At 43.0% G+C, this 57671-nt stretch carries 62 protein-coding genes and 1 pseudogene (1 of these 63 running past the window's edge); 48 read left to right on the forward strand and 15 right to left on the reverse strand.

All coding sequences use genetic code 11. The features are described 5' to 3' along the window. Positions 1–143 precede the first annotated feature (143 nt). Positions 144–452: a hypothetical protein gene (locus tag G400_RS0108860; RefSeq protein WP_027827220.1), complete on the forward strand. Its 309-nt coding sequence runs from the start codon at positions 144–146 to the stop codon at positions 450–452. A 53-nt stretch (positions 453–505) separates the two neighbouring features. Next, positions 506–847: a hypothetical protein gene (locus G400_RS0108865; protein ID WP_017262341.1), complete on the forward strand. Its 342-nt coding sequence runs from the start codon at positions 506–508 to the stop codon at positions 845–847. Between the two features lie 64 nt (positions 848–911). Here the strand turns inward: G400_RS0108865 and G400_RS0108870 are convergent, their stop codons facing one another. Further along, positions 912–1559 carry a recombinase family protein gene (locus G400_RS0108870; protein WP_017262342.1) on the reverse strand — a complete coding sequence of 216 codons (648 nt, stop codon included), beginning with the start codon at positions 1557–1559 and terminating at the stop codon, positions 912–914. Beyond that, complete coding sequence (locus G400_RS0108875) at positions 1531–1803, reverse strand: hypothetical protein (protein WP_017262343.1); 273 nt, start codon at positions 1801–1803, stop codon at positions 1531–1533. The genes G400_RS0108870 and G400_RS0108875 overlap by 29 nt, the downstream gene beginning before the upstream one ends. Before the next feature lie 304 nt (positions 1804–2107). Between G400_RS0108875 and G400_RS0108880 the strand changes: the two genes are divergently transcribed. Next, positions 2108–2890, forward strand: coding sequence for a Fic family protein (locus tag G400_RS0108880; RefSeq protein ID WP_017262344.1), 783 nt, complete (start codon positions 2108–2110; stop codon positions 2888–2890). Positions 2891–2914: 24 nt separating this feature from the next. Continuing rightward, positions 2915–3220 carry a hypothetical protein gene (locus G400_RS0108885; protein ID WP_017262345.1) on the forward strand — a complete coding sequence of 102 codons (306 nt, stop codon included), beginning with the start codon at positions 2915–2917 and terminating at the stop codon, positions 3218–3220. A gap of 239 nt (positions 3221–3459) precedes the next feature. Here the strand turns inward: G400_RS0108885 and G400_RS16660 are convergent, their stop codons facing one another. The 9 genes from G400_RS16660 to prgP all read right to left on the reverse strand — a co-directional run bounded on the left by G400_RS16660 (position 3460) and on the right by prgP (position 10301). Beyond that, positions 3460–4404, reverse strand: coding sequence for a DUF4435 domain-containing protein (locus tag G400_RS16660; RefSeq protein ID WP_338085480.1), 945 nt, complete (start codon positions 4402–4404; stop codon positions 3460–3462). Next, positions 4404–4844, reverse strand: coding sequence for an OLD family protein (locus G400_RS16395; protein ID WP_162129505.1), 441 nt, complete (start codon positions 4842–4844; stop codon positions 4404–4406). The genes G400_RS16660 and G400_RS16395 overlap by 1 nt, the downstream gene beginning before the upstream one ends. 483 nt (positions 4845–5327) lie before the next feature. Beyond that, positions 5328–5504, reverse strand: coding sequence for a hypothetical protein (locus tag G400_RS16310; protein WP_017262347.1), 177 nt, complete (start codon positions 5502–5504; stop codon positions 5328–5330). A 136-nt stretch (positions 5505–5640) separates the two neighbouring features. Next, positions 5641–6018: a hypothetical protein gene (locus G400_RS0108910; protein WP_017262348.1), complete on the reverse strand. Its 378-nt coding sequence runs from the start codon at positions 6016–6018 to the stop codon at positions 5641–5643. After that, a complete protein-coding gene (locus G400_RS0108915) occupies positions 6011–7318 on the reverse strand; it encodes a Y-family DNA polymerase (protein WP_017262349.1) in 1308 nt (435 codons plus the stop codon). The genes G400_RS0108910 and G400_RS0108915 overlap by 8 nt, the downstream gene beginning before the upstream one ends. A 22-nt stretch (positions 7319–7340) precedes the next feature. Further along, positions 7341–7556 (reverse strand): hypothetical protein, encoded by a 216-nt coding sequence (locus G400_RS0108920; RefSeq protein WP_017262350.1) that lies wholly within the window; start codon positions 7554–7556, stop codon positions 7341–7343. 50 nt (positions 7557–7606) lie between these two features. Further along, the gene (recA, locus tag G400_RS0108925) at positions 7607–8728 is read right to left on the reverse strand and encodes a recombinase RecA (RefSeq protein ID WP_017262351.1); all 1122 of its coding nucleotides are present in this window, start codon (positions 8726–8728) and stop codon (positions 7607–7609) included. 375 nt (positions 8729–9103) lie between these two features. Beyond that, a complete protein-coding gene (locus G400_RS0108930) occupies positions 9104–9415 on the reverse strand; it encodes a hypothetical protein (RefSeq protein WP_017262352.1) in 312 nt (103 codons plus the stop codon). Then, positions 9402–10301, reverse strand: a complete 900-nt coding sequence (gene prgP, locus G400_RS0108935; protein ID WP_017262353.1) for a ParA superfamily DNA segregation protein PrgP — start codon at positions 10299–10301, stop codon at positions 9402–9404. Before prgP ends, G400_RS0108930 begins: the two co-directional genes overlap by 14 nt. A 774-nt stretch (positions 10302–11075) precedes the next feature. On the opposite strand from prgP, the gene G400_RS14895 reads away from it, so the two are divergent. The 12 genes from G400_RS14895 (at position 11076) to G400_RS0108995 (ending at position 18032) form a co-directional block, all read left to right on the forward strand. Next, positions 11076–12587 carry a primase C-terminal domain-containing protein gene (locus G400_RS14895; RefSeq protein WP_017262354.1) on the forward strand — a complete coding sequence of 504 codons (1512 nt, stop codon included), beginning with the start codon at positions 11076–11078 and terminating at the stop codon, positions 12585–12587. 830 nt (positions 12588–13417) lie between these two features. Further along, positions 13418–13834, forward strand: a complete 417-nt coding sequence (locus G400_RS0108945; protein WP_017262355.1) for a hypothetical protein — start codon at positions 13418–13420, stop codon at positions 13832–13834. Continuing rightward, positions 13818–14111, forward strand: coding sequence for a hypothetical protein (locus tag G400_RS0108950; protein ID WP_017262356.1), 294 nt, complete (start codon positions 13818–13820; stop codon positions 14109–14111). Before G400_RS0108945 ends, G400_RS0108950 begins: the two co-directional genes overlap by 17 nt. Next, on the forward strand, positions 14108–14554 hold the full coding sequence (locus tag G400_RS0108955) for a hypothetical protein (RefSeq protein WP_017262357.1): 447 nt from the start codon (positions 14108–14110) through the stop codon (positions 14552–14554). The genes G400_RS0108950 and G400_RS0108955 overlap by 4 nt, the downstream gene beginning before the upstream one ends. Continuing rightward, the gene (locus tag G400_RS0108960) at positions 14554–14775 is read left to right on the forward strand and encodes a hypothetical protein (protein WP_017262358.1); all 222 of its coding nucleotides are present in this window, start codon (positions 14554–14556) and stop codon (positions 14773–14775) included. The genes G400_RS0108955 and G400_RS0108960 overlap by 1 nt, the downstream gene beginning before the upstream one ends. 9 nt (positions 14776–14784) lie before the next feature. After that, the gene (locus G400_RS0108965; RefSeq protein ID WP_017262359.1) at positions 14785–15144 is read left to right on the forward strand and encodes a hypothetical protein; all 360 of its coding nucleotides are present in this window, start codon (positions 14785–14787) and stop codon (positions 15142–15144) included. A 26-nt stretch (positions 15145–15170) separates the two neighbouring features. Beyond that, positions 15171–15419: a hypothetical protein gene (locus G400_RS0108970; RefSeq protein WP_017262360.1), complete on the forward strand. Its 249-nt coding sequence runs from the start codon at positions 15171–15173 to the stop codon at positions 15417–15419. A gap of 40 nt (positions 15420–15459) precedes the next feature. Continuing rightward, entirely contained in the window at positions 15460–15831 is a 372-nt protein-coding gene (locus tag G400_RS0108975; protein ID WP_017262361.1) for a hypothetical protein, read from the forward strand. Positions 15832–15844: 13 nt separating this feature from the next. Beyond that, entirely contained in the window at positions 15845–16306 is a 462-nt protein-coding gene (locus G400_RS0108980; protein WP_017262362.1) for a thioredoxin family protein, read from the forward strand. Continuing rightward, positions 16299–17285 carry a hypothetical protein gene (locus tag G400_RS0108985; RefSeq protein WP_017262363.1) on the forward strand — a complete coding sequence of 329 codons (987 nt, stop codon included), beginning with the start codon at positions 16299–16301 and terminating at the stop codon, positions 17283–17285. The genes G400_RS0108980 and G400_RS0108985 overlap by 8 nt, the downstream gene beginning before the upstream one ends. A 61-nt stretch (positions 17286–17346) precedes the next feature. Beyond that, positions 17347–17619 carry a hypothetical protein gene (locus G400_RS0108990; RefSeq protein ID WP_017262364.1) on the forward strand — a complete coding sequence of 91 codons (273 nt, stop codon included), beginning with the start codon at positions 17347–17349 and terminating at the stop codon, positions 17617–17619. A gap of 80 nt (positions 17620–17699) precedes the next feature. Further along, positions 17700–18032: a hypothetical protein gene (locus G400_RS0108995; RefSeq protein WP_017262365.1), complete on the forward strand. Its 333-nt coding sequence runs from the start codon at positions 17700–17702 to the stop codon at positions 18030–18032. A gap of 21 nt (positions 18033–18053) precedes the next feature. On the opposite strand, the gene G400_RS0109000 is transcribed toward G400_RS0108995, so the two are convergent. Both G400_RS0109000 and G400_RS0109005 read right to left on the reverse strand, forming a co-directional pair. Continuing rightward, positions 18054–18707, reverse strand: coding sequence for a hypothetical protein (locus G400_RS0109000; protein ID WP_017262366.1), 654 nt, complete (start codon positions 18705–18707; stop codon positions 18054–18056). 48 nt (positions 18708–18755) lie between these two features. Continuing rightward, a complete protein-coding gene (locus G400_RS0109005) occupies positions 18756–18974 on the reverse strand; it encodes a hypothetical protein (RefSeq protein ID WP_017262367.1) in 219 nt (72 codons plus the stop codon). Between the two features lie 391 nt (positions 18975–19365). On the opposite strand from G400_RS0109005, the gene G400_RS0109010 reads away from it, so the two are divergent. The 16 genes and pseudogenes from G400_RS0109010 to G400_RS0109080 all read left to right on the forward strand — a co-directional run bounded on the left by G400_RS0109010 (position 19366) and on the right by G400_RS0109080 (position 37573). Further along, positions 19366–19782, forward strand: a complete 417-nt coding sequence (locus G400_RS0109010) for a hypothetical protein (protein ID WP_017262368.1) — start codon at positions 19366–19368, stop codon at positions 19780–19782. A gap of 71 nt (positions 19783–19853) precedes the next feature. Beyond that, positions 19854–20378: a hypothetical protein gene (locus tag G400_RS0109015; protein WP_017262369.1), complete on the forward strand. Its 525-nt coding sequence runs from the start codon at positions 19854–19856 to the stop codon at positions 20376–20378. Between the two features lie 32 nt (positions 20379–20410). Then, positions 20411–20689, forward strand: coding sequence for a hypothetical protein (locus G400_RS0109020; RefSeq protein ID WP_017262370.1), 279 nt, complete (start codon positions 20411–20413; stop codon positions 20687–20689). After that, entirely contained in the window at positions 20682–20873 is a 192-nt protein-coding gene (locus G400_RS16460) for a hypothetical protein (RefSeq protein ID WP_017262371.1), read from the forward strand. Before G400_RS0109020 ends, G400_RS16460 begins: the two co-directional genes overlap by 8 nt. 54 nt (positions 20874–20927) lie before the next feature. After that, positions 20928–21488: pseudogene (locus G400_RS14900) on the forward strand (DNA/RNA non-specific endonuclease); the annotation flags it as partial. Positions 21489–21494: 6 nt separating this feature from the next. Then, entirely contained in the window at positions 21495–22049 is a 555-nt protein-coding gene (locus G400_RS0109030) for a hypothetical protein (protein ID WP_017262373.1), read from the forward strand. 3 nt (positions 22050–22052) lie between these two features. Then, on the forward strand, positions 22053–22520 hold the full coding sequence (locus G400_RS0109035; RefSeq protein ID WP_017262374.1) for a helix-turn-helix domain-containing protein: 468 nt from the start codon (positions 22053–22055) through the stop codon (positions 22518–22520). Further along, entirely contained in the window at positions 22504–24717 is a 2214-nt protein-coding gene (gene mobL / locus G400_RS0109040) for a relaxase MobL (protein WP_017262375.1), read from the forward strand. The genes G400_RS0109035 and mobL overlap by 17 nt, the downstream gene beginning before the upstream one ends. 14 nt (positions 24718–24731) lie before the next feature. Beyond that, positions 24732–24929 (forward strand): hypothetical protein, encoded by a 198-nt coding sequence (locus tag G400_RS0109045; protein ID WP_017262376.1) that lies wholly within the window; start codon positions 24732–24734, stop codon positions 24927–24929. Between the two features lie 130 nt (positions 24930–25059). Next, positions 25060–26517: a hypothetical protein gene (locus G400_RS0109050; protein ID WP_017262377.1), complete on the forward strand. Its 1458-nt coding sequence runs from the start codon at positions 25060–25062 to the stop codon at positions 26515–26517. Positions 26518–26528: 11 nt separating this feature from the next. Next, a complete protein-coding gene (locus G400_RS0109055) occupies positions 26529–26828 on the forward strand; it encodes a hypothetical protein (RefSeq protein WP_017262378.1) in 300 nt (99 codons plus the stop codon). Between the two features lie 110 nt (positions 26829–26938). Beyond that, a complete protein-coding gene (locus G400_RS0109060; protein WP_017262379.1) occupies positions 26939–28030 on the forward strand; it encodes a toprim domain-containing protein in 1092 nt (363 codons plus the stop codon). Positions 28031–28127: 97 nt separating this feature from the next. Further along, positions 28128–32729 (forward strand): LPXTG cell wall anchor domain-containing protein, encoded by a 4602-nt coding sequence (locus tag G400_RS0109065; RefSeq protein WP_017262380.1) that lies wholly within the window; start codon positions 28128–28130, stop codon positions 32727–32729. 163 nt (positions 32730–32892) lie between these two features. Then, positions 32893–35013 carry a type IA DNA topoisomerase gene (locus G400_RS0109070; RefSeq protein WP_225351487.1) on the forward strand — a complete coding sequence of 707 codons (2121 nt, stop codon included), beginning with the start codon at positions 32893–32895 and terminating at the stop codon, positions 35011–35013. Continuing rightward, positions 35010–35798 carry a hypothetical protein gene (locus G400_RS0109075; RefSeq protein WP_017262382.1) on the forward strand — a complete coding sequence of 263 codons (789 nt, stop codon included), beginning with the start codon at positions 35010–35012 and terminating at the stop codon, positions 35796–35798. The genes G400_RS0109070 and G400_RS0109075 overlap by 4 nt, the downstream gene beginning before the upstream one ends. After that, entirely contained in the window at positions 35798–37573 is a 1776-nt protein-coding gene (locus G400_RS0109080; protein WP_017262383.1) for an AAA family ATPase, read from the forward strand. Before G400_RS0109075 ends, G400_RS0109080 begins: the two co-directional genes overlap by 1 nt. A gap of 5 nt (positions 37574–37578) precedes the next feature. On the opposite strand, the gene G400_RS14905 is transcribed toward G400_RS0109080, so the two are convergent. Continuing rightward, complete coding sequence (locus G400_RS14905) at positions 37579–38499, reverse strand: IS30 family transposase (protein ID WP_026017187.1); 921 nt, start codon at positions 38497–38499, stop codon at positions 37579–37581. 296 nt (positions 38500–38795) lie between these two features. Here G400_RS14905 and G400_RS0109090 point away from each other — a divergent pair, with 296 nt between their 5' ends. From G400_RS0109090 to G400_RS0109165, 16 genes are all read left to right on the forward strand, one after another. Further along, positions 38796–39113: a hypothetical protein gene (locus G400_RS0109090; protein WP_017262384.1), complete on the forward strand. Its 318-nt coding sequence runs from the start codon at positions 38796–38798 to the stop codon at positions 39111–39113. Positions 39114–39246: 133 nt separating this feature from the next. Then, the gene (locus G400_RS0109095) at positions 39247–41742 is read left to right on the forward strand and encodes a hypothetical protein (protein WP_026017188.1); all 2496 of its coding nucleotides are present in this window, start codon (positions 39247–39249) and stop codon (positions 41740–41742) included. 119 nt (positions 41743–41861) lie between these two features. Beyond that, positions 41862–41957, forward strand: a complete 96-nt coding sequence (locus G400_RS16315; RefSeq protein ID WP_017262386.1) for a type I toxin-antitoxin system Fst family toxin — start codon at positions 41862–41864, stop codon at positions 41955–41957. Positions 41958–42306: 349 nt separating this feature from the next. Continuing rightward, on the forward strand, positions 42307–45327 hold the full coding sequence (locus tag G400_RS14910) for a VirD4-like conjugal transfer protein, CD1115 family (RefSeq protein WP_017262387.1): 3021 nt from the start codon (positions 42307–42309) through the stop codon (positions 45325–45327). Further along, positions 45324–47999, forward strand: a complete 2676-nt coding sequence (locus G400_RS0109110; protein WP_017262388.1) for a pLS20_p028 family conjugation system transmembrane protein — start codon at positions 45324–45326, stop codon at positions 47997–47999. The genes G400_RS14910 and G400_RS0109110 overlap by 4 nt, the downstream gene beginning before the upstream one ends. Positions 48000–48099: 100 nt before the next feature. Next, a complete protein-coding gene (locus tag G400_RS0109115) occupies positions 48100–48501 on the forward strand; it encodes a hypothetical protein (RefSeq protein WP_017262389.1) in 402 nt (133 codons plus the stop codon). Next, entirely contained in the window at positions 48488–49084 is a 597-nt protein-coding gene (locus G400_RS0109120; RefSeq protein ID WP_017262390.1) for a hypothetical protein, read from the forward strand. The genes G400_RS0109115 and G400_RS0109120 overlap by 14 nt, the downstream gene beginning before the upstream one ends. A 34-nt stretch (positions 49085–49118) precedes the next feature. After that, the gene (locus G400_RS0109125; protein WP_017262391.1) at positions 49119–49742 is read left to right on the forward strand and encodes a hypothetical protein; all 624 of its coding nucleotides are present in this window, start codon (positions 49119–49121) and stop codon (positions 49740–49742) included. A 107-nt stretch (positions 49743–49849) separates the two neighbouring features. After that, positions 49850–50230, forward strand: a complete 381-nt coding sequence (locus G400_RS14915) for a DUF5592 family protein (protein ID WP_017262392.1) — start codon at positions 49850–49852, stop codon at positions 50228–50230. Next, a complete protein-coding gene (locus G400_RS0109135; RefSeq protein ID WP_017262393.1) occupies positions 50220–50891 on the forward strand; it encodes a hypothetical protein in 672 nt (223 codons plus the stop codon). Before G400_RS14915 ends, G400_RS0109135 begins: the two co-directional genes overlap by 11 nt. After that, positions 50892–52838 (forward strand): hypothetical protein, encoded by a 1947-nt coding sequence (locus G400_RS0109140; RefSeq protein WP_017262394.1) that lies wholly within the window; start codon positions 50892–50894, stop codon positions 52836–52838. Between the two features lie 2 nt (positions 52839–52840). Continuing rightward, positions 52841–53098 carry a hypothetical protein gene (locus G400_RS0109145; protein WP_017262395.1) on the forward strand — a complete coding sequence of 86 codons (258 nt, stop codon included), beginning with the start codon at positions 52841–52843 and terminating at the stop codon, positions 53096–53098. Between the two features lie 11 nt (positions 53099–53109). Then, the gene (locus tag G400_RS0109150) at positions 53110–54348 is read left to right on the forward strand and encodes a phage tail tip lysozyme (RefSeq protein WP_017262396.1); all 1239 of its coding nucleotides are present in this window, start codon (positions 53110–53112) and stop codon (positions 54346–54348) included. Between the two features lies 1 nt (position 54349). Continuing rightward, positions 54350–54985 (forward strand): hypothetical protein, encoded by a 636-nt coding sequence (locus G400_RS0109155; protein WP_017262397.1) that lies wholly within the window; start codon positions 54350–54352, stop codon positions 54983–54985. An 8-nt stretch (positions 54986–54993) separates the two neighbouring features. After that, positions 54994–55695 (forward strand): CPBP family intramembrane glutamic endopeptidase, encoded by a 702-nt coding sequence (locus G400_RS0109160; RefSeq protein WP_017262398.1) that lies wholly within the window; start codon positions 54994–54996, stop codon positions 55693–55695. An 11-nt stretch (positions 55696–55706) separates the two neighbouring features. Further along, on the forward strand, positions 55707–56360 hold the full coding sequence (locus tag G400_RS0109165; protein ID WP_017262399.1) for a hypothetical protein: 654 nt from the start codon (positions 55707–55709) through the stop codon (positions 56358–56360). 306 nt (positions 56361–56666) lie between these two features. Here G400_RS0109165 and G400_RS0109170 read toward each other — a convergent pair whose 3' ends face one another. Continuing rightward, on the reverse strand, positions 56667–57671 hold the 3' portion of the coding sequence (locus tag G400_RS0109170; RefSeq protein WP_017262400.1) for an ISL3 family transposase. It continues 237 nt past the right edge of the window; the window shows 1005 of its 1242 coding nt (coding positions 238–1242); its start codon lies off the right edge, out of view — the gene reads right to left on this strand; it ends in the stop codon at positions 56667–56669.

Raw genomic sequence — 57671 nt, forward strand, 5'->3', positions numbered from 1 at the left:
GTATCAAGAAGTCGACCAATTGTTAGCGGCATAGGCTACAACCACTAAAAACAGTCACTTTGATCTACGCTTAATTTCAACTTTGCACCAGAACCGGCTTGACCAATGTTGACGGAGCGATAAGTGACTTTAGCTTTTGTGAAATGGATTTGGAAGATTCCATCGATTTGTCTATTTTGACCCGAGCTATTAAATTTTATCCACTTCTTAAGCCAATGCTGAAAGACGATCTACTTTTGAGCTTTCCTCATGACAGTGATGGGGAGGCGGTTAGCGAGCTGAATACGCGAACGCGGGGTTGGCATTTTGAAAGCAGCGAACCGATGTGGCCCGGATACTTTGAAGCAGAAGATAAGTTTGTTTCAATGGTGCTCTTAATGGCCGAGCCAGGAACATGTCGTATCGAGAAAACTGATGACTACACTGATGAACCAATTGTCTACACTTCATAGCGCTGGCACATAGATTTACTTCTAATTATTTAAAACAGAAAGGGAGTCTATAAATGCAAGCAATGTTAAGAGCTAAATGCAGGAAGCATAAACAGGAGTTCGCGAAAACTGCTGATATGTATAACTTTGAGGGATTCCAAGAGACTGTATCCAATGAAGAATTTCATGAACTGGGGCGGTTTACGTTTTTACAGGCCAAGACACACGTTGAAATGAAGGAAGCAGTTGTATATTCGGAGCGATTTCCCTTAATGGTCGGAAGGCTGTATCACACAGTCGTGCCTGCTCCTAAAATACCGTTCATGTGGCTTCTTCATGTAGAACGCGATTTGCCTGTTGATCAAACTGTGGCGAGGTACTATCAAAAAATGTGTAATGACTTTTTGACATCGTAAATAATGGTTGCGCTCTTTTAGTGAGACACAAAAAGCTCAACAATTTTATAGTTGTTGAGCTAGTTTATTGGCTTTTTAATTTTTTGTTTAACAATGGAGACGGCTGTAATTCTTTTAAATCCGACTTGATATATTTTACTACGCTTCGACTAACACCAAATTTTTCTGCGATTTTTCTTTCACTTGCTTGAGAATACTGTAGTTCGTCACAGATTTGCTGATAAATATATCTTTTCTGCGGGTCCTTAGCAGTTGGCGAATAAAGGCGCGGTTTACCTTTATACACTCCTCGCTGTTTGGCAATCTTTATTCCTTGCGATTGCCGCTCACGTATATGTTGACGTTCTGACTCAGCTTGGAACTTAAAGACCGCCAGCAAAACGTCAGTAAGCATGTTACGTAGCCCCTTATCGGGTATTGCGGAAAAATCGGGCAAATCGAGCGATTGAAACGATGCCCCTGTGTCTTTTATTGATTGAATTAACTTCGTTATATCATTTGCATTACGGCTAAGACGATCTAATGACATGACAAAAACAATGTCGTCGTCACGAATGTACTTTAGTAGTTTTTGTAGTTCTGGACGATTGGTATCTTTACCAGATTGTTTATCGGCGAATATTTTACTAACGCCGGCATTTTTTAATGCTGCATATTGCCTGCTTAGGTTTTGATCTGTGGAACTAACGCGTGCGTATCCGATTTTTGCCATTATATAAATACAGGTCCTTAAATAGATTGCTGTTTTGATGTTCCGTTGAAGTTTTGTATAACACCTTCGCTTGATCATATGTAAAACATGGTAACGATTTATCTGAAACGTAGAATTTTTTTTCTTCGTCAGACCACTCATAATTTCCGATATCCTGCATGAAGGCAATAATGGTCAGTTCTTGTGATACTTCATCAAAGTATTCAGAAAAATCTTCATCCAGATGTTCCTTTTTCTTTTTCATTTGTATTCTCCTAAAAGTCCACCCTAAAGTGCCACTTCAAATTATAACGCAATACTTGCTAAATTAAAGAATTAGATGTATTCTTTATTGGCACTTTAGGGTACACCCTAAAGTGTCGATACAAAAGGTCATAGAAGTATGAATGTTCAAAACCAGAAAATTATTGAAAGGTGCGGTAAATTTTACACTTAGCAAATGACGATTAAGGATAATCGGTCTTTTTTGCTAGCGCACATAGCGAACGATGATATTATTAATACAATAAAAACTTTGAGTTGAGTGAGAAAGTGATGGGGGTGAAAGCATGGACAATACAGCACTAGCACGTTTTATTACCTCACTGGGTAGCCTGAATGATTACGGCAGTACGGTAGCACAAACTAAACTTGCTTTAGATAGAAACAGTACGCAACCGCTTAACCAGAACGGTTCTGATGTAGCAATTTTTACGGATGCATTGAATGGCATTAAAGCTATTCAAAAAGAAGGTTTTAGTGCAGATGGAATCATCGCAATCAACAAGCAGTTTAAGTCACCCTCAAATGAGGAACCAGATATGCCTGGTCACTTGCGTAATGCTTATTACAACGATGATGACCGCATTGCGGTAACTGTTGAACAAAATGGTCAAACACACTATTTACCACCTGAGGTTGTTACGCATCAGGCTCTTGAAAAAATAGTCGATCAGTACCAAAATTCTAGTCACACGGAGACTGATGCTTGGCGCACGTTTGCCAAAATTGCGAAACTGCAGCCATTTCAGGATGGCAACAAACGTACCGCATTAATCGCTGCCAACGCAGCGTATGGCACTCTCGAAAACGGCAATTATCTAGTTTTGCCTTTCAATGATCTTGATCGTGCCGAGTTTACGATTAACCTGATGCGTTATTATCAAGCCGACGATGACACCGCTGAAGAGCAAGCGTTAAATAGAATGCTTAGTGTGTTACCAACGGATCGTGAACGCAAATTACATCGTCCACTAACCGATCAGGAAAAAGCTGGCTCAGTTACAACAACTACAACGACTGTGAAACCGATGTTTCGTAAACCGCCATTGAATCATGAGCGTGGAAGATAGTATTGCCAGTAAAGAGGAAATACAATGGGCAATAATAAACTGCTTTCAGAATTGTCGGAAACCCAGTGTTTTCAAGAGAAGCGTTGTAGGGACTTGTTAACGCAACTGAAGAGCTGTGACTTTTCAGATGATTACGCTAGTACGATTGATCAATATGATGCCTTAATTGAAGAGGCAAGAAAAAAACTTGGAACAGCTGCTACTGAAGAAAAAAGGATTGCCGCATTGAGAACCCTTAATTACAGATTGGCCAACACGGCCCAATATTACGAGGGACTAATGTTTCAGCATGGCTATTCCACAACGAATGCTGCGTCAGAAGGGTCTTAGTAACGAAAATAAAAAGCACAAATTATCGTAGTTTCTGAAGCAATTGCACTTTTGCCAAAATGCAATCCTGAGGCAGATTTGATGATTTTCAATGGTGATGTTATTGATCAGATTCTGAAGAATTACTGGAAATGGTCAAAACTAGTGTGGTGGTAATTACGAGACGTAAATCAATACTCTAATAAAAAGGAATCGTCGATTGAAACGACGGTTCCTTTTTATAAACACTAATTGTATTGCTAGTTTTGAGCTGGCAAGCCAATATATTCTCTCAAGTATTTTTGAAGATCTTCATTATCAGCTATTTGAGTTTCAGCAAAGCTTACATAGTTTCCTTCAGCCATTGTTTGCATCAACTGGCCACTGATTTGATGCTTGAGATTACATACTTTAAGCACTTTCATTATATCTTCAGACTGAATAGCCTGATCGAGATATTCAGTGGTTTTTTTACGATACTCTTTTGCTGAGTTGATCAGGTTTTCTTGAGTTGCTTTGATTGAATCCTCAAACTTAAACTCGCTGTCAGCCATTTGCTTCGGCACAACTCTAAGCGTGGCTGAGTGTGCGTCTAAATTGTCCTTGATAGCAGTGTTTACTATTAGTGCTTTATTATCTTTAACTTTCTGAATGATAGATCTATTTGCAGTGGTAACAAGGTTTTCAAGGAGGTCTTTGTCATCCTTACTAGCTTGTGTACCGACATACACCGATTTCTGAACTTCTGGGTCAACAAGTAGCATTTCAATTTCGTTATAAGGGAGCACGTAAATACCTGCATCAGGTGTAAAGTTAATGAGACTGTCTCCGTCAATCAATCCAAGGGCAGAGAACTTGAAGAGCCGAGAATCTTTTACTTTATTGACTGCTTTTGTGTATCTAATTACATCGTTGTGATCTCCGATGGGTACTACTAAATAGTTTTTCCCATACAATGAAGAGTAAACGTTGTGATCATCTGAGTCAGGCTTTCCTTCACAGAATAGAACAGGTTTTTGTGAACCGACAAGCTGTGCTAATAGGGTTTTAGGCAGGCCTGTATCAGTCGCAGGTTCTAAGTTATATTCGTTTTTAGAAGCATCACTGTCATGTAACCAGAGCAGTTCTGCTGAAGACTGTGAGTCAATGAATTCTTGACTGTGTGAAATAAAGATGAAGTGACAATCCGATCGGTATTCAGTGATTAATTTCCAAAGCTGTTTATAAAAGCCGGATTGAGATTTGTTTCAGGCTCGTCGACAATAATAATGGAGCCATCTGGAACAATGACTGACAAACACAAAAAGTATAGAACGGCACGTTCTCCGGTACTCATTGAATTTACTGATCGTCGGTGGTTTTGATTTTTATCAGCAACATATACACTTTGGCTCAGTGGATCGGACCATATAGTTACGTTAGGAAAAAACTGACTCCATAAATTATTTAGTTTGTCCAAAAGTGTGATGGGCGGCGTGTCGGTAGAACTCTGTTTTTGAATTTGTGAGCGCTGGTGCGTGTCGACGACAACAATATCGCTCGCATTCGATACGTACGATAACATATTGGTAAATGCTGCTTCCATGGCCGAAACGGACTGTAGCAAAGCGGAAGATTCAGAGTTATCTTTACTTGCTTTTCGCATTGCATTCGACTGGTCTGAAAACATTTTGTACAAATTTTTGGTCTGGTCTGTATTTGTGTTGTATATTTCTGAAGGTAAGTTGTAACTGTTACCATATCCAGAATAGTTGTAAAGAAAACGATCTGCCGGTGCGAAGGTAACATTATCGTACTCTACATAAGCGTTGTGCAAAAAGCTTGCAAAGCTTGTTTTTCCAGCACCATTTGGTCCCGCAATGAGTATGTTTTTTTTGTGTCTGACAAAAGTTGAACGTATTTAAGACCGTCGATTGCTGATAATATTTTTTGTGTGGTTGCATCTATTTCGCCCAGTCTGTTGTTCATTTGCTCAGTTGCATAGGGATCTCGGGGTGCATTTGGGTTTACCAGAAAGTCAACGGCTGAAGAAATAAACTGCCAATAATTGTAAAGATCTGAATTTAATTTGTTTAGTGTACGCGTTAATGTTTTGTGAATATCGATGCCATTGAGATATTTCAAGGCTTCAGTTATAGTTTTTTTCCATTGCTTTAATGTTCGAAAGAAGATTGCGAAGACATATGTAGTCTACCTCGGGGTCAGAGCTTGTAAGAGAAGCTTTGATTTTTTCATCCGAATTTTTGAGCTGCTCAAGGGCTAGTGATAGCTGGTATTTTTGATCTTTCGGATCCTTTTTATCCATAATAAATCTCCTAATTTCTAAGTGTTTAATATCTCGACATACTATTTTTCTCAAGTATACAACCGTTACTGCTCAGTTGTTATGGGGAGATAAGTATCAAATGGCTTAAAAAGGATTGAATTGCGCTTTCGACAATTCAATCCTTACTTTTTACATTTCTGATGTTTAACAGGTCGATTTTTTGACCATCTTTAAGTATAATCTGCGTTTCATAATAACCTGCTATATGACCAACCACATCTGGTTGCAAGTGTCCATCACTAGCGTTACTGTACAGCTGCAATCGTACAGCATAATTATTGGCGAAGGCAGACTGCAATATTTGACCAATCTCTGCCGGTGTCATAATTGTTTTGGGTTGAATGACTTCAGCTCTTTTTTTTGCCTGTTTGTTCAGTTGAGCTGTGTGATCACTAAGATAGTAGCCTTGCCATTTAAGCATGCCGCGATCGACGTAGTCATGGTGAAAGAACTCCTTTACTAAATCTGGGTCATAGGGTTCTTCATTACTCATAAGCGTTACCTCCGTTATGACCACCAACCAGTGACGCACGGTTGATTGCAGTGCCGCCCTTGATTGCGCTGCGTGCGAAAACAAGTGAAGTGAAGCCAAACTTCTGACGTACTTTATCCACTACGCGTTCAAAGTCAGCATTGCGTACCTGGTCTTCAGGCTGTTTGAACAAGTCTAGTTGCTGCACATTAGAAGGCGCCAAACGTGCTGTGTACACCGAGACGTTGCGAATGATTTCACCCTGCCATTGTTCACGGAACATGCTAATTAGAGCGGCTACAATGGGTTTATTGTCATTAGTCGGATCAATGCGTAATTGTTGATGGAAACCGCCGCGACCAGTGGCTTCGCTGGCAGCGTAGGAGAAGCCGATACCTAGTGATAGACTGGCCGTTGTTTTGTGATGACTGCGTAAACGTGCGGCGACCTGTTCACCAATCTCTTTGATCACAGTTTCAATTTCATATTGCTTGCTGTAATCACGTGGTAGGACTTGTGAGTTACCAATGCTGGATGACTTTACCGGCACACGTTTACTGACTTGCGTTCGGTCTACACCCCAGGATAACGCAAACAGCTGAGATCCAATAACTCCCAGCTCAGCTTTTAGTTTGTACGGACTGTAATGTGCCAGCTCGTACATATTGTGAATGCCAAGCCGGTTAAGGTGCTTAGCCGTTCGATCAGCAATGCTCCAAACATCGGTTAATTTTTGAATAGTCCAAATTTTGTCAGGGACATTTTGATAGTTGATTATGCCGATTAGACTGGGCTGATGCTTGGCGTACACGTCTAAGGCAATCTTAGCCTGAACTGGGTTTTCACCAATTCCAACAGTTACATATAAACCTAGTTCCTCGTGCACGGTGCGTTGGATTTTTTTGGCGACATCTAGCGGTGTTTTTCCGAATAACCGCCATGAATGAGTCATATCAAGAATGGATTCATCGATTGAGTATGGCCATAAATCTTCATCGGCAACAAAACGCCTGAAGATATCGTTAATTTGTAAGTTACGTTTGATGTATAGGTTCATGCGCGGCGGCACCACAATCAAAGCTTCATCTTGGGGCAAATCACGTTGGCGAGATACGTTGGCTTTGAGCCCGTATCGTTTTTTTGCTTCAGGAGAAGTTGCTAAGATTAGACCGCCATTGGTGTTTTCTTGTTCACTCATGACTACCATGTTGACAGTCAGTGGGTTGTATCCACGTAGAGAAGCCTCTACGCTGCAGTAAAAGGACTTATTATCCACTAAAAAATATACGCCGTGCGGTTCAACGTCATAGTCGTAGTCCATAATACAGTCCCCTTCCTACAAATTAATTAATGCGGGCGTAATCTTCATAGGTTTTGACCACGTATTTGCGTCCGCTATGCTCAATCCAGTCTTCAAAATCAGACTGCAGTCTCGTTTGAAGATCTGGGCGATCGGCATAATAACGAAAAAGTGGCAAGCTTTGCATTGTAAAATGTGCACCTGGTGGGCAACACAATAATTGTGCTAACCAGCGTTGATCTGTTGTTGTTAATTGCATAATATCCTCTAAAAGACGTGGCATAAACGCATTCTGAGCACACGTTGAATTTATTTGGTGGGCACTTTTACTTGTGCGTTAGATTTCTTAGATGACACTGCTTCTGGCTTATCAGGATTGGGTTCTAAATTAAAATGTGCCATTACGCGGTCGTAAAGTTGCTGTTCAATATCGGAGTGTTGTCGTAACCAATCCACACCGTTTTTAACACCTTGACCAATGTGCTCATGATCATATGAATACCAAGCGCCTGATTTTTCAATGTAGTCGAGATCTACGGCGTGTTGAAAAATATCAGCCGTGCGAGAAATTCCTTCACCATATAACATTTGAACTTCAGCAGTTCTGAATGGTGGGAAAACTTTGTTTTTAACGACTTTGATTTTTGTCATGTTGCCATAGACGGGGTGTTCTTTATCAGATGAGTCTTTTAATTGCTCGGCTTTACGGACATCCAGACGAATAGTTGAATAGAACTTTAATGCTCGTCCGCCGGGGGTTGTTTCTGGATTACCAAACATGACACCGACTTTTTCACGGATCTGATTAATGAAGATGATTGTTGTATTGGTTTTGTTCAACGTTCCGGCCAGTTTACGTAGTGCTTGTGACATAAGACGGGCCTGTAGTCCAACATGAGCATCGCCCATTTCACCTTCAATTTCAGCTCGCGGTACTAGGGCAGCAACTGAATCTACAACGATGAGACTTATTGCGCCTGAGCCAACAAGTTCATCGGTGATTTGCAAACCTTGTTCACCGCTGTCGGGTTGTGATAGTAATAAATCATCTACGTTAACGTTTAGTTTGCGGGCGTATGAGACGTCCAAGGCATTCTCGGCATCAATGTAGGCGACCATGCCACCAGCTTTTTGAACGGCTGCTACGGCATGTAAGGCAAGAGTCGTTTTACCTGAAGATTCGGGGCCAAAAATTTCGACCACCCTTCCCTTGGGGAAACCGCCACCAGTTATCAGATCTACTGATAGGACACCGGAACTATTTCGTTCAATGTTTGAGTTGGCACTATCACTCATTTTGATAACGGCCGTGTCACCAAAGCTTTTTTTGATTTTAGTTAGTGCTTTATCTAGTGAAGTTGCACGCCCTTTTGCGTCATCTAAACTGATGAACACGGGCTGCTCCAGAACTGCTGACTTAGATTTTGCCATTGCTGTTCCTCCTAAAACACGAACATATGTTTTGAACAACGAAAGTATATCACATAATTAAGAACCTGTGTTCCCTAAAAATATAAAAATAAAGTCCATTAATATACTCGTATACTAGTGGATTAATGGATAAGTGGAAAAGTATACTAATCCACTAAATCGAAATATAACCACATAGACTTCAAAACTATTCGGTTAGAACATAGTTGGCTGAAGTTTATCAAAAATGCATTAATGGAAAAGTGTACTAGTATACTTTTCCATTAATGCATTTTTGGTTTATCTATTTTGAATTTAGTATACAAGTGGACAAGTACATTAGTATACTTGTCCACTTGTATACTAAAAAGGACACCTGATGGCGTCCTTACTGATTTACTTAGCATCTTTAGTGCGCTGCATAGTATCAAAAATCTCACGTTCGCGAGCTGACATCTGATTAGTCTTGTAATCTTCAATTGCTTCATTAACGAGTTCGTACATTTTAATGTCCTTAATGTAAGCAATTGTTTTCAGCGTTTCATAAACTGGTGGATCAACACGCAAGCTCTTGCGTTGGGAGGCTGAATACTCGTTGACTTTCTTAGCAGGGGAGGGCGTTGTATTCTGATTAGCTAAGCGATCTGTATTGACTCGTTTATCAACATCAACGTTGAAGGCATCGGCATCTTTTTTAATCAAGGCCATGTGGATCCAGCTCCTTTCCTAACTTGGTTAGTCGATTTCCGTGCATGTATTGAGCAGAATACTGATAATCTTCTGGAATATCACCAGTCGTTTCAAAGAGATGAATCCGTTCTTTTAACTCACAGAAAAGATCAGAGAAAATAGAGAACATGCGATTGTCATGCCAATCATCAAACTGAACACCGTATTCACCGTAGTTTTCCAAACGCTGATGATTTTTGATAATCTGATCAAAGATGTATTGCTGACCAAAGTATTCCGTCGTTTTATCCACGATCTTTTGTTCTACCGGATGACTCCGGTCCAAGAGGACCAGCAGGACACCTGCTACCTGGATATCGATTTCATCGTGGAAGTCATTATACAAAGTTTGCAGGTACGTACTGGTAAGATCTTTAGATCCTTCAAAAGCGAAACGTTTTGTTTCTTGGACGACGATAACGTAGTTTGTGGCCACCATAATGTTATCGACTTTGATATCGGTTGCCGGTGGCGTGTCGATGAAAACGTAGTCGTATTGGTCTTTGATTTTATCCAAAAGTTCTTTGAAGTAAAAAGTCCGTTTGTGCACACCTTTAACATGATCGGCCAACCAGGTGCTCCAATTACGAAAGTCTTTATCACCGGCAATTGCATCCAGGTTATCGGTAAGGTGAACGATGCCTTCGCTGAGATCTCGATCTTCAAGACAGCGAGTAATCGATGCTGGCCATTCTGATCGGTTAAAGGTTAGACCGAGCATGAATGTGCTGTTGGCTTGCAGGTCCATATCTATATGTAAAACTTTCTTTTTGAACACGCTGGCTACAGTAATAGCGAACATGACATTGTTGGTCGTTTTGCCAACGCCACCTTTTTGGTTACTTAGGGCAATTACGTAAGTCATAAAATCCCTCCTCGTAAGTACACAAGTATACTTGTGTACTTTTGCTATGACTTGAGTTTAACACTCCCCTACCCTTTGTCAACATAAAATAGCAAAAGTATACTTTTATGTAAAAGGCATAATATCAGCACATTATAAAGTATACTTTTCCACTAATATACTAATGGAAAAGTATATTAGTGTCTTAGTACAATAGTGGATTAGTCGATTAGTATACGAGTGGATAAGTACACAAGTATACTAATCTCAACAAAAGTATACTTGTGTGAAAAGGTGTTTACAACAAGGATATAAAGTTGTATTCTCATGGTGTAAAAGAAATCACTGATTGTTTTAAGAGCAAAAAGAAAACCGACTTCCTTAGAAGTCGGTGTATGAGCACTTAAGAGTACCCAACAGCTAAATTATCGTTTCGGTCTTCAAGTTTGGCGACAAGAATAGTCCGAAACTTTTCAATAGTCATTGTAATTCGATTGATATAAACTGTCAATTCATTTGCTGAGAACTATATTTCTCAGCTGAAGTTGTTCTTTACTTTTTTTTGATGGCGATGTACATTGACTGTAATTTAATATCATTAAAAAATTTAGTGAGCACTTTCGGAGTATCCAACAGCAATCGTTAATAGCTTTGTTTTGGCGACCAAATCTATTAACAATCATAATTTGTCGAATACGTTTAAGGATACAGAATGGTTTTATGTATACTCCGTAATAGTTTAGCCTGCTAGGTTTATTTAGCAGGCTATTTTTCTGCTCGCGGAAAGGGCAAACTATGCCTTCCTACGACAATTCATGGGGCGCAGTTGAGCTGATTTTGCATGATTCACTGCACCGTTACAAACAAGTACATAGCAAGAAAGTGGTGTCGCTGGTTCCTGAAACCAACGATAAGAAGGGTGCTGTGGCCGTTTTTCGGTCAAAGGGCCAGCTTAAACGTGGTCATGGCTTGGTCATGACGTCACTTGAAGCCTTGCAACAACACCAATCTGAGTTCACTCACTGGACGCCGAACACACATGTCTGGCTTGGTTACAATGGTGACCGAGACAGCTTACGTGGCATGGACAAAACTAATATCAGCCAGATCAACACGTTCGTGGTGGACGTGGATTTTGAAGACGATAACGAACGTGACAAGCATGCTGAAGATGTTAATAATGCCAGTGTCTTGGACACGTTAGGCGGCACTGGGATCCCAACGCTCATGCTGAAGACTGATCGTGGTTATCAGATCTATTATGTTCTCAAGGAGCCGGCGTTTGTGGCCAAGCGTAAGAGCGGATCAATGCCTGTGATCGCAACGGCCGAGAAGATTGCTGATAATTTAAAATTGTATCTATCAAAAAGCCTGTCCAACGTTGATTTGCATTGCTCTGCGTTAGGTGTATTTCGTATGCCAACTAACCAGAATACGATCTGGTTTGATCCAACCAGCACCTATTCCTTTGATGACTTGATGTCCTGGAGTATGCGACAAACGAAAGCAGCTCAAAAAGCCAAGCTGGTCAAAATTGGTTTACATAGTGTTCGGCGGGTTACTCGTCGACAAATTGATCAGTCCTGGTACCAGGGCTTAATTCATTGTACCGCCGTTAGTCCGGACTGTGGACAGGATGTTGGGCGGCACAATACATTGTTTACATTGGCGTTGGCCAACTATTCATCAAACGTCCCTGAAGAGGCTGCGTTAGTTTCACTGATTGAATTTAACGAACGTCTGGAGCTGCCTTTGTCTGCAAGAGCCGTTGAACTAGTGGTCAGAGACGCTTATAGCGGTAAGTTTGCTGGTGCCCGTAAGGATTATATCCAAGCGCTGCTAGAAGCCTGGGACGTGCCTGAAGTAGCTAAAACCGTTGATCGTCGTAACTGGTATAAGTTCGCCAAGCCACGTAATGAGCGGTCTTATTCACATGTGTCTGAATGGGCGGTCGACGTTTTAAAATTCATTAATGCCAGAGGACAGGGGAAAGCCCGCGTACAGTTGAGTACACGGGCTATTCGTGATGCATTGAAGATCTCGGCTGGGTCGCTGAACAAAGTTCTGAAGCAACTACGTGAATCTGGACAGTTGATCATGCGGGCCGGTAAAGGCTCACAAGCGCCTGAACTAGCAACCATTAGTATGCTTCTAACAGCGGCCATGACGCGGCGTCTGAAGGTCGCCAGTGACTGGTGGGCCTATGTCCAGGACCAGCTTCAAAAGTATCGCCAACCGGACGCTGTTGAACCCGTTGCTGAAGCAGTAGATTTATTTGATGTGCCAGAGGCAATCTTAACCTCGTAAAATTTGTGCTCTAAATTGCCATTAACGGGTTTATGTCTTAGAAAGTTTGCTTGGTTGACACGCGTGTTTAAAAATTTACGATTGCGTTTTATGCATGCTGGGCGTATATTAAAGATGTGGTTATCGAACGTATGTTCTTGTTGTAAACCTTGTTGGTTCGGGGTTTTGACCGTCATTGCATAAATGTTTTTATGATAATTGAGTGACGCAGTCAAGGCTTTAAACTGCATGGTTTGTGAGATGAATTAAAATTTGGTGATTGCTTAATAATTTTTTACGAGCTACGATTTTTGCGTAATTAATTGTTGGTCCTCGTACACGAGGGCATTAAAAAAAGGGTGCTCCAAGATGCAATAAGGGTACTGGTACTACCAGAATTGCAGAGCTTGGTTGACACGAAAACGTACTTCACTACGTTTTCATGAAAGCACTCCTGATCGCTGTTGTTGTACGCAACAGCACTTCTATTTTAGCAGTTAATTCACTAACTTTCTACACTTAGTCGTAGTGCACCGAAATGCTTTTAGATAGGCCTTGAGGACACTTTGATGCAGTGGTTTGTGAATTAGCAACACATGAGGCGACTAGTTCCCCCCAGAGCTTGTGTTGGCTTCTATTCCCCAGATGTCTTTTGCCGAGTGTGTTAACTGTTAATTGGAGTGTGAGTGTATGCAGTGGTTCATCGGGACTGTTGACGTGAAAGCGTTGGCAGTCCCTTTTTTAGTGCCTTCATGTTTGAGGATCAGCAAGACAGAATGTGTCGCCAAAGGCGGTTTTTACCGTCATCATTCTGGGCAGTCGTAACAGGTTCGAAGGGGTAGGGGATTTTTATGATCGTTAAAGCATATATTCCAGCGGTTCGGTTGCATGAGTTTGGGTTCGTGAAGACGGTTGATGATCAGGATGCTGGTGAGCGGTTTTGGCAGTATCGGGCTCGTGTCGGTTATTTTCGCCGGGGGTCAGTGATGTTTAAAGTAACCGTCCTTGATCATGCTCGTGGATCACGAGAGTGGGCGAGAATCACGTTTAAAACTTATTTGCGTGAGTCGCCGGCGATTGGGCTGAGTCAGTCCGCATCATCGTTATTTGAGCAAAATATAACGCGAGTTTTGCGGTATTTAAAACCAGTCATTGGGACAGTGTATTTTTCACCAGATTTTGGCCATGATTGGAAAGCTGACGAGCAGTACGTGTATTTGGAGCGAGAAGCAGCAAAGGGGACTGGACAACATGCCATCAATCAGTGATTTACAACGTTTATTGCGTGACCACCCTGAATTTTTTGATTCCGAGCACGACGATGAACATTGCTCTGAATGTAACGCTATCAAGCGGCTTGGTCGGCAAATTTGGCTTGGTTCGCCAAACAGGCTAGCACGCGATTCGAATTATGTCCGTTTTTGCTGGTTTGAGACACACAGTATTCGTGCCGTTGCGAGAATGACTGCACAGAGCCGACCGGCTGTAAGAGAGACGCTCGCGCGTCAAGGGCTGTATCACGGTAATAAGGGGGCCGCATCATGATCGCCTATGGATTCAAGATGGGTCAGTCGGGCATTATCGATCGGGATCATCGTATTTATTGGCGGGTTCCGACAGTGCTCAAGTCGATTTTTTCTGTTGAAGAAAAAGAGATGCGGCGCTGGACTGAAGGTGCTGGCGTCTTAGCGGTGGCTCCTGATGAAACTGGTCAATTATGCGTGGTGTGTGTGTATGCGATCGTCAGTCAATCGCAGCGCATCAATGCCAAAGGGCAAGCACCCATTGATCCGAATCGTTTACCGTATATTGACTGTGTTATTTCACAGATCAATGGTCCGGCGTTGCAGGTGTTTGAATTTGTTAAGGCCTTGTCGGATGAACAAATGGAACTGAGCCTGTTGAAAACGGCTGAGGAACATCTAGATCAGCATTCACGACGATCTAGTCGTGACAAGACTAATAAGCAGGTAACGGGTGACGCGTGATGATCATTAAACAGCGACCAATTTATGAGATTAGTCGAACCGCCTATGTGCAACATGAAAAGCAGAAACAGATTCAAGGCAAATTAGCCGACTTTCCACGTGAGCGTGTGTTTATGAAATGGGCAGCCAATGTTGCACTAGTAATCATCGTAGTTTTGTTGATTCTGGTCGTGATTTTTGCGGTTTTGCCCACGCTGCACTGGCCGCGTCTGGGATTTTAGGGAGAGACTATGCAGGTAAAGACTTTAAATTTACGGCGCTATTTGCCAGGGCGCACACGAACGTTAATTATATCGGGTTTGCTGGCAGCAGTGATGGTCATGTTGATTTTTGTAGCTATTTCCAATGTCAGTTCTGATCTTTGGTCGACAGGTCGACCTGAGTCGTCGCCAACGGCCGAATATAATTTGCCGACTGATGCTCGTATTAACAACGTGTCAAGAGCTAAGCAAAGTGACGGGACACAATGTGTTTATGTCCAATATGAACGGACCTCTAATCACCAACAGTTTTTAATGATTCGGTCTACTCAGACTGGCAGTTGGTTTACAAATGGCACCACCACGGAAGACACGATTCCATATCGATAATGGGTTGAAACCCAGAAAGGCAAATTATGTTAGCAGATGCAATTAAAGAACGGACGATTTTTATTGTGAGTGGTGATACGAGCCGTTCACCACATGGTGCACAGCTGTACCTATATTTGGCCACTTACGATTATACGATTGCCCTCGCACAGAAAACATCGCTTGAGCATCAGGGGATCTTGGCAACGGTCACGGCTATGGAACTGAATGAATTAGAAAACCATTATTTAGGTGGTGCGAGTCCAGAACCAGCGGATCCGGCAGCAATCAAATGATGTGATGTCAGTGCGTAAATTGTTTTAACGGAGGGATTAGATGTTTAAAGCAAAAAATAAAACGCCTGCCCATAGTTTGAACAAACTGTGTTATGTGGTTTCGTTCAAGTATGACGCGCTTGCTGATGAACCGGTTATTGTTAGCCCTGCTGAAGATGTCGCGATCACGTGGGCACTTAAAGAGGGTTATCTACCGAGTGAATGGTGCAAGCAAAATCTCAGTTTAAATTGGTCCGACCTTCGACATAACAAAAACTATCGCAAGTTACGTGATGATTTAACGGCTGGTTTAAGCCTGGACTTTTATCCGGCTCATAAAGTGATTTCCGGACGCAACTTAACGGTCATACGACCTTCTGGGATCGCGATTGACCCGGCACTATATACGCTCAATCCTGAGTCTGGTCATTAAGGGGGGAAGGGACATGACTAAATATCAAAAGAAGACGTTAGTAGTATTTGTGGGACTTCTGCTGATGCTTGGTTTCAGTGCTGTCAGTTTTAATTTTGTTACGCAAGAGATGAAAACCTCTTCGCCGTCAGCAATTGGCCGAGTCGTCCAAGGAACAGACAAAGCAACGGTTGTGGTGTTTAAAAGACATGGTTGTCCAGATTGTCGGTCGGTTCAGACACTAGTTAAGATGGGTGCTTTTTCCCAAAAGACGGTGTTTGTCGAAGCTACGTCTAAAGATGACCAGCAGTATTTTAAACGTTTCGGGGTTAGACATACGCCAACATTTATGATCTTGAAGCAAGGCCAGCCACAAATCCTATGGCGTGATCACGGAAGACCGGTGCGCATGTATTCAGGCACCGATCGCAAAAAGATTAAAAAAATCTTTGGGATACGACCTACGGTGATTGCAGCGGGGTGGTTGCATGTTTAAACAATTCATTGACATCTGCACCAAAGGCGTTCATCGGTATCAGGCGTGGCTGCGGCGGGTTCATCAGTGGTTGGAAGATCACTTCCGGTTACGGAAATTTTTATTACCAGCGATTATTCTTGGCATCATGATTGGATTAGTAATTAACACGCGTATGGTGCCAAAAATCACTCGTTTTCCAGACAGTGCCCTCGGCACAGCTCAGCAAGTGGGTGGGCAAAATGGGGCTGCCAATATTACGCTACAATCTCGACAGTATAATCAGAATCAACAATTCATGGTTATTAGTATGTCACTGAGTGGCACCACTGCCCAAGTTGTTGATCCAGAGTTTATTCACTTTAAAGTGTCCACGATGGTGCCACAAGACGTACGTTATGAATTGCTACCGTTGGCCAACAACTTTATTTTGGTACTGAAGCATTTAAAGCCTGGGTACCAAGGGATTCAAATTATTGTCACGAGTAAACAACCAAATATTCAAGCGTTGCAACAACAGGCTTCTTCACAGTCGAGCGGTGCAGAATCGAGCAGTTCTTCGAGCTATAAACCTGCTGTAGCTTCTTCGAAGGCGACGTTTGTTATCAATGAACGTAAGGGCTTTATCGACAACAAGTTGCAAGCACGAAGTCGTACGGATTATGCGGTTGATTCTCTGAAAAAGTCCATTGTCGGCGAAAGAAAGTCGATTAAACAACAGGACAAACTGATTGCGGTTTATAAAAACCAAATTATTGCAGATCGTCATGAAGAGGACTCAGCAGCCCAAGATAGCCAATACCAGGTCAGTGACAGCAGCACGGCAGCTAGTTATGATCCAGGGGCGGATATTAAAACGCAAAAAGGCAGCATTAAAGATGCGCAGAAGACACAAAAGACGTCACGTCATCAGATCAAGTTGTATGAGAAACAAATTGATGATGTGCGGTCAGGCAAATATAAGTTTGGTTCTGATGTTAGTGCCAGCACGGTTAAATAAACGGAGGTGCACTTTGCGATTGAGTGATGGGATACGGCAGAAATGACGACACAGCGCCCTTTTGAACCTAGCTGGTATTGGTCTAAGTATTGGCTTCATTGTTATGTTCACTAAGGTCGTTAATCAATCAACAACCTATTTGTTTGTGATACTGCTTATTGTAGATTTTCAGGTTGCCGATTTAGATCTTAAAATTGCAAAGCATGAGGTTAAACAACACCAAAATAATGTGACTGAAATGGTTGATTTCAAGTTAGCTGAAAGAATGGATTGGATTGCTCTTTTGATGATGATTCCTGTATCCATTTTGTCGTTGATTTCAATTTTTATGTAGTTAAAGAGGCACGAACACTTACTAATTCGAGTGTCCGTGCCTTTTGTTTCTGAGCACTTTTGTGAGAAAGGATGATTGCCATGAATGAGGCACAGTTAGATCAAGTTGCACGAGAATATTTTGACATTGTAGGTAATGATCTGGATTTGAAATATCGACTTAAATATGAAAAGCATCGGGTTAGGAATCAGTTGCTGTTGGATGATATTCTGGTAAATTCAATCATATCAGCGTTTGACGCATTAGGCGATGTTGGCTGGTATTCAGACGATGATCCTGAAGGCTGGCAGGATGTTTTAAATACAGGCTCGATGTTCATTGAATTTTATCTTGACTGGCGTGGAGAGTCCAAGTTTTTCAATAAAAAGCCCTGGTCTGAAGCTACAAAATTAGAGATTAAATATTTTCATTAATTGGCCATCGGTTTTAGCTATTTAGTTTTCCTTTTGTAAGAAGAGACTTCTGTACATGGCTAGAGTCAAGCTGACGCCTTTCCACTTATCATTGAAAGTACCTTCAAAATACGCGATTAAGGGCGTGTGCTTGTCGATCAATGGCTGAATATTTTCTCCGTATAAGACCCGTGATAGTTTTGACTTTTGGGTGTAGAGGGTTAATTTAGGGTGATTTTCAAATATGACCTGAACAACTGATTTCTGTTGTTCGTCGGTACCCCATTTGGGCTTAGCCAAATGAGCCGGACCGTAATAGATATGAAAATCTTCTTTCTTTGCTGGCTTTTGTGCCAGATTCCAAAACAAAGTGTTTAGACTAGCGGTCCCGTGCATGTTTGGCAACGAACGTCTTGCGAAGGGCGAATTGGCATCAAAGTTAAAGTTAAAAGGATAGAGTTTATTATTATCAAATGTCGAATTGTTAAAGAGATCTACGATAGTATTCAATTCATTGACATGAACTTTGGTGTGTCTTATAGGCTTGTCCTGATTAGCTTTGGATTGCTTGGTTTCAGTCGTGTCTGTGGATTGGTCGTTAGTATTTGACTTTTGAACCTTAGAGACGGCAGTTGTCGGACGGTTGCTGAACACGATTGCAGTTTGATCTGCAACGGCATGATTTACGTAATCCACGGCCTGCTTTGCTTGCCGCTTCTGGGTGATCTTTCCGACGGCCGTACATCAAAGGATGTGATGTCCTTCTGGACTTTCATCCTGCAAAGTAAAGCGATGTGATACTTTTGGAGACGACCAAGCATAGTATGTTAGTTTGACATGACACTCTGGATCTGAACAGTGAAAGGCCTTTGGATCGTCTATCTGATGGATTTGAATTGCGGTCCATATTTCATCAGCGGTCTTTATTTCTTCTAATTGTTCACTGTAAGCTTTTTTGGTCATAATAAGTTCCCCCTGTTTTAGTTTGAAACTTGATGTTTCAAATTCAGTATATGGACTCTGTCTAAAATCACCTAATCACCACATTTTCCGAGATGTGATGATTATTTTTTTGTCTTAAGTGGGTCTGAAGCTAGGAGATTTTTGACTTTTATGGGATATTCCGAGTGTGCAAAAGGTGTGAGGTTGTGTGGGTAAAAGGTGTGTTGAATAGTGTGCATAACATGCGCACGAGAAAGATTTGTTCATCACCGAAAAACCCCAGCACTGCTGGGTGCAACGCGAAGCGTGCATCGTTTTCCCTTATGCTCTTTCTTCACTTTACTCAAATGAGTAAAGTATCGGCCAAGCTTGGTCGATCAGGTTTCTCTGATTTTGAAAATGGGGTGGTAGTTTGACTGTTTATTTTGAGTCCATTCGAATTAGTCGTCATGCTTCAATGCGTATTCAACAGCGTCTCGGTTTACATAAACGGGCGCAAAAACGATTGGCAACGAACATGTGGGAACGTGGTCTAAGATTTTCCGAATTGTCCAGCTTACTTAAAAAGTGGGTACTGCGTCAGTTGAGTTTAAGTTCTCCAACAGGGGCTGAAGGGATTGTTTACGATAATGCGTTGTTCATTGTGTCACTGGATGGTGTCGTGATAACCGTTATGCAAGTGCCAGCAGCTTTACAGCAGATTGCTGCGCGCTGCGGTCGTGTGGCGAGCAATGGCGGCATTGCAGCCGGTCCTCGGGTGCCGGACGGGCGGCCCTCAATCGCCGGGCTGGCTTTTCCGAAATGCATCAGCAAGGAAAGTGAGGCATAAAAATGAGCCTAGCCAGTATTTTTCTTATTCTCGGTTTTTGCTGCTTTGCTGTAGGAGTTGTGCGATCGATAGTGACAGATCATTGGTTGCCACTTCTGCTTGGATTTTGTTTGGAAGTTGTTTTGCTGGTGGCACTGACTGTTACTAGCGGCATTGTGAGTCAGAAAATTGCAGTTGATACTCCCGACAGTGATCAAATTAATGTTGTAAAGACTTCACGTCCCAAAATCTATTACGGGGCCATAGCGACTAAACGGGATGTTGCTGAAGACGACGGGCTTACTGATGATCATCAGGATGTCGTGACCTATCGCGATCACTCAGGATACGTAAGAAAACTGAGAATGGACAGTACAGAGGAGCACGGGTTCTCGTTTTCAGATTTAACAACAACATCGCAATCGTTTGCTGTGAGACAGTCCTCTACTGTCAAACATCCAACGATTGAGCTAATCCCGTATCGAGCGTCAACAAAATGGAACTTTTGGACTTCATTCGAGCCACGAAAGTGGTACCGTCAAAAATCAAAAATTATTTATCGTGTTATTTTGCTGACGCCTTTAAATTACCCTGGTGGCGGCAAGATTGATTTCTAAAACTAAAGTGCGAAGCCAACTAGGAGACATCTATGGAGACGATTAGTGTGCGAATATCGGCAGAATTGAAAAATCAGTTACAAAGCAAGGCTCGTCAAAACAATTCAAGTTTAAGTGCCTACGTTGCGTCAATCTTATTAAGAGAAATTAATGGCAACGAAGACCCTAGCATCCGCGCTTATTTGCACCTTTTCGGCGATCAAATTAATAAATTAACGATTAGCAACAATCGAGTTAATGAAAACATGGTAGATCTGACTAGTGCTGTGCTAGAAGCAATTACGGTTGATGGCGGAGGGAATGATGAGTAAGAAGAGAATTTGGTTAATTGCTATATTGGCTTGTATTGCGCTTGTTTTTGGCTTTAAAAGTTTTTTCTATTTTCCGCCGCTAAATGTGCAGTTAGGGACCGTCAACAAACCAGTTTCGCAAAATGCAGATCCAAATAATTTAGCTAATCTGGTGTATCAACCAGGCAGTAACCCGGTCATCTAGGTTAACGGTGGCAAGGCGACATTAGATCCAAACAGTTGGCATGCGAACAGTGTTCAATATGCAGCGTTGGATAATATGGGTCGAACCAGTACCGGTAACACCGGATATTTATGCAAAGCCAACGTCACGAATGACGCATTAAGGCAACAGCAGACGGTTAATCCAACCGGCTGGCACCAAAAACGAGTCAAAGGGACCTACGTCGTTAATCGTGGGCACATTATTGCGTACTCGTTGTCGAAAGGGATTGCGGTTGATGGCTCGTACAATCCCAACTTGCAGAGTGGTGATCAAGACAATCCCAAGAACCTTTTCACAGAAACGACCTTTACAAATCAAGAATTGCAATGGCCATATGAACAGAAGGTCCAAAAGGCCTTGATTGCAAATAAACAAGTGGTCTATCAGGTTACACCAGTATTTAAAGGCATTAACACAATGGCCGCAGGGGTTCATATGCAAGCTGCGTCCACAGACGGCACGTTGAACTATAACGTCTTTTTATTCAATGTTCAGCCAAATGTTAAGTTCAATTATTTAACGGGTCGCAGCGTGATTGATAACGCGATGGTGGTTCCGCAGGCGGCTGATGCGCCGAACTTCAAAGGAAAGTGATGCAATATGAGTAATCAAGTTGAACGGCAGAATAAGCTGCCAACGACGCAACATGAAGATAGCCTTCAAAATAGTGAGAGTCGTATCACTGTGTTGTTATCGAAGCAAAATGATTTATTGTTTGCGCAATTAAAGGACTGGGCCAGAAGTCAGGGGACTGATGTTAACAACGGCAAGCTCTCTGACAGTGGACTGTTTAATTTCGTTTTGGCAACGTTTGGCGAGATCTTTTTGGCGACACCCAAGCGGGCTAATCAACGATATGCAGTGGCCAAATCTAAGGCAATTTCAGGGATCGATGGTGATGATCTTCGCGATCACTTAGACAGTCGATTAACGGCCATCATGGATAGAATTACTGAAAATTATTACCTAACCATGGCGACAAATGTTACTTTGACGCGTGCTGACCCTGATAACTTTTTAAAAATTGAAAGTATGTATGACAAAGACACGACTGAATTTGCGATCCACAAAAATTTACATCATGTCGTGCGTGAAGATGCCAATCGCAACGCTTTATTGAAACAGCAACAACGACGCAGAAAGTATGAGGGGTAATAAATGGATATTGATATGATCCACCAATTGCACGAACTTGAGGCAGACGAAGAATGGTTTCGTATGGTCGGCACAGAGCGGCGCCTTAACCATTTCGAAGACGTCGATTTTGATAAATATCAGACGAACCAGGATCGCGTCGATCGTAATCGAACGTTGTTACTGGGTATTCGGGCGGGCTTGTCTGAAAATAATTCTCCTGATGAACCAGTCCCGTTACGACGTGCCTGGCGAGGTCATGGGCAAAAAGAAGGGCTGCGACTGTTAACGACCGTTTACCGTAATTATGGTTTAAGGTATCGAGAAATTGCTGAATTGTTGGGGATCAATGCCAGTACGGTTAGACATGATTTACGGCCCTTCAAGGATGGCGAAATGATTAAGTCAGATTTCGTGATTAATATGCCACGTGATAAAGTAGCTGACTTAAAAATTACGTTAGGACTTGATAATCATGCGAAACGCAAATAAAAGTCAACATGGACCGGATGTAATCTACACACAACAGTTTCACGCGGCTTCAGCCAACTTCTTGAATTACATGGAGCGTGACAACGCTGTCGATATGAAGGCAGATTACAACCTTAACTATGAATTGGGACCAAATGTCCAAGAAGACTCTGAAGCTGTTCGGGCTGGATACATTGGCTACATGGATCGTAATCCTGCGACAACGCTAGAAGATGACGTCAGCCAGGACACATTAAAAGATTTAATTCATCAGTTGCCAGAAAAGCAGCAACAGCAGGCTATGCGGCTGCAGGAACAATTACATTTACTGATTACGCAGCGCCGAAAGCTTTTGAAACAGCAAGGTGAGCTGGATCAAGGGCAATCTTATCGTTTAACTCAACAGGAAATTCGCTTCAATCAAGAATTAAACTCAGTCACCCATGCTGGACAGGTGAGATTACCAACATTTGATCAGGATGATTTCAATATCACGCGTGATCAAGAACAACAGTTGCGACAGAGACTTGCTCGCGGTGAGAAAAACGGCACGATTATGTGGCAAGGTGTTGTCAGTTTTGACAATGACTTTCTTAAACGGATTGGTGTTCGCAATGCAACAAACGGTCATGTTGATCAACGGCGACTCAAGGCTGCTATTCAAAAAGCGATGCCAGACATGCTGATCCAAGAAAATTTGCAGCAGGATAGTTTCTGGTTCGGGGACATCCATTTGAACACACATCATGTACATGTTCATTTAGCTATTGCTCAAGAGCGCAATACCAGGTTGCTGACGAAAGATGGGCAACCAAAAGGAACCTTCTCAAAACGCTCGTTTGACATATTTAAACGTGAAGTGCATCGACAGTTGGCCAATAATCGAGATCAGGAAATTGAGATTGAGGACCGGATTAATTTGTTGCGCAAAAACTTGGTGTCTACGATGAAAACTGACCTGCAGCAACCAAACACAGAGCTTGAACAACAACTGGAACGGTTAGTGCTGGTATTGCCAGATTATTCGGATAAACGCAAATGGCGTGCGAGTAATCATCGAAAGGATTTTGCTGAAGCACACCAAATTGGTGATGACATAATTAATGAGTTGTTAGAGCATGACCTGAAGGGCTTGAATCAACAACTGACGCAGACGCTTAACCGCCAATTAGCACAGCGACAATCAGCCTATGGGCAGATTGATGTAGCGTCAAAAAATCGGCAAATGCAACGGGTTCATGACCGCTTACTGAATGAAGTCTTTAGAACCGTCTCTAACTATGACCAAAAAGGGGCCAAATCTAAGCTGACGCAGCAAGTTGAGAACGACGACTTTTTTACTAACAGTCAGCGGATTGATGAATTAAAGGCATTGATTAAGGATCAGCAACCAGGTAATCAATCGGCCAGTTTAAAGCTGGAACTTGGACTGCGTAAGAACCATTTGCGACTGATGAATCTTGAACAGCAACGCTTTTCAATAGAAGCGCGGTTAGCACGTTTACAATCATCTGAAGGTGATCATGAATTACAACAGCGATTGACTAACCGGTTAAATCAAGAATTACGATATGTAAATTTGCAGAAGAAGCCGCGTTTTAAGCGCACAAAAGCCGAGAGCCAAGAATTGGCTGCGTTGAAACGCTCTCAGACGCCAATTGGAGTATTGCAGGTGTCCAATGCATCACCAGAGCTTGTCAGTGCACGCAGTGGATCATTAAAACAAGAACAGCAGTGGTTACGTGACTTTCCTGATGATCCTGGTTTGAATGCATATTATTCGGCCGATGATTTGTCCAGTGTCAGACAACAATTGGTTCGAGATCAAGAATTATTGCAAACTAAGAGCCAAGTCTTTTTAAATAATCAGCGAATTGATCAACCAGGAACAACGATTCAAAAAAAACAGCAGTTACGTGCCGAAAACAATCATCTGTTCCAGCAAATAAAGCATGTTGATTATCTGAACCGTCACGGCCCACAAGCTCGAAAAGAGTCTGATGAGAAGAAAGTTGATCAGCAGAAAACGCTGGATGTCCGTGAGCAAATGCCTTTCAATCAAGCCCAACATGCCATATTTAAAGGCCTAGCTGGTGAGCTTAAGGGTAGTTGTCGTAAACAATTGCAGGCTATGAACGATCATTTGGATAGTGGCGATGACATTGATCGAGATGATCGACGTGAAGCATTGGCAATTGAAACAGGCTTTGAACGGTAAAGGAGTGTTCAACGATGAATGGTGAACTTGGCATAATCACAAATATTATTCCTGGAAAGAACGGTGTTAATCGAGTAGTAGTCACGCTATTTGCTGATGAAATTGATATTGTCGTCAAGGTTGACGATCTATTATTGAATTTTTTGTATGACCACATGGTCGTGGCAGTTAACGAAGCACATACAGAGATTCTAACAAACCAGAAAAGTTAATTGATACGTGTTGAAGGACGGCCAATGGCTGTCCTTTTTGTTTTGTCTTGGCGAAAGTTCGGAACTAAATATTGAACCCTATTCTGACAGTGTTTACAGCTGTTGACACAAATAGAAAGGGCTTAATAATATGGTCGGAAAAAAAGAACAAGATGGACTAATATCAAACAGCACCATTAAGAAATTTGTGGAGGATCAAGGCAATGTCATGACCGATGATCCTAGTCAAGCAATCTATTTGCTGACTGACGGTTCAATGATTTCGGGCTCGGACCCTGAAGAACCTATGGAGCGATCATACGATCATCGCATGATTGAGGGCTTGCCAGGCATTGATTTAAGTCGCTATGACGATGAATTTTGGGCAAAGACGTTGGACAAAACCGGTATGGTTTTGCTGACTCCGGAAACAAAGATGGCTCTGACTACTGATGGCCAGCATTTGAACTCAACACAACAAAAAGTGCTTGATGAAGCTGGTTACACAGTCTCTGCAGCATGGCCAGCATATGGGTACAGTTTCGATCATGAGTTTGCAAAAGAGACTGGGCAAAGTAAGGAAAGGGTCCATGATGTGAACCCTGCTGCTTCAGTAAAGGAGTCTAATCAACCTGGTGATTTTGCTGGTTTGGCAACCAGATTAGCACAGACAGATAAGCAAACTACGGTAGAACGCACAGTACGGCAGGAAAATGAGAAAGTAAATGAAAATGTCGAGTCAGGACCTTCAGGGGAAAGTAAAGGAAAATCAATAGATACTCCAGCTGCTGAAAAATCAGTGCAAAAGACTGACAAGGCGCGTGGTCAAAGCGAAAAAAATGATTGCTCTGCATTAGATTGGATGGGTGCGCGTGCTGGCAAGGCCCTCAACGATCAGACGGCGACAGTTGAGGCTCTAGAAGAAACAATCAGTCACACTGGTCCACTTTTGAACTATGGCCGTGAGAATCGTTCTTTACTGATGAAGTTTGATCCAGAGGGAAAGCATTTTGCGACTCGGAAAGTCTATGAAGCTGGTGGACTGAAGCTTCCTAGTGATCATAAATTGAAGTCTGTGGCCGTTTTTAAGCCTGTTGATCATTCTGTTAATGGCAAGCCGGTTGAGTTTGAAGCGACACGAATGTATTCCGCCGAACAATTTGAAGGAAAACTTCTTTATTTTGCTGAAGGTATTGCACAGGGCCAACATAATGTTGGCGATAAGGCTTGGCCATCAAAGCTTGGCGCGGTCACAAATGCGTTTGTGACGAACCATGTACCTAATCCAATTAGGCAAGAAGATCCTTTACGTTCAGCCCAGTCGGCGATGACGCGTTATATGGTGCGTGATTACGCTGGTATCACGGAGAACGATTCTGGATTTAAATTTAATGCAGCGCAGGCTAAGGCCATTGGTGATCTTTCACCAAAAGAACGAAAACGGGTGTACATTGGCTCTGCCAATTTTGCGCGTAAGGTTGTTAAAACGGTCGATAAAGACCTTGAACACGCGCCATCACGCGCAGAATACATGAAGCAAAATCCTCAGTTTGCTAGACAAGAGCAAACACGGCTAGCTGACCGAGCAAAAACACAACCGAAACGTTAGGAGGGACAACGATGAATGACAAAATAGCGCGATCGAACGGTATGGATCCGCATGACATGCATCACACTGTAGACTTCAGTAAGATTGACGGGTTAAACCCCAATCAGCGTGAATATATTCGCGCAGGTATTGAAGGCACCGAGCGGTTTAATCATTTAAGCCAACAATTACCGTTAAATGAGCGAGTGACGGCTGTTAAGACAGTACAGAATTCAGGCATCTCAGCTTCAGACCTGGTGAAACATCTTGAAGTTCAACACCGACGAGAAGTTGTTCAAAGTCGAGTTCAACGGAGAACCATAGCACGCTGATTTATAAAAATGAAAAGGTGAATGGCCAAAAGTCATTCATCTTTTAAGTTAATTGTGATTCAGCAGTCGTGTGTATTATTTGAGTTTTTAAAAACAAGAGGTGAATTTTTATGCGCAGACAGAACTATTCCACAAAAGAGTTAGCTAATTTGTCGATTAAAAGTTATCTTGATTATTCTGGCATTCCCTATGACGCTGGGGGAAACTTTGTAAAGCTGCGTGATCATAATTCCTTAGTTGTGGATTTGAAGCATAACATGTTTAACTGGAACTCTCAGGGTAAGGACGGCAATTTATACAATTTTATTCGGGAATACGAAGGATTGAGCGTGGCGGAAACTTGGAAAAAATTGCAAGAATTTGCGCAAAATCCTTCATCACATGTTAAGGCTGTGCCGGTTGTTGGGCGTCGCTCACATGGCGGTAATCGTTTAGATGGAACTGCATATCGACAAAACATTTATCCTGGGCAAGCTGACACTTCTGAAGTACGTAAATACTTACAAGACACGCGAAAGCTTTCGCCGATTTTGGTCACCAGTATGATTGATGCCGGTTATATTCGTGAACTGAAGAACCACGCGGCCTTTTTCGCATGGTTTGATAAAGACGGTAAAGAAGTGGGCGGAAACCAGCAGGGAACGTGGATTGATCATAAAGAATTTGGCAGACGTGGCACTTTAAAAAAAGATGCTATGGATAGCCGTATTAATACAGGATTTAATTTTGAGACAGGCACTGGTGGAGATAATTTATACGTGTTTGAATCACCAATTGATGCTTTGTCCTATTTTCAATTACATGCTGCTGAACTTAGTCAAACTAATAATTCTTTTCTTAGTCTCGATGGAGCCGGGAGCAAAATCGGCACAGTGTCACGGTATGCACAAGAATATCACCAGGAACTTTTTAAACAAGTACATTTGTGCTTGGATAACGATAATGCCGGAAAGATGGGCGAGCTGGAGTATTTAGATCAATACAACAGTTTGTATGGACAACCCGTGATTGAAGTCCCGCTGAAGGGCAAAGATTGGAACGAACAACTTACAAGTGGTTTTGGACCTGGGCATACGCAGCTCTCGGAAAAAGAGTTCTTAACAGACTTGGCTAAAGTTCCTGTAGTTCAAAGAGATCCCAAACTCGATCACAAAATTAGTCAAGGATATAACAATATGTATTCGAAGAGTCGTGCCCGTTAAGAGCATGGCTTTTTGCGTGAGATGGCGAATGTTGTTTCCATTGTGTAAAAGTTCATGATGCGTGGTGTAACGCAGAAATCATTCAGGAGATGGAAATATGATCAATATCAAGGCTCTACAGCAAGATGCGCTCGTCAAAGAGCACGTTAAGGCGTATAAGGTCGGTAAGCAATGGGTGTTTGCAGGGATCTTTGTATTGTCGACTATGGGCATGATGGGGGCCGATTCAACAGCTCATGCTGATGCAACTCCATTAAGTTCAACAACGCCCGCTGTTGCAGCTCAACAAGAGGGGAAGACTAGTAGTCAGAGTGCGCCTTCCTCGAACCCCACAGCAGCCCCGTCCAATCAGTCTCAGTCAGTTACATCTAACACAACTAAAAACAATGTAAGCACGCCAGTTTCTTTAGGTTCAACTAAGGCAGAGACCACGACCGACTCGGTTTCATCTTTACCGGCAACGTCACTGGCTCCAGCCAGTATGGCTAGCCAATCAACGCCATCTGCAACATCTACAGCTGTTCCTTCAGCAGTGAGTCAAGCAACATCTACTGCTCCGGATTCGTTAGCCAATAAGGTCAGTCAGACGGCAAATTCGGAAACTAGTGCAACGAGTGTTGCTTCAGCAACTAGTACAACAACGTCGTCAGCTAATGGTTCACAAGCTGTTAGTGCAACAAGTGCAAGTAGCACTTCCTCGGCAGCTCAGAACTTAGCGACTTCTGCGACAGGTAAAACGTCGAATGCATCACAATTTCAGGCAGCTAGTTCAACTAGTACGGCATCTGCCGAATCCCATATAGCTTCCATTGCCAGCCAAAGTGACGCATCCCAGAGTGTGAACACAGTTGATCTAGGGGACGTGACAGATGCAGTAGCTCAGGCAGCTAAGAATCATGCGTCAGCGGTCTATGCAGCAAGTAAGACACCACAAGAATTAACACGAATAGCAGCGGCTAGCAATGTTACGAATACTGCTGGTCGATTGTCTCCAGATGAAACAACGCAAAACAAGCAAGGCCTGTTAATCACAAATGATAAGAACTCAATCACAAGTTGGGCAGTTACCGGCTTACCTAGTGATATGACTCAAAATATTTATGATGCTAGCAATGTACCTACAAATATTAATTATTTGGCCTCGAGCAATGGCATCAAGGAACTTGACCTAAATGGGCCAATTGGAGCAGATACCAGTAACTTAAAAGTGGTTGGGACTTATGAACCAGCTGGTGCTTCTTTTAATGGGCAAAAGATTTCGAAAATTGTTGTCACATTTGATAAATTCAGTCCTTATTTGACAGATAAATCTTTGAATCGAGATATCATATTTAGCAACAATCTTTTTGGTGGTATGTGGACTGTTGGTTGGGATTATGATTTCACGCCTGTTTTTTATGATCAAAATGGAAATGTGATTGACTTGACTCCTAAGGATGGGGTTGCAGCGTTTCTTAGTTTTTGGTCTTTAAATAATGAGCCAACGGTTGATGGCAGTTGGACAATTGATCATTCATCGCACGTTACGGGTACTGATCAAGATCATGTCGAATATGTTCAGGCAATGAATGGTCAGAAAGCGTACGTTGCGGATCATTCCTCGGTAATTGTTGACAACACGGGGAAAGCATATGCGCTCCATAACAATGATCCACAGCGTATGTTCGCAGACGCTGTCACTAATCCCGAATATGGTGGTGGAATTCCAGATTGGGATTGGTTAGGAAACAAGGATTATGCGCTGGGTGCTGTTATGTACCAGTTAAATGGTGGTACGAACACGTTTAGAGTTGGCATGAACTATAACAATGCGACTCCCCTTTTTAATAACCAAAGCTACTGGATTACGTTTGGCTCAGCTCCATTAGGTAATACGGCTTCGCCGGCGCCGGTAAAGACGGTCACAGACACCTCAGGACGTTCAATTGACGGCCAGAAAGTATTGCCCGGTAGCGTTATTAATTACAAGGTTGAACAGGACATTAACCACTTTGGTACCGATTTATTGTATCCGTATACTAACTTTGAAATTGATGATACGTTGCCTAACCAAGTCAATGGCCTGACTAGTGATTATAAATTAGTGGCCATCAATAATGATGGTTCACAATCGGACGTTGATACTGGCTGGTACAAGATTATAACGAGTGCTCAAGGTGTTGTATCTGCCTCGCTGATGAGTAATATTTTGGCTGATGGCACTTCAGGCTTCTATGCGCCAACTGCTAAGGGCTATGAGCTAGTAATGCCAGTTTCTGTCAAAATGGACGCCAGTGGGACGCTTGTTAATACGGCGTCTACAAACGTTGGTAAAACCCATCAAGATACTAACACGACGCACAATCCGGTTGTCTTGATTACTCCAACAAAAACGGTAACCGATCAAAATGGCAATGACATCAATGGTAAGAACTCTGTTCGTGGAGACACAAAAGATTACGAGATTTTGTGGGACTTACGCGACGTTGATGGCACTGCTTTGACACAAGACCAGATTAATAAAGGTGTGTCGATTTGGGACTTCTATCCAGCACGGTATGAGAGCATTCAAAAAGGCACCCTAGTAATCAAGGATGCCAATGGTAAAGACATTTCGAGTGAGGTCTCCATCGATTGGGATGATGCTGATGGCAAGTTTACTGTCTCGGCAAAAGATCCCGTTCAATTTATCACCGAGCACAAGGGAACTGAACCTAAAGTCGATTTTAAAACTACAGTTAAAGCTGATGTTGAAGGAGAGTCAGACAACACTGCACATCAGAACACGTTCGGCAATGACACACCGACAAACACAATTGGCACGCACGTGAACATTACGAAGCCAACTAAAGAGGTTGTTGCGAATACAACTGATCCTACCAACATTGATGGCAAGAGCTTTGCACTTAATACCAATTTCGATTATGAAGTTGATAGCTCAACTCGGCCAGCCAATTATGCAGGGATCACTGAGTCTTGGACTGGTAGTGACTATCTTGATATTAAGCACGATCAATACAATGGTCAGACTAAGATTGTCACGACTCAAGACATTACGTTAGATAACGGCAGTGTCATTAAGGCCGGCCAGGACATCACAAATTACTTTACGACTGCCTATGATTCAGCGACAGGTCATTTGGGTATCGAGATGAATTCAGACTTGCTGAAGATTTTGAATTCACCGATAAACAAAACTACGGCGCAAGGATGGAAAGGATTTATTGGTGTTAAGGCTATCGCCGTTGGAACTGCTACTAACAAGTGGCAAGAAGACTATAACAATACGCCTGACACTTCGAACACGGTCACTCACGTCACACCTAATGATCCGGCACCAACCAAGACAGTTGACGATGATAGCGGCAATGATATTGATAATAAAGCTGTTGCTCGTGGAGATCATTTAGATTATAACGGCACCTGGGACTTAACGGGATTCACTAATTGGGCATTTAATACCTCTAATTTCGATGCAGGATTTGGCGAGTATGATCTTCTTGAAGGACCAGCAAAGATGGATCCTGATTCATTGAAATTTGCTGATGCAAATAGCCATGACATTACGGATCAACTTGAAATAACCTGGGGGGTTGATCATAAATCGTTTACAGTCAAACCCAAAGGTGACATTAAATCGTTTGTTCAGAAATACGCGGGCACTAAGCTGTCATTCACTTACACCGCAACACCGATCACTGGTGAGTCCGGCACGATAAAAAACACAATCTATCAAAATTCGTTTGGTCAGACTAGTAAAACGACCACAATGATTAATCCATTGCCAAAGATGGATCCCAAAAAAGACATTGTTGTTAATGTTGGTGATCAGAAGAGTTTGGATGGTAAGGAAATTAAACTTGGTGACATTTTTGACTACAAGCTTGAATCAAGCGTGCGACCAGAAAATTATGGTGGTCAGACGATTGAATGGGGAGGAACTGATGATTTTGATGCCGTTCACGATGAGTTCACAGGTCAATGGGAAGTATTAGCTGACCGAGATATTGTTGTCTCACCGACACTAACCTTGGAAAAAGGTACTGATATTTCACGTTATTTTACTATGACGTTTAATCCTGAAAAGCATCGAATTCATTTTGAAGCAACTCCAGAATTTGACAAGGTGCTAGATTCACCTGCAAATAAGGGATCACAACAGGCATGGTCTGCGTATGTCCAGATGAAGAGAATTGCTGCTGGCAAAGCGACAAACGTTTGGGTCGAAACCTACAACAATCAGGTTGTTAACTCCAACATTGTGACATCATTTACGGAGGTGCCAAAGACACCAAAACCTGCAAAGCCAACAGTAATTAATCATTATTACACCAAAATTGTTAAACAGATTGTCCCAGGGCCTCCAGTTGTCGAGAAGGAAAAAGTTATAGAGAAGGTTCCAACACCAGTTATGGCCAAGTCTGAGCCGAAACCTGAAGTCAAGGTAGCAACTGCTGTTGCCCCAACACAAAAGCTTGTTGAAGTAAAAACACCTGTTAAACCGCAGCCAATGACTCAGTCAATTGCTGAAGTACCAAAGATTCAATTATCTGCTCCTAAAGTAGCTAAGGCTGAACAACAAAAGCCCGCTCCTGCGAAGATAGCCGAATTACCACACACTGGTGAATCTGATGACACTTACTTCGCCGTCGGTGGGTTACTGGCACTTGCTGGCATGGTGGGCGCATTTTCACTGCATAGAAAGAAACACTCTGCCTAGAATTCGCATTTAAATAAAGATCATTGAACTATTGCCGTTGAGCGATTGTTCAATGATCTTTTTTTCGTGAGATGGCGAAAGTTGAATGTATCTTTCAAACATTTATGGTTACGGTGTTTCCTATTACAAATAGGCATGAATGGATGTGATCAATTTGAAAACAGTGGTGATTGCCGAAAAGCACGAACAGGTAGCCAAGTATGTTGCTGGATTAGGCGGCTCGGCAAAAAAGTTTAATGGAGCTACACAATTAGAGCATGGTGATTTGGGTACAACAACAATTGTTGAGGCCTCAGGACATTTGGTCGGTCTGGTGGAGCCCGAAAAGTATGACGATAAATGGGCTGGTAGTTGGCGTTTAGACACGTTGCCGATGGTTCCTAAAGAATTCAAATTTGCTTTAACGGGCAAAATGGAAAAAAAGCGATTTGATATCATCCAGCGAGAAGTAAAGTGTGCTGATCAAATTGTCATTGCGACTGATCCTGATCGTGAGGGAGAAAATATTGCGTATTCAATTTTGGAACGTATTCCAGGCGCAATGAAGAAGCCAATCAAAAGACTGTGGCTCAATGATTTAACGCAAAAAGGCGTGGCTAAAGGCTTTGCGAATTTACGAGATGCGCGTGACACATACAATTACTTTACTGAAGCACGCACACGGCAGGAGGCGGATTGGTTAGTTGGGTTGAACATGACGCGACTAGTTACTCTTAAACTACAAAAACGCGGTTTTGAGGGTGTGTTTTCGGTCGGGCGAGTTCAGACACCCGTTTTGCAACTGATTGTGGACAATGATAACGCAATCAGGGATTTTAAGACTCAAAAATATTGGAAGCTAGTGCTTCATGATTCTCGAAATAATGTTGATTACACGACTGATAAAAAAATCTCAACGAAAGCGGCTGCCCAAACAGCCTTGGCTGCTGCTCGTCAACAAACCGCAGTGGTTCAATCGGTATCGACCGAAGATAAGTCGACAACGGCTCCAAAACTATACTCACTCACTGATGTACAGGGCGAAGCGGCCAGTCAATTTGGATGGTCTAGCACGTACACAGCTGATGTTTTGGAAACGACACATTTGACAGAATGGTTGACATACCCACGTACAGATGCAAATTACATCACAACTAACGAATTCAAGGGCCTGGCGTCATTTGCGCCGACAATTCAGAGTGCAATTGATTTGCCTTTCGATTTGGTTAATTTACAACCAAGGGCAGCGTTTATTAATGAAAAGGCAGTTCAGAAGGCGGGACACTCTGCCTTAACACCGACTTTGGTCGATCCAGGCTTAGATTTAGTCAACATTCAAGACGCAAAAACGCCAGGAGCACATTCGAAAGTGATTCCGGCGGAGGATCGTCGAAAAATATATCGCATGATTGCACGTCGAGCACTGATGATGTTTGCGCCAGACATGAAAACGCGAGTGACCAGTATTGAAGTTGAGTGTGACGGACAACGATACAGTTTAAAGGCGGTCAAAACCACCGATGCTGGATTCAAATCAATCTTAAAAGAAACTGTCCGTAACGAGCAGACACCTGACGTTCAAGAGGGTCAACAACTAACACTTGAACCAAAGTTAATCGAAGGCACCACAAAGCCGCCAAAGCGATTTACCGAAGCGCAGGTGATTAAGTCGATTTTTACTAAATATAACTTGGGCACGCCGGCGACAAAGTCAGAGATTTTGCACACAATTGTGGAGGTTCGTCGCTATGTTAATAAGAACACGAAAGGACAATTAATTCCGACAGAACGAGGGATCACTTTAACGGAGTTTCTACGAGGATCAGTTTTTGTCAGTGCTAAGTTAACGTCCGCATGGGAAGATTATTTGGCCAAAATTGGCGATGGTTCTGGTAAACCACAAGTTTTCTTGGACAACGTTGTTAAATTAATCAGTGGTGGACTCAGCCACTATTCGACAGCAATCCCAGAGCTTAGCGCTACCCCAAAATATACAGCACCTGTCCGTAGTGATGCCATTGCGGACTGTCCGAAATGTAAAAACGGACAGATTAGTTTGGTGAGTGGTGAGAAAAATAGTGGGAAATACAGTTTTTACGGTTGTGATAATGAAAAGTGTAATTTTACATTGCCGCACAAGTTTGGGGCGAGTGTGCTGGAGGCAGATACGATTCGACAACTCTGCGTTAATAAAATAACCGATGTTTTACGTTTAAACGGGCGAAAAGGCAGTTATCAAGCCCGGTTGAAATTAAATAGCAAATACAAATTAGACATGGATTTTGTGAAAGAAGGTCGTAAATGATGCAGCTTAAACAATTAAGTTATCGACAAGGTGTTCCAGTGCGTACCAAGTTGGGATCCGTGGTACTCCAGTTAACGTTCGCTGACGCGTCCAATGAATTGCTGAAGGTTAGTGTGTCGAAAACCCAATTGCATGAACAATTTGGCTCTTTGGAGGACTTAGTTCCTGGTGACACTTACTCTTTGGTTTTTAAAACGTTGCTTGAAGAGACAACAGGAGCCAGCATATTGTGTTTAGAAGCAGCGCAACGGTCTCTAAGCAAAACCAAAGAGACAACCGATTCGCTTAGTAATGGCAGACGCGAGCAATCTCACTTTGAACCTAAAAATTTAAACACGACAGAGGCAACATCAGATGTAACAGATGGGTTGCCACCAGAGAGTGCGCATCGACACATTATTGGGGAACCAGGGCCAAATCAACATGATCAATCAAGTGTGGACTCCGCTGATGCAGTTGCCAAACTGACTGATAGCTATGGAGTTGAACCAGAAAGTCAGTCTGCGGTGGCACATTCGTCAGGCGTCAAAGCCTTGAATGACTACTTGGCTAGAAGTGTGGCCGCTGAGAGTAGTGAATCGAAAAGTGTTCAGCCTTTAACCTATCACGGGCAGGCCGATTATAGTCATTTAACACATGCTCAGAGCACTGCACCGGATCCTGATACCCAAGATGCTGGTACAGCAGATGACGCCCGTGAATCCTTTACGCAAGGTGCAGCTTCTTCGGCTGATAGCAGTGAGGGCTCTGAAGATGCTGACGATTTTCCGGGTGGTGGTTGGTAATGCCTGAGTCTTTTTTAAATATTTTTACTACGAATCTGACGGCTGCAGCTACCGCAAATCCGGATAATTATTTAACTATTGGCCGACACCAGGAAATTGAGCAATTGGTTGATAATTTGTCACGAAAGACGAAAAACAATCCCTTATTGATTGGCGAACCAGGTGTTGGTAAAACGGCCATAGTAGACGGACTAGCGCGTTTGATTGCCTTAAAAAAAGCGGGTCCAAAATTGAATGATAAAATCATTCGGGTGCTGCAAATGGCCGAACTTCGCAACCCGACTGTGGGAACCGGCGATGCTATGGCAAACTTTGAACAGTTGATCAAGGAATTAGCAGCTAGCCAAGGGAAAATAATATTATTTGTTGATGAAGCTCATATGATTATGTCGACTGGCGATTATGGTGATGTACTGAAACCGGTTATGGCCCGTGGAGAGATTCAATTAATCGGATGCACGACCTTACGCGAATATCATCGAGATATTGAAGAAGATGGCGCTTTGAAACGTCGTTTTCAAGTGATCGATGTCCCTGAACCATCAGCACAAGAAACTGAAGCCATTTTGACAGGTATCAAGGGTGGCTATGAACGATTTCACCATGTGACGTATTCTGACGCGATTGTTAAGTTGTGTGTGCAATTATCCATGCGCTACATTCCAACTCAATTTTTGCCAGATAAGGCCATTGATCTATTGGATATGTCCGGCGCAGTCGTCAGTTCGCAACAAAGACAAGCAGTGACTGCGACTGACGTTGCCAAAGTCTTGGAGATGATGACTCACATTCCAATCACGAGTATTTTGATGCAAGATTCGGAAAGACTGCGTCAATTGCCGAGCAATTTAAGGCAACGTGTTATCGGCCAAGATGAAGCCATTAAGAGCGTTACCGATACCGTTGTACGTGCCAAAGTTGGTATTCAAGATCCTCGGCTGCCGTTAGGTTCTTTTTTCTTCATGGGTATGACTGGAACTGGCAAGACTGAGCTAGCTAAGGCATTGACAACCGCTTTGTTCGATAACGAGCAGGCGATGATTCGGATGGATATGTCAGAGTTTTCACTGGCCAAGTCGGTGGATCGATTTCAATTTCAATTAACTGAAAAAATCAAGCATCAGCCGTATTCTGTGGTCACGTTGGACGAGTTCGAGAAGTCTAACCCACTGGTACAAGACCGGTTGCTACAAGTGCTTGGTGACGGAGAACTCTCTGATGAATATGGTCAGGACGTTGATTTTAGAAATTGCATCATTATTATGACTAGTAACATTGGCTATGAGGCCGTCAATGATCAGGCCGACTTCATGTCGGACGAAAAGGCGGATAAATTCACGATTCAACGTCAAAAAAAGAATTTTAAAACAATTATTCAAGATACCTTGACAACAAATTTCCGTCCTGAATTTGTTAATCGAATCGGTAAGGTGGTCGTGTTTAATATGTTGGATAAGGCGATCATTCGCAAAATTGCGGATAAGGATTTACAAGAGCTGAATGTCTGGATGAAACACACGGGCTTTCAGTTGCGGTATAAAGATGACTTACTAAATTTCTTAGCTGACATTGGCACTGACATTAAGCAGGGAGCCCGTCCATTGGCGCGTCAGATCGATCAGGAAGTTGCTACACCCGTTAGCTATTCGATTTTGTCGAATAAAGGCAAAGGTTTTAACGTGATTCGTATTCATGTAAGTGGACATGGAGAATATGGCAATATTCGCGGTGATCGAGTGGTGCACTTTGAATTAATTAACCCTAGATTGCAATAATAAAGTTACCACCTAGAAAGAGGCTTGCTCACTGCTTGAACTGGGGTTTGCCAACGGAGACATTTTCTAGGTTTGTTATTGATAAACGCTGTGGCTCGTTGAATATTGGCCTCTGAAACCTGATCAAACTGTGTTCCCTTCGGGAAATAGTAGCGAAGTTCTCGATTGAACCGTTCGTTCGTGCCCCGTTCATTCGGGTGATAGGCATGGCAAAAGTAAATCGGTATCCGATAGCGCTTTGTAAGCGCCTGATCGCAGGAAAACTCTTTACCGTGATCAACCGTCACTGATCGAACCGGCCCCGGAAAGTCTACCATCAGTCTTGCAAATCCTTTGAGAACAGCATTTTGTGATAAGTTTTCAAGCTTAGTTGTCGCCATTAAACGTGTGACCCGATCGACAATGGTCAAAACAGCAGCCTTTGACCCGCGACCACCGCGAACTGTATCCATCTCTAAATGTCCTTTTTCGGTTCGCCGATTAGCTGACTCACTGCGCATCTCAATTGAGGTGCCTACTGCTTGATTATAGCGCGACCGAAGATCTTGTTTTCTTTTATGACGTTTACCGTGATCAAAGAGTTGGCTTGGCTGAAAATCGACTTGTCTTTGATAAATCCAGTGGTAAATCGTATGTGGCGCACAGTGAACGGCATAACCGACCATTTCAGGGGACCAACCTAGGTTTAGCTTCTCAGTTACCATCCGCTTCAGCCTAGGCGTCAAAATCGAGTGTCGACCACAACGATGCCGACAAGCATTGGCTTGATCCTGAGCTATAATGGCGCAGTAATCACCTTCAGGGCAACGGTGAAGCTCATGCCTAATAGAAATACGAGAGCGGCCTAAGGTCGCGGCAATGTATTGAATCGTGTGGTGTTGCGACAGTTCTATCTGAGATCGTTCAATTAAGGTTATAATGGCCATGGGACCTGTCCTTCCCTCTAGATGGTATGTTATGCAAACACCATTTTAGCAAGAAGAGACAGGTCTTTTTTCACATTTTCTGGGTGGTAACTTTAATTATGCAATCTAGGAACGACCACAATGTTGCATAGAATTTAGAGTTTTCTAAATTTAAATTGCCAAACCTTACCGACTTTTGGCGAAAGTTCGAGAAACAAAAAAATAATTATTTAATGGCCGTGCTAGATAAGCAACGGTCTTTTTGTTTTGACTCGTTTACTTATTGGTAACACTTTTAATAAAGGAGGAGTGAAACCATGTTTCATTCACTGGTAGATTCGGCGAGCGAACTGTTGATTACACATGGCCATGGTATTTTCTTCGGTGATGTGGGCGGAAATACGGCTAACACTATTCACCAAGTAGCTAATGACCTGAAATGGGCTGCCTTAGCCGGTATGGGCGCCTCAATCATGTGGGGTGCTGGATTATTCGGTATGGGTGGTGAAGAAGGCGCCCGCAGTGCCAAAAAGCGATGGATTCATGCTGCTATTGGTATTGTTGCCTGTCTTGCCGCCTGGTTCTTCCTTGACTGGTTGGAAGGCTATGCGACCTCTAACTTCCCAGGCTCATAATTTTCGAGAGAACTGTCGTCCAATTTGATTGGACGGCTTTTTTCGTGTGAGATGGCGAAAGTTGAGCCTGAAAGTCAAACGATTAAAGTAACAGTGTTTACAGACGATAAAAATGAATGGACGTGAAGAAAAAATGAAGTTTCCATTTGGCCATAAAAAGTTGCGTGTTGACGCGGCAATAGAAGATCCATATTATCTTGAGATTGAATTCCGCCAGGGTACCGGACCTGATCAGGATGAAAACATTGCTAAACTTATTAACGACAAGTCGCCACATTTACTTGACACTTTGCCACTGGCAAGTTTTAAAGATGCTGAAGCTTTTTTTATGGCACTGCAGTCTAGCCAGCAGGTAATTGATGATGGTGCCTTTGCCCTACAGACCTTGAAAGTCGACAAACATGATTTGGACGCGAAGGTTGATGCCAATAATCCGTTCACCGCACTGATTCTGGATGATTTCGAAATTCCATTTGACTATCAGAATGTGACTAAACCATTATTTGAGTCGATCTTTAATGATCCGGATAATCTGAATGTTAAATTCAAGGAAAAAATAGATTTAGTTAGAGGGATCAGCGATTCCTACTTGGCTTCCACGGGACTTAGCCGAGACAATTTAGCGCGAGTCCCTAAAGAGGACGAAGTTAAGGACGAGCTGCACCCAGAACGCCCGGATGTAACCCTAGACGTTCCAGCACAACAAGTTACCGTGTCCGAACCAGAGCGCCTTGATAAGCCGAAGACAGCGGAACCTACTGATTATTCTGGTCAGACCGACCAGACAAAGTTACCTAGTAAGCCGGTGTATGTGCCTGGTTCAGGGACTGTTTTAGATCAAAAAGAGATCAACGCGCTTAAACAGCCAACGAATAGCGATAGTCATGTAGCAGCAAAACCCAGTGCCGCACCGGTGATTTCTAGCACTGCGCATTCCGTATCGACCACTGTAGGCAATACTGATCAACCTAGACGTGTGCAACATGATCAGGTTAAAGCACGTGCTGCTACTGAGGACACGGTCAATGATTTGATTGCTAGAGCAACTGCTGAACCAGGTTTATTTGAAGTTAAAGCCGTTGCTGCTGTCGGTCCTGAAGATGAACATTATGTTGACTACGCCTTGCAGAATAAGCGGCGTGACTACAATGAACAGTTGTTGAGTGGGGCAAAAAAAATAACAGCTCGTAATGGCGAGTTGTTATTGGCTGAGCAGAGCCAGCAGGTCAAGGATATTGAACAGCAATTATCGCAGTTTCGGACAGCATCTGATCATACTCAGGACATTCATCATGAGGTTGGGACTAAGTACGCGGACCAGCACGACCTTGCAGAAAAGGCCGGTAAGGACAAGCTAAAAGCTAAGTTTGATAAGGATACGGCTGATGCTAAAGCACGATATGAAGCCCAAATCGCCTCTTTAACCAAACAGTATGCGGATGATCAACGACAATTGACTCAGAATTTGAATGTTCAGTTTGAAAAAGCGGCGGTCGCCGAAGAAAAACAACGCTTATCTCAACAAACTCAAGAGATTGAAACTGGTGTTGAAGATCTACGAAAGAAGCTGTTACGGGCCGCTCAAATCAATCTAAATGGTTATGTCCAAAAACTACGCGGTACTGCGAGCGATGTATTGCTGAAAATGTTTCAAGATTACCAGGCCGATTTAGATGCTGATGAAGCACGTTTTACGACTGAGCATTTAAATGCCATGACCAAACGTGCAGCGGTGCAACAAGCAGAAAATGAGAGCCGAAGAGTTTCAGCGCCTTATGATTCAGTTCATCAATTAACACAGCAGCTTTCTGATATGACTACGCGCGCAACGCAAGCCAAATCGCAGACTGAAACATTAAAAAGCCAGCACACACAGGATCGCGCTGAGGTTGATCGTTTAACCAGCACAGTAGACACATTAAAAGATCGTAATGAGCAGTTAGCAGCGCAACGTGAAGCTGCTAACCGGGGAGCTTCTAGAACCGAAGGATTAACTATTGAACAGGCACTCGCATTAGGCGCGCATTTAGCCGGCAAGGATGCTCCAGAGCCTAAACCAACAGCACCGCAACATGAGGATCAACTTGACCAGAAAGAGGATCAAAAGACGGTTCAAATTTTAGGTTTGAAACGTTTACTAAAGATGGCTCTAGTTTTGATTGCTGTACTGGTGGCCGGTGTTATTGGTGGGGGCTTTTGGATGCACAGTCAAACAACTAATCGAGCCGATAATCAAGCAATTTGGCAATCATCTATGTCGGCTTCATTAAGTCGGCAAGTTGTTCAACACAGTTCTGGTTCAAACTCCCAGGTAAGACACACTAAAAAGGTAACTAAGAATAGCTCATCAACGGAGTCTTCGTCAGTTACAGTCGATAGTGATAATGAACGCGAAACACGAGCATTTGATAATCTTGATTTAGCTGGCGTGCAGGCGTTGCCGCAGGCTAAGTATGCTGCATTAGATACGGCGTTGTTGAACAATAATTGTAACGACGTTCGTGTGGCTTTAAGCAAGCTGAAGAATTATCAACTCAATTCGAAAAAAAGAACTAAGATGACGTTAAACATCCTTCGCAACAATTACTACTACGATTTGTCGAATCAAGTAGAGAATGTGAATGTGTAATTTTTATAGTGGTGGGCAGTGACGACAGATCAGTTCACCAATTGATTTGAGAAACGTGTAAAATGGTTAGCTGTAGCCGGCCCGGCTCGTCGCATAATAACGATGAGAGGGGGATAGCCATGTTACAACTAATCTTTACCATTATTGTGGGCCCGTTTGCCGTTGGTGTACTGCTTATTTTATTTAAGCGGTGGTTGGATCACCATGACAAGTGATAACCGGCTGCGAATCCAACCTGTCCGTCTAATTGAATAATTATTCGCAAAAAAAGCCCTGAAGAGATGCCACTCTTCAGGGCTTTGACAGTCATGTTACTCTTTACCATTTGTGTAGTTACAGTATAACATCTTTTTACACGAATGACAGGACCACAACTTACAGTAAGGACACACCCTACATAGTAAAATATAATTTAGACTTTTCAAAAATCTAATTGCTCAACCTACCCAACTTTTGGCGAAAGTTTGCCAAGGGTATTTTTTTTGCAAAAATGCACTCGTGTAGTGGCCAGTCTGACCACGAATAGCACAACTTTTTAAGAAAGTTGGACAGGAGTGTTGCAATTTGAAAAATAAGTATGACCGTGAACGCGGAAATAAAGGTAGTCGGTTCGGCAACGTACTTGGGAAACCGTGGGTACTCACTTGCCTGTTGGTTCTATGGTCTAGTACGGGTGCTTTGTGGTTGGCTCTGTACTTGTCATCAGGCGTACGGGGACTGATTGGCTGGTTAAGCACTAACATGCCAGGCGTTATGAGTGGCAACTTCAACTTTGTTGGCAGTGATGTATTGGCCAGCAGTTGGGCGATCACCAACTTTAAGAACTACGGTATGATTTTGCTCAGTCCAATTTTAGTGCTTCCCATTTGGTTGATTTTGACAGCCTGGTTAGCACCAATTTTGATGCGGGTGTGGTATAAGAACCGGTCCACCAATCAAGGCCAATATGGGAACGACCGGTTTACGACTGAAACGGAGACATTGCGGCAATATCCATTGATTGCAGACCGTGGCGTCCCGTTTAAGGGGCACGGCGGCGTTGTGGTTCAACATTACCCCGTTGCTTCAGGTAAGGTCTTCAGAACACATCCAATTCGCTTTACGCGATATTATCTGGTGCCGCTCTTAAAACGTGAGGTTGTGCCATATGGCTGGTATTTGATTGACTCAACGGCTACTAATTCATTGATCATTGGGATTACTCGTTCCGGTAAAGGTGAAACTGTAATCAACCCAATGTTAGAAAATTTAGCGCGTGCATCAATCAAAACGTCCATGGTCGTCAACGATCCTAAAGGTGAGTTGTATCAAATGTCATACAAGTTTTTACGGAAGCAGGGTTATGACGTGCAGGTGCTCAACTTGATCAACATGGATTTTTCAGCGAGCTACAATCCGTTACAAAAAATCATCGAAGAGGCCCGCGAAGGTTATTACGATGAGGTTCAGCAAGATGTCAACGCGATTTCATCGGCCATCTACGTGGATCCAAATGCCAAGGATAAGTTCTGGCAGAATAGTTCCATCAACTTACTCAATGCACTGATCTTAGCATTACTAGACTATGCCAAACGTCATGACGCCTGGGATCAGGTCACGATGTACAACGTTGATCACATGATGACTGATCTTGGTGGTGTGAACGTTGAAATTAACAGCAAGGGAAAGCCTGTATTAACACCAGAAATGGCTGAAGCACAAGGCATTGAATTTGATCCTACTAGTGCTGACGCGCGGCCAACTGGTGAACGAAAATCCAAATTAATCATTTATTTTGAAGCATTGGACGAGTTAAACCAGTTGCATCCAGACAAATTTAGGCAAATGGCACATGACGCATTCGCACAGTCGAAATTTGCTGGTGATGAAACGTCTGGAAACATCTATTCATCAGCTTCTGAAGGGATCAAAATTTACAACCAGGCCAATATTGGAAAACTAACCTCTATGAATTCCATTAATTTCGAAAATATGGGCTTTCCGCGAATTATGAAATTGCGCTTGGCAGATAAATACCAATTTCACACCGGAATCGTAACGTTTTTCAATGCCAAGGGCAAAGTGCTCGAAAAGAGAACTCAATTAGTCGATAAGGTTGGTATTTTGCGGTATGCCATTGAAACAAAACTGCCTGATAGCTTTACGTTTACTGTTGATTTTGGCTTTGAGAAAAACCCCGATTCAATTAAAGGCGATGTCTTTAAATTTAGTGGCTTAAAACTCTATAAGCGTAAGGGATTCGGAAAGAATTTCGAGTTGGATGAATATACAAGGCAACCCTTGCTTAAAAAAGTGCAATTAACGTTACAGTCGGTGGCGCTAAAGCCGCAAATGCGATCTTGTGAACTTCAATATTCTGAAGCTCCGGTAGCCTTATTCCTTGTTACGCCGCCGGACAACCCAAGTTACAACCAGTTGCCAGCATTTGCGATTGATCAAATATTTAATCAGGTTTATCGCATGGCACTCCTCAATGGCAGAAAGGCTTTTACCCGTTTGGGGTTCATTATTGATGAATTGGGTCAGCTGCCGACTATCGCGAACCTAGAACAAAAGGTTTCGATCGGGTTAGGTCAAAATATCTTCTTTGATTTGGTTGTTCAAAATTTCGAACAATTGGAGCTGCATTACACGAAGCAGCAGGCCGCCACGATTCAGGATAATTGTTCCAACACGCTTTATATTTTGACCAGTTCGATTGACACGGCCAAACAAATCTCAGGCCGCATTGGACAACGAACAGTGGCCGTTAAAACACAATCTGGGCAGGCGGCAAAAGTTTCTTCCGTGAATATTTCCACGCAGTACATCAGTCAGGATTTGATGAAGCCAACCGAATTGATGAGACTACAGGGCGGCGAAATGGTTGTGCTGCGAACAGTTCATCGCCAGGACAACAAAAAACAATCGATTATGGATTATCCGATTTTTGATCATGGCGATACGCAAATGCCGTACCGCTATAAATTCTTGCAGCGTGAGTTCGATGATTCAACGACCTTGTCTGACATCGGGCTGACGAGTTTGCATCAACGATTAGATTTGGTAACGTTAGCGGTCAAATATGATCAAGAGTTGGAGGACTTGCAACAATTGATCAGCGAGGGAGCAGACGTTCATCAGCCGCTCGCTAGTGGGCAAGACATCGCACGACCGACGGTTTCAGCGAACAATGCGCCACGAACGTTAGAGTCACGCGCCCCTGAGTTGAGCGACTTCACCCATCCAGATATGGATGATCTCGGTGAAGTGGCCACTGATCCAATCTTTAGTGGGTCAGAACTGAGTGATCCTGAAGAACTCCAAGATGCGTCCACGGTGTTGGCCACAGAGCTGATGGGTTTGAAGCCCAGTGAGTCGATTGTGGATAGTCAAAAATTGATGGATGACATCGGTAACTTTTGGCAGCACAAACGGCATAACAGTCTGCGGTTTATCTGTACCTTGTTTGAAGGTAACCATCAGATGGGGCAGCAATTGGTCGGTTCTTTAGACGAAATTCGTCGAAAATATGGTTATGAGTCGGCGTTAAGCGATGATCCAATAGTTGCTAACGCATTGGCACAGGAAGGAGCGGCGTCATGAGCTTCATGAATTTATTTAGATATGTATTAGCCAAAATGATTTGGTTTGCAATACCAGTGGGCGGGTCAGTTAAAGATGTAGCAGATTCGGCTCAATTGAGTTCTAAACCAGTGATCTCTTGGTTTTTAACATGGGAACCAATCATGCATCAGCCTCATTTGGAAATTACTACTGAAATTTTTAGTTGGTTAGGATCAGTCATGGTAAAAGGCCTCTATGATTTTGATAGCGGTATTGAGACAATTTTCAATTGGTCTATTTCATTACTGGGCTGGGACGGTGTGTTAACCTCTATTAGCTCACCGTTGCATGGCCTCTACACGGTGTTATTCATCATAGGTTGGGCGTTAATTGGATTGGGTATTATGATTGTGGTCTGGGAGTCAATCACCCATTCCATTAATTGGAGTAAAGTTCTTGGCAATCTCTTTATGATTGGTTTGCTTTTAACAATCCTGCCTTTGATTATGTCCACCGTGAATAGTGGGGTCAACAAAGGCCTAGGATTAGGTAACATTGCACAATCGGCACAGTCAGATGTTGAACAAACTAACGTTAGTGATAAACATGATTTTTCGACTGATGGACAAGCTAGTTTATCGGTGCTGCCGATCCATAACAATGTTATTGATAAGGCTGAGTTGGTAGCTCAAGGATTTAATACTGATCCTGATCATATAAAAGCCACAGATTGGAACACTTTGACAACTGCTAAGCAAATTCAAAATGTCAACTTTGGCGAATCATTAGATTCTGATACTGAAAAGACTTTGGGGCTAGATAAGTTGCAGGCGTCAAATCATTTTGATTCGGCCACAGATCCTATTGATTATGAATTAGATGAGGTTTCTGACAGTCAATACACTTTGAAATACGCTTTGACTAAACTGAAGCCGAATACGGGCATGGGGACGTTGAATGACCCAGCGTATGCTCGCTACGATGTGTCATGGTTTCCATTGATTGGACAACAGTTAATTTTGGCTATCGTTTTGACCTTGGCAATCTGGCGTGTATTGAAGGATATTTTTGAACTGACAGTTTTGAATCTGTTGGCGCCCTTGGTCGCGGCACAAAGTGTGCGTGAATCAAAGAAGTTGCGTGACTATATTTCCACGGTTGCGGGTTTCTTTATGTCAATTGCACTGATGTTCGTTGTAATTCGAGTCTACTTTGCGATTCTGGCAATAGTACCGCCAATGATGCCAACGTCATGGAACTTTTTGATGCGTGGAATTACAACGATGATTATTTACGCGGCCGGCGGGTATGTAATGTTTTCTGGGATTGCCTATATTCAGCGTATGTCAGGGATCACACAAGGGTTTGGTGACGAGGCTAATCATCTTGGTGCTGCCGTTATGGCTGGCGCCGGAGTAGCCTCAATGCTGACGATGGCTGCTGGTGGCACTGCTAAAGGATTGGGTATGTTGTCCAATCATTCAAGTAAATCAAACTCAAGTAAAGGCACAAATAAAGAGTCGAAAGATTCGTCAGAGGCAATGCCAGGTAAAACACCAGGTCTTGAGAAACAGCAAAATGGTAATGGTGTTAGCTCAGAAGCAGCCAAAGCGGCGGCAGAACGAGTTAGACAGGCTAATGCTGGTGGCATTTCGACAGGCAATGTTCCAGGCAAAGGTGCCGGTGGTTCAACAGGTGATTCGAATGCCAATAATAACAATTTGAACAGTCATGCCAACCATGAACAAGGTGGTAACCAAAACGGCGGCACGCAAAATTCTGATAACGAGAATAATCAAAAACAGCATGGCGAAAATCATCAGCATGGCGGTAATCAATCAAATAACCAGACTGGTGGACCTAACCAAGGTGTAAATGAGAATCATGACAATAGTAATAATATTGGACAGGATAACTCGCATAACAACTTAGATCCTGACGGCAGTAATGGTATCTCAACCGAACAGGATCTTGGCAGTGATGGTTTCGATGGCAGCGGTGCAGATGGCTCTAATGGAGATATGACGGGTTCCGATGCTGCTGGCTCCTTGAATCCTGCCGACGATGATTCTCAAGGCTTTGGATCAGAAGATCTGTATGGTGATGGCTCTAGTGCCATGACTCTGGCTGACATGGAGTCGATGCAAAATGCATCGATGAACAGTGCCAATGCTGCTTCACAGGCTGGGCCAGGTACTGATTCGGCAAACCCAATGTCTGGCGACAGTTATGCAAATCTTGGCAGTCAAAATGACAATACGGGGGCTTCTTCACTAAATCCCGAAGAAGCAGCCAAAGAACGTAGCATGGATGCTATCGCGTCAGAAGCAGCTAAGAACCATCCAGAAGTTGGCGTAGGGCACTATGACTTTAGTAAGAGTGGCGCAGCAGCTGAATATAGTGCTGCCATGCAACAATCAAAGACTAGTCCATCAGATCCTGATGGGCCTGGCCCTGAAGGTCCTAGCCCTGAAGGTCCTAGCTCTAATACAGGTGACACTTCTGAGGTTGCTGGCGCTAGCGCTTCTGGAGAGGCCGGTGACGGTAAATCGGACTCAAAGGGTGCGGTTGAAAAAGCTGGCGACGCAGTTGCTAAGTTTGGTGCTAAAGGCGTTAAGAACGTTGCGAGCTATGAAGCAATGCACCAATTCGGTGCTGGTCAGCAAGGTCGAATTCCTGGTAAAGAGTCGGATCGGTTTGATGATGACTAACACAATGACAATGGAAAAAGTCCTTCGGGGCTTTTTTATTTATTTTTCGTGTAAATTGTAATTTACGAAAAAGAGTTTTATACTGAATCTGGTGATGCAAATGAGAAACAAAAACGATGAATATGAGCGTATTTTTATAAAGGCCCAATCGGTCATCGATAATCGAAAATTAACGGGTGCCTTTGTTCGAACGCAGACTAATAATCAAATTAGCCGACAAAGTTTCCATAACCTACGTGTGGGTACTAGCAACTTAGCTAATGCTAAATGGACAACAATTGTCGCTTTGAGCCAGGTTGCTGATGCTTTGCGGCTACAAGATTTAATGAAGCAACACAAATTTCGATTGTTGCAAAAAAAAATTAAAACTACTGCTGATCAATTGGCAGGACATAATGAGTCTGGCGATGCGTTGTTAGCAGCTGTTTTACAGAATTTGGTTGATAATCCAGTTAAACTGGTTGATTTGTATGAAGATACTTTAAAAAATGGAGGTAATTGAGAAGAAATGGAGTCGTATTTTAACAGCGTTGACGGTTCTAGGCTTGAGCTTTGGCTTGGCAGCTTGTGCCAATAAAAAAGGTAACAGTAGTAATCAATATGATGGTGCGATTTATGCGTATAGATCTGCGCATAGTACAGAAGTGGTAAAAACACCTGTAAAGATTACCTTTTCAGATAAAAAACTAAATTTTTCGGGCACTAGTCATGATGCTAAGTTTAGTTTCAAGAGCACGTATACAGTAAAATCGTATGCCCAAGTTAAAAAAATGATCACACCTGAAGTTGTTTCTTTAAATGGAATTGCGGATATTGATTCTAAAAATGTTACGAGTGAACAATTGAAGACTGCACAGGCCACTTTGCCCAAAGCCAAAGAATTTTATGTTGTAAATACAGATTACAATCAAGGTATTTTTGAGTCTGACAAAGTTAACTGGGTAAAGCCTAGGAGCATTGAATTTACAGCCAACAATGGGCAGTTTCTTTTATACAAAAAAGGCAACACACTTTATAATGCAGCCACAGCAATGGTAGATCATGTTAGTCCAAAGTGGCAGGTTTTTGTGTTGTTAAAGCGGTGAGGGCTGAAAGTTCAGGTCTAATGGAAGCGATGAAATGATGGTAGCAAAGAAACTCTTCTCAATACTGACAATCTTGGTGCTGAGCATTGGATTAAGTGCTTGTGCTAAGAAAGAAAATGGGCAGAAAAATCAGTACAATGGCACTATTTTCACGTATAAAACAGCACATAGCTTACAAAGGACAAAAACGCCTGTGTCTGTCACGTTTGATGACAAGACGTTACAATTTAACGGAAAAAAGGATAATGAACAATTTAAATTTGAGGGGCACGTGCAGCCTAAGACGTATCAACAAGCACGTGCACTTATTACGAAGGAGTCAGCTTCCGAAACCTTTCAATTTCCTGGTAAGAATGGAGAATTAGGCAACGCAACTGGTAATCAAGTTGTGCAATTACGCAACAAAATGCCAAAGGCGACGAAGTATTATTTGATTAGCACAAATACTAAGCAACCAGTTTTTAGTTCAACTAAGGTTAATTGGATTCCTTTGAGTCCATTGTTTTTGGGTGAGGGAAAATCGCCAGTGTACCTTCTATATAAGAAAAATGGTACTTTGTATAATGTAATTGAGCCAATGAAACTGGCTGATGGGGTCGGCCAGTCCATCATAAAGGCGGAGGAACAACGGTCAGTGTTTGTATCACTTCACAGATAGCAAACCTACTGTTGGTCCTGTCGCGTGCGTGACTTGGCGAAAGTTGAATAGAATCCTTAAGTCTCTAGTATCTGAAGCAAGTATTCAGATATTGGAGGCTTTTTCTTATGCAAGATTTTCCCGTGGTAGGAACGGTACGTTCGCAGATGAAAATATGGGTGTTGTACGCGGTTGACATTGGTGTTTTTGCCCTAGTGTTTGGACTCTCGATGTTTATCGGCGAAAGCATGTTTCCTACCAGTCAAATGCTTCAAAAAATCTTCTTTTATATTTGCGCTTTTATCTTAGGCATTTACTTGATCATGCGTCCTCGCACTAATCCTGGACGAGAAAATTGGCGGATCTTACTGATGCTACTGACAAATTGGCCTGATCACGGTTATCAGTCGTTTGGCTATTACGAATTTGATCACATCTTACCTGATAATGCAGCACGCAATGGCGTGGGTGTAACGGCTGAAGAGGAGCGTGATACCTATGCCGATTAGAACAGTTAAGCAACCGAGCGACACACGTAGTGGCGGGTTGCACTTTGGACATCATAAAAGCAAACAAACGACGAGCCGCTTTGATGCGTTGAATTTAGAAGTGATTACCAAGCTCGTTGGCTATCGAGGACTAACACATGATCGCTATGCGTATTTGCGTTTAGCTGACGATGCAGATGGTTACGTAGAGATGATGTCGGTTCGAGGCCAGGATGTTGGCTCGCTACCACCTGATGATAGTGTGGCGATTATTGGTCAGTACCAGGATTTTTTGCGGCGCTATGTTGAAGCAACAAAAATATTTGTTTCGCCTTTTCCTGTTGATACCAGTCAACAACGTGGGTACTGGACGCGACAATACATCAAGTTGAACAAAGAGCTGCGTTCAATTGATGATCCAGCGATTGCTAAGCAACTCTCAACGCGGATCCAGTTTATTTCCGATCGTATTGAGCAAACGCATGTGGTTGAACAGGAACTGTTTAACCAGGAGTACATCATGTTTTTCTTTGGGAAAACGACTCGGCAGCTAACCGATTTGATTAGCAACGCTAAAAGCTGGGGTGGCGGTGCTGTGATTCTTGAGCCAATTTCTCGTAAACGAAAAGAAGAAATTGTCACACGCATTAACAATCCGGCATTGCGGATTGATAAGGGATAGGTGAAGACGTTGAAGCAAAAAGAAATTAGTGAACTAGAGGCCAAGGGGTATGATCTTGGATTTATTGCCAGAACACAACCACAAGGCAATGTGATCCCACATGCCGATTACATTCAGATCGGCGACACATATGTGACCTGCTTGCGGATCTGGAAGTATCCGCCACATGGCCTAGAAATGTTCTGGGGCGTGCCACTTGTCAGTGGTGACTCAACGTACAGTGTGATTTCACTTGGAACGGAGAACCATGATCAGGTGGTTAAATGGTTGGACCGCTCAACGAGTGAACAAGCCACACGGGTTTCAGGTAAGGCGAAAGCGTCGGATAACTCGGACGCGATCGGTGCGGTCAATGATCAGATGACGTTGCTGAACATGGTTAAGCGTCATGGTGAGGTGCTGAAGCGGACTTATTGGCGGCTGTTCGTTTATGCCAATACATTGGATGAATTGCATAAACGCGTGGCTAAGGTAAAACAGGATCACACTGAATTTAGTATGTCGGCTTACGCTGAAGAACAGCTTTACGATTTTCAGTCAGTGTTCGTGCCACCGATGAGCGAAGAAAAAATGCCGAATTCTGATCATGGGATTCCAATTTCGGCATATGCACTTGGTGGCTCTTATCTATTTAATCATGTAAAACTCGATGATCCACGGGGCACCTATTTCGGCTATACAAAGACGAATGGTGAAGTTATGTGGGATCCATTTTATCGAGATCGTAAACGTACGCGCTCTTTTTTTCTGGAGTTGGGCAACCCAGGTATGGGTAAATCTGGTTTTGGGAAAAAGATTAACGATGATGTTTTTTCACGCGGAGCCTGGATTCGAAACTTTGATCTATCACACGAATATGAAGATCAAACGATCGGGCAAGGAGGGATAGTTATTCCCTTAGATTCTCCAAAATTCAAGATTAACTTATTCCAAGTGTTTCCCACCGTAACTTCCAAAAATGGTGATTACGTGGATCAAGCCAGTTCCTTTGATGCGAATACTGAAAAGCTCAAAAACGTGCTGCAGTTTTTGAATAACAAAACGACTGATGATGATTTAACGACCTTGGAAACGTGGATTACGGACTTTTACATCAATGAAGAGCTATGGATCAAAAATGCGCGTAAGCACCAGAACGTGCCGCCGATAGCAGAACTTAGTCCAGAAAAATACCCGACATTGAGTGAATTTGTAACGTTTATTAAACAAGCACAACGTAATGCAATTACGAATGCCCATGCACAACTGCCAGAGTATAAGAGTCAGTCAATGGATCGAATCGTGAATGCATTTAGCACTTTGTTGGTTGATCACGGTGATTTATTCGATGGACCGACGTTGATGCCTGCACTGTCGAGCACTCAGGTCATTGATTTTGATTACAGCGGTCTTGTGCAAGGCAGTAAGGCCATCTTCAACATTCAGTTTTACCAAGTGCTGTCTTTGATGAGCCAAGATATTGTGCGTAACGGAACGTATTACCGTGAGGCATTACGTCAAAAAAAGATTACGACGGATGATATCCGCTGGTACTATCTCAATTTTGATGAAGTTGAAAATGTGATCACACCTAGGTTTCCATTTGGTGTTGAGTTTTTGGCCAAGATGATGGAACAAATGCGTAAAAATATGTGTGCAATCAACATGATTGCACCCACGATTAAGGACATTATTTTGGATGGCACTTCATCAGCGACAGATCCGTATGTTATCGCTGTACGAAAAATTTTCGGACTGATGCAAATCATCTTCAATTTCCAAACGTCAGACGTTGATTTGCCATCGTTGAGGCTGGCCTATGGTGGGTCCTCGACGCATGCCGAATTACAGAGTCTAACGAAGTTACGACAAGGTGAAGTTAACGCGAACATTAGTGGCGACCGTAATATTCAATTTACGGTTCAACTAACTGATGAAGAACGTTATCGATACGATGGGGGGCTTTAAAGGTGACAACTGAAAAGATAAAAAAACATCGTTTACACTGGCCGCACCCACTTCGTTCCGGAAAAAGGAATGTTCGTAAGGTTTTCAATGTTGGCCGGAATTTCAAGCAGTATACGGCCAATATGTTGAATACGAGAGTTGAGGACATTAAATCAGGCAAGGTTGATCCGAGCAACAACTGGCCAATGATTCTTGGTTATCTCAAAATACTGGCCGTTCTCATGGTAATTACTGGCTTGATTTGGCTACTGACGCTTTAGGGGGTGTGGTAATGGATAATGATCCAGAAAACGATCAGAGCAGTCAGTTGGCCAAAGATGCAACAAAACGAATTTCTAAAAAATGGCTCAAACGGGGTTTGGCGGCCGTTTTTGGTAGTTCAACTGTGTTCGCTATTGTCTTTGCTGTTGTGTTTGCTGGTCTGCTAATTGTAATGATGACAATATCTAGCGATGACAATGACTGTAGCACTGATCAGGATAATACCAGTGTGACGGCAGGAGCGGCCACGTCCGCGGATATGAATAAAAATGCGAAAACAGTTTATGACTATTTGATTAAAAAAGGAGCTACCTCTGCTGGTGTGGCTGCTGTTATTGGGAACATGCAATCTGAGTCAGGTTTAAACCCTGCGAGAACTCAAGGTGATGTGGCCGAAGGTGCAGCCGTTAGTGATACTGATGTTGGACTTGGGTTGGTTCAATGGACTGCTGATAGACATACTGCGTTATTGAACGCTGCTAAAGCCAAAGGTGTTGATTGGAAAGACATGAGTTTTCAATTGGATTACCTTTGGCAGGAAGTTCAAAAAACGCCATCGTTCAAGAAAATATTATCTTCAAATGATATCGATTCGGCTACGCAAGCATGGATTGATGATTATGAACGACCACAAGTACGTACTCAGCCCAGCCGTCAGGCACAGGCTCATCAGTGGTACACGAAACTAGCCGGAACTGATCCAGTTATGACGAGTTCATTTGATAATGCGACCGATCCAACGACTAGCACTAGCTCAGATGGTGGTCAATCTGATCAATCCTGTGAGGCGGGTGGTGATGACAGTAGTGACCCTGGTGAAGCCAAAGGCGATGATTACCCTGATAATTTAAAGAATGCGACACAGGATTCTATTGATGATCAAAATGGTTATCCAAATCGTGAGTGTACTAGCTGGTCGGCATGGTGCATGCAGTCTGCTGGTGTACCTGGTAACTTGATTCATGCTTTAGGTAATGGTGCCCAGTGGGCCACCAGCGCACGAGCTGAAGGTGTGCAGGTGGATCATGATGCTAAGGCCGGAACCATTGCTCAATTTGATGGAACTGGCAGTAATCCTTATGGCCATGTGGCTTACGTGGATTCTGTTGATGGCGATAAGGTCAAACTGGAAGAATACAACTGGCTTGTCGGGGGTGCTCCAGATGGTAAGTATCACACACGCACAATTCCGGTAAGCCAGGTCTCGAATTTTATTCATTTCAAAAGAACGAAGCAAGGGGATAAGTAAAATGCAAAATAGGAAACAAGGTACTTCTATTGTTTGGTTATGCGTCATCTGTTTTGTTTTTGGAGCCGGTTTGATATTTGGTGTCCAAAAGGTTTTTATTGATCCAAAGCAAGATGCGCGGGTCGCACAATTGACTGCGGACAAGCAGGCATTAACACAGAAAACAAAGACCCTGAAACAGGCTAAGACTTCTGCTGAAGGCTCTGCTAAACAGGCTGTTCACAGTTCTGATGTGACGACTAACTATCCACAGATGGATCAGCAGGCTCAGAACCTGTTCGGTGCTATGTTTAATTATGACAACAACTCTTACGGTGATCGACATGATCAAGTTGCTAAATATAGTTCAGCAGCGCTGGCTGACACGTTAGTTGGCACTAAACAGCAGATTCAAAATAACGAAAAGGCACAGCGACAATCTAATATGCAATCGACGTTACTGTCAGTCAATTTGACGCATAACACTGGCGAAAATCAGGCTAAACAGCTGCAAGGTTTGGCGTTAGTTAAATACTCGGTATTAGCAGATGGCATGGACAGTAATGGCCGCACGGCGACCTCGATTTATGCCGTCACGTACAATCCAGGACAACAAATTTTTACGCAGGTTAAGTATCTTGGCGTTATGGCAAAGTAGGCGATTTGATGACGTATTTAGAAGTGTCCAATGCACTTGAAGCAAATGGTGACAGTCAAATAAATCGAATAACGGTTGGCGGTTATTTCTTGCTGATGCTGACGATCGGCGCACTGCCAATCTTGCAATGGCAGCATATCAATGGTTTGCTGATGCTCATATTTTTACTGATTCTTGTTACCATGCGGGCTACCAAAGATCCGATCGTGAAGTCATATCCGCAGTCACGCCCCAATGAATCGTGGTGGGCAGTCAGTCTACGCATGTTGATGTACGTTTTCATGCCATTTGTGGCGATTGTAGCGGTTAGTTTAGTGGCCGCTGGCAATCGTGACTCAGCTGTCAGTTCGACTAATACAGCGACTTTGAGCAGGCAAATCATGAATTCACCAGCTATGATGCTGATGGTTTTACTGATTGCACCGTATCTTGAAGAAGTAGTGTTTAGACAGTCCGTTTTTAGTGGTGTGACCAAGTGGCTTCACGTTCACTTAACTGGTGCAAACGAAAACGTTTGCTGGTGGATCGCAGCTATTTTAACCGGCTGGGCGTTTGGCATGATGCATGAGGATTCGGTACTACTGGTTTATGTGTTATTTTCGATTTATTTGCAGTGGATTTATCACCGCGAACGTGACCTTCGTTTCAACATTATCACGCATATGGGTGTTAATACACTGACATTTTGTTTGCTGTTATGGCAGCGGTAGGTGAGGAAAACATGGAAATGATTAATTTAGCGGTGGATCAGGAAGAGTGTCGAATCATTAACCAACTCATTCCGATTAATCGCAAACCTTTTTTACAACTTGAACAAGAATATTCAGTCAAGACCATAAAAAAAGACCACACGAACTATGAAGCTCGTGCAGCCGAAGATCTATTACGTGTTTATGATGATTTGACTTCTGGCATACTTGGTTTGCAAGAGATTAATAAAGCTGAAACTGGCATGCTGACAGTTTCTCAGCGGCAATTTATCAGTCTCAGTGGTTTGAATACTTATATTACGCGTAATTTAGACGAACCACGATTTTTAAGTGGCGTGAAGAATGTAATTGCCGTAAATAAAGATTTTATTTATCCATATTCGTGCCTGGTACAATTGCAACGTTTGATCGTCGAGGTTTTTAACAATACGTTGTTATTGGCGCATGGTATGTCAGGAAACTACGTGGTCAACCGTGTTGATCCTGTTGCTGTGATGCGCTGGGCAATCACCGATTCGGAGCTTTCTTCTAAATGGCTACGGACGACTACGGGATTATCCTATACACAAATCAGTAGCATTCGTAAAGATGATGGCGTTTTGAATAGTATGCGTCACGATCGCGTGTGCCGAATGGCGAACCAAGTGCTGTTGAACGTTAGTTAATTTTGAGAGTATTCAATCCATCCATATCCGGTTGTTTTTGAGTTCACTTTACCGTTATCAAGATAATATTCTGGGTACTTGGGTCCATGCTGATACCACAGAGCTGGGTTAGGAGATCCTACTAGGAACTTTGTCAATTGGTGTTGATGAATAGTTTTTATCTTTTGAGGTTTCTCCGTTGTGGAGAGACCTTTTTGTTATTCAATGGGATTGAGTGCTTTGGTGGCCTTTATGAGTCTGATTTTGGAATGGGTACAGGATTCCTAGTGTCTCCTCCCCGGGGTACCAGTATGAGTTCAAGGACCACTAAGCAATCAGTTGGTAAATTCGTTTGAACATGCGCTCCTGATTTGCAAAGCCATAACAGGAACGTTTAAGTTCTTTGATTTTGCGATTGACACCTTCGATTGGTCCATTGGAAAGCAAGGTCTGAGAGGCATTTAAAACCCCGCGGATATTTAGCTTCAAGGTAGCAATCGCCGTATCCATTGGTTCACCGCAAGGTTGGTAGTTCTCGATCAGCGCCTTAAGGCGTTTAGGGTGACCTCCCAGCAATGCGTCATGAATGTCGATATACGTCTCATAGGCGGTCTTCAGCTTTGGAAAGGGATCAATACCAATGTCAATAACCTCTTGATCGGTGAGGGATTCATTAAGACCGAAGCGATAATGGCGGTACTTTGCGTCTGGCTTGGCCTTGTGCAAAGTCTTCCAGTTGGTCTTCAAGGCTTTGTATTCACGTGAATGTTTGTCGGATATCTGTTTGAGGGCCTGAATGCGGATCTGATCCATTGCACGCCCGATGAGCTGAATAACGTGGAATCTGTCAATTACGATCTCGGCGTTTGGAAAGAGCTCGTGAGCAAAGTTCTGGTAGGCGGCGTTCATATCCATACAGATGTGTTTGACGCCGGCTCTTTGCTCGCTCGAATAGTGGCTCTTGAAGAAGTCCTTAATGGTCGCTGAGAGACGATCACCAAGCACTGTGACCCTTTTGTGAGTATCTGCGTCAATACAGATAAATGACATTGTGGAGTGAGTCGAACGGAACTCATCAAAACACAAATTTACTGGGAGGTAGTTGAGCGGATGCGGCTTGATATCATCGTCGATGATGCGCTCAATAGAAGTCGTCGAGATACCAGTAATAGAAGCTATCTGTTTCCCTGGTATAGCAAGTTTAGAGAGCTTGAGCGCATACTCCGAAATTCCGGTAGAGATCGCATGATTAGGCTTTACGACGGGCGTCGTGGCAGTGAGAGTTGACCGACAGTTACGACAACGCCAGCGCTGCTTATCCAACTCTAGGAT

The organism is Furfurilactobacillus rossiae DSM 15814, assembly GCF_000428925.1.
In the GTDB taxonomy this organism is placed as follows: Bacteria; Bacillota; Bacilli; order Lactobacillales; family Lactobacillaceae; genus Furfurilactobacillus; species Furfurilactobacillus rossiae.

Excerpts from the sequence above, each read along its gene's own strand:
- G400_RS0108860 (WP_027827220.1), top strand. The coding sequence starts at position 144 with ATGGATTTGGAAGATTCCATCGATTTGTCTATTTTGACCCGAGCTATT.
- G400_RS0108865 (WP_017262341.1), top strand. The coding sequence starts at position 506 with ATGCAAGCAATGTTAAGAGCTAAATGCAGGAAGCATAAACAGGAGTTC.
- G400_RS0108870 (WP_017262342.1), bottom strand. The coding sequence starts at position 1,559 with ATGGCAAAAATCGGATACGCACGCGTTAGTTCCACAGATCAAAACCTA.
- G400_RS0108875 (WP_017262343.1), bottom strand. The coding sequence starts at position 1,803 with ATGAAAAAGAAAAAGGAACATCTGGATGAAGATTTTTCTGAATACTTT.
- G400_RS0108880 (WP_017262344.1), top strand. The coding sequence starts at position 2,108 with ATGGACAATACAGCACTAGCACGTTTTATTACCTCACTGGGTAGCCTG.
- G400_RS0108885 (WP_017262345.1), top strand. The coding sequence starts at position 2,915 with ATGGGCAATAATAAACTGCTTTCAGAATTGTCGGAAACCCAGTGTTTT.
- G400_RS16395 (WP_162129505.1), bottom strand. The coding sequence starts at position 4,844 with ATGCGAAAAGCAAGTAAAGATAACTCTGAATCTTCCGCTTTGCTACAG.
- G400_RS16310 (WP_017262347.1), bottom strand. The coding sequence starts at position 5,504 with ATGGATAAAAAGGATCCGAAAGATCAAAAATACCAGCTATCACTAGCC.
- G400_RS0108910 (WP_017262348.1), bottom strand. The coding sequence starts at position 6,018 with ATGAGTAATGAAGAACCCTATGACCCAGATTTAGTAAAGGAGTTCTTT.
- G400_RS0108915 (WP_017262349.1), bottom strand. The coding sequence starts at position 7,318 with ATGGACTACGACTATGACGTTGAACCGCACGGCGTATATTTTTTAGTG.
- G400_RS0108920 (WP_017262350.1), bottom strand. The coding sequence starts at position 7,556 with ATGCAATTAACAACAACAGATCAACGCTGGTTAGCACAATTATTGTGT.
- recA (WP_017262351.1), bottom strand. The coding sequence starts at position 8,728 with ATGGCAAAATCTAAGTCAGCAGTTCTGGAGCAGCCCGTGTTCATCAGT.
- G400_RS0108930 (WP_017262352.1), bottom strand. The coding sequence starts at position 9,415 with ATGGCCTTGATTAAAAAAGATGCCGATGCCTTCAACGTTGATGTTGAT.
- prgP (WP_017262353.1), bottom strand. The coding sequence starts at position 10,301 with ATGACTTACGTAATTGCCCTAAGTAACCAAAAAGGTGGCGTTGGCAAA.
- G400_RS14895 (WP_017262354.1), top strand. The coding sequence starts at position 11,076 with ATGCCTTCCTACGACAATTCATGGGGCGCAGTTGAGCTGATTTTGCAT.
- G400_RS0108945 (WP_017262355.1), top strand. The coding sequence starts at position 13,418 with ATGATCGTTAAAGCATATATTCCAGCGGTTCGGTTGCATGAGTTTGGG.
- G400_RS0108950 (WP_017262356.1), top strand. The coding sequence starts at position 13,818 with ATGCCATCAATCAGTGATTTACAACGTTTATTGCGTGACCACCCTGAA.
- G400_RS0108955 (WP_017262357.1), top strand. The coding sequence starts at position 14,108 with ATGATCGCCTATGGATTCAAGATGGGTCAGTCGGGCATTATCGATCGG.
- G400_RS0108960 (WP_017262358.1), top strand. The coding sequence starts at position 14,554 with ATGATCATTAAACAGCGACCAATTTATGAGATTAGTCGAACCGCCTAT.
- G400_RS0108965 (WP_017262359.1), top strand. The coding sequence starts at position 14,785 with ATGCAGGTAAAGACTTTAAATTTACGGCGCTATTTGCCAGGGCGCACA.
- G400_RS0108970 (WP_017262360.1), top strand. The coding sequence starts at position 15,171 with ATGTTAGCAGATGCAATTAAAGAACGGACGATTTTTATTGTGAGTGGT.
- G400_RS0108975 (WP_017262361.1), top strand. The coding sequence starts at position 15,460 with ATGTTTAAAGCAAAAAATAAAACGCCTGCCCATAGTTTGAACAAACTG.
- G400_RS0108980 (WP_017262362.1), top strand. The coding sequence starts at position 15,845 with ATGACTAAATATCAAAAGAAGACGTTAGTAGTATTTGTGGGACTTCTG.
- G400_RS0108985 (WP_017262363.1), top strand. The coding sequence starts at position 16,299 with ATGTTTAAACAATTCATTGACATCTGCACCAAAGGCGTTCATCGGTAT.
- G400_RS0108995 (WP_017262365.1), top strand. The coding sequence starts at position 17,700 with ATGAATGAGGCACAGTTAGATCAAGTTGCACGAGAATATTTTGACATT.
- G400_RS0109005 (WP_017262367.1), bottom strand. The coding sequence starts at position 18,974 with ATGACCAAAAAAGCTTACAGTGAACAATTAGAAGAAATAAAGACCGCT.
- G400_RS0109020 (WP_017262370.1), top strand. The coding sequence starts at position 20,411 with ATGGAGACGATTAGTGTGCGAATATCGGCAGAATTGAAAAATCAGTTA.
- G400_RS16460 (WP_017262371.1), top strand. The coding sequence starts at position 20,682 with ATGAGTAAGAAGAGAATTTGGTTAATTGCTATATTGGCTTGTATTGCG.
- G400_RS0109030 (WP_017262373.1), top strand. The coding sequence starts at position 21,495 with ATGAGTAATCAAGTTGAACGGCAGAATAAGCTGCCAACGACGCAACAT.
- G400_RS0109035 (WP_017262374.1), top strand. The coding sequence starts at position 22,053 with ATGGATATTGATATGATCCACCAATTGCACGAACTTGAGGCAGACGAA.
- mobL (WP_017262375.1), top strand. The coding sequence starts at position 22,504 with ATGCGAAACGCAAATAAAAGTCAACATGGACCGGATGTAATCTACACA.
- G400_RS0109045 (WP_017262376.1), top strand. The coding sequence starts at position 24,732 with ATGAATGGTGAACTTGGCATAATCACAAATATTATTCCTGGAAAGAAC.
- G400_RS0109050 (WP_017262377.1), top strand. The coding sequence starts at position 25,060 with ATGGTCGGAAAAAAAGAACAAGATGGACTAATATCAAACAGCACCATT.
- G400_RS0109055 (WP_017262378.1), top strand. The coding sequence starts at position 26,529 with ATGAATGACAAAATAGCGCGATCGAACGGTATGGATCCGCATGACATG.
- G400_RS0109060 (WP_017262379.1), top strand. The coding sequence starts at position 26,939 with ATGCGCAGACAGAACTATTCCACAAAAGAGTTAGCTAATTTGTCGATT.
- G400_RS0109065 (WP_017262380.1), top strand. The coding sequence starts at position 28,128 with ATGATCAATATCAAGGCTCTACAGCAAGATGCGCTCGTCAAAGAGCAC.
- G400_RS0109075 (WP_017262382.1), top strand. The coding sequence starts at position 35,010 with ATGATGCAGCTTAAACAATTAAGTTATCGACAAGGTGTTCCAGTGCGT.
- G400_RS0109080 (WP_017262383.1), top strand. The coding sequence starts at position 35,798 with ATGCCTGAGTCTTTTTTAAATATTTTTACTACGAATCTGACGGCTGCA.
- G400_RS14905 (WP_026017187.1), bottom strand. The coding sequence starts at position 38,499 with ATGGCCATTATAACCTTAATTGAACGATCTCAGATAGAACTGTCGCAA.
- G400_RS0109090 (WP_017262384.1), top strand. The coding sequence starts at position 38,796 with ATGTTTCATTCACTGGTAGATTCGGCGAGCGAACTGTTGATTACACAT.
- G400_RS0109095 (WP_026017188.1), top strand. The coding sequence starts at position 39,247 with ATGAAGTTTCCATTTGGCCATAAAAAGTTGCGTGTTGACGCGGCAATA.
- G400_RS16315 (WP_017262386.1), top strand. The coding sequence starts at position 41,862 with ATGTTACAACTAATCTTTACCATTATTGTGGGCCCGTTTGCCGTTGGT.
- G400_RS0109110 (WP_017262388.1), top strand. The coding sequence starts at position 45,324 with ATGAGCTTCATGAATTTATTTAGATATGTATTAGCCAAAATGATTTGG.
- G400_RS0109115 (WP_017262389.1), top strand. The coding sequence starts at position 48,100 with ATGAGAAACAAAAACGATGAATATGAGCGTATTTTTATAAAGGCCCAA.
- G400_RS0109120 (WP_017262390.1), top strand. The coding sequence starts at position 48,488 with ATGGAGGTAATTGAGAAGAAATGGAGTCGTATTTTAACAGCGTTGACG.
- G400_RS0109125 (WP_017262391.1), top strand. The coding sequence starts at position 49,119 with ATGATGGTAGCAAAGAAACTCTTCTCAATACTGACAATCTTGGTGCTG.
- G400_RS14915 (WP_017262392.1), top strand. The coding sequence starts at position 49,850 with ATGCAAGATTTTCCCGTGGTAGGAACGGTACGTTCGCAGATGAAAATA.
- G400_RS0109135 (WP_017262393.1), top strand. The coding sequence starts at position 50,220 with ATGCCGATTAGAACAGTTAAGCAACCGAGCGACACACGTAGTGGCGGG.
- G400_RS0109150 (WP_017262396.1), top strand. The coding sequence starts at position 53,110 with ATGGATAATGATCCAGAAAACGATCAGAGCAGTCAGTTGGCCAAAGAT.
- G400_RS0109155 (WP_017262397.1), top strand. The coding sequence starts at position 54,350 with ATGCAAAATAGGAAACAAGGTACTTCTATTGTTTGGTTATGCGTCATC.
- G400_RS0109160 (WP_017262398.1), top strand. The coding sequence starts at position 54,994 with ATGACGTATTTAGAAGTGTCCAATGCACTTGAAGCAAATGGTGACAGT.
- G400_RS0109165 (WP_017262399.1), top strand. The coding sequence starts at position 55,707 with ATGGAAATGATTAATTTAGCGGTGGATCAGGAAGAGTGTCGAATCATT.